The 57,671-nt window shown below is 50.3% G+C and carries 50 protein-coding genes, 1 rRNA gene and 1 riboswitch (1 of these 52 running past the window's edge); of the genes, 34 read left to right on the forward strand and 17 right to left on the reverse strand.

The window, feature by feature from the left end; genetic code table 11:
* A 5S ribosomal RNA gene (gene rrf, locus EXY25_RS19005) occupies positions 1-72 on the forward strand; the annotation flags it as partial.
* 344 nt (positions 73-416) lie between these two features.
* Here rrf and EXY25_RS10385 read toward each other — a convergent pair.
* Positions 417-2,333, reverse strand: a complete 1,917-nt coding sequence (locus tag EXY25_RS10385) for a tetratricopeptide repeat protein (protein WP_165419326.1) — start codon at positions 2,331-2,333, stop codon at positions 417-419.
* Between the two features lie 89 nt (positions 2,334-2,422).
* Positions 2,423-3,394 (reverse strand): PEP-CTERM sorting domain-containing protein, encoded by a 972-nt coding sequence (locus EXY25_RS10390; RefSeq protein ID WP_165419327.1) that lies wholly within the window; start codon positions 3,392-3,394, stop codon positions 2,423-2,425.
* A gap of 301 nt (positions 3,395-3,695) precedes the next feature.
* Between EXY25_RS10390 and nhaD the strand changes: the two genes are divergently transcribed.
* Complete coding sequence (gene nhaD, locus EXY25_RS10395) at positions 3,696-5,072, forward strand: sodium:proton antiporter NhaD (protein WP_130566717.1); 1,377 nt, start codon at positions 3,696-3,698, stop codon at positions 5,070-5,072.
* Positions 5,073-5,742: 670 nt separating this feature from the next.
* On the forward strand, positions 5,743-6,324 hold the full coding sequence (gene tpx / locus EXY25_RS10400; protein ID WP_130566718.1) for a thiol peroxidase: 582 nt from the start codon (positions 5,743-5,745) through the stop codon (positions 6,322-6,324).
* 71 nt (positions 6,325-6,395) lie between these two features.
* Here the strand turns inward: tpx and EXY25_RS10405 are convergent, their stop codons facing one another.
* Complete coding sequence (locus EXY25_RS10405) at positions 6,396-6,965, reverse strand: NapC/NirT family cytochrome c (RefSeq protein ID WP_130566719.1); 570 nt, start codon at positions 6,963-6,965, stop codon at positions 6,396-6,398.
* A gap of 70 nt (positions 6,966-7,035) precedes the next feature.
* Complete coding sequence (locus tag EXY25_RS10410) at positions 7,036-8,499, reverse strand: multiheme c-type cytochrome (RefSeq protein ID WP_130566720.1); 1,464 nt, start codon at positions 8,497-8,499, stop codon at positions 7,036-7,038.
* 257 nt (positions 8,500-8,756) lie between these two features.
* On the opposite strand from EXY25_RS10410, the gene imuA reads away from it, so the two are divergent.
* From imuA to EXY25_RS10460, 11 genes are all read left to right on the forward strand, one after another.
* Positions 8,757-9,461 carry a translesion DNA synthesis-associated protein ImuA gene (gene imuA, locus EXY25_RS10415; protein WP_114337403.1) on the forward strand — a complete coding sequence of 235 codons (705 nt, stop codon included), beginning with the start codon at positions 8,757-8,759 and terminating at the stop codon, positions 9,459-9,461.
* A 2-nt stretch (positions 9,462-9,463) separates the two neighbouring features.
* The gene (locus tag EXY25_RS10420) at positions 9,464-10,912 is read left to right on the forward strand and encodes a Y-family DNA polymerase (protein ID WP_130566721.1); all 1,449 of its coding nucleotides are present in this window, start codon (positions 9,464-9,466) and stop codon (positions 10,910-10,912) included.
* A gap of 18 nt (positions 10,913-10,930) precedes the next feature.
* Positions 10,931-14,038 carry an error-prone DNA polymerase gene (locus EXY25_RS10425; protein WP_130566722.1) on the forward strand — a complete coding sequence of 1,036 codons (3,108 nt, stop codon included), beginning with the start codon at positions 10,931-10,933 and terminating at the stop codon, positions 14,036-14,038.
* Between the two features lie 52 nt (positions 14,039-14,090).
* The gene (locus tag EXY25_RS10430; RefSeq protein ID WP_130566723.1) at positions 14,091-14,678 is read left to right on the forward strand and encodes a DUF4202 domain-containing protein; all 588 of its coding nucleotides are present in this window, start codon (positions 14,091-14,093) and stop codon (positions 14,676-14,678) included.
* A gap of 408 nt (positions 14,679-15,086) precedes the next feature.
* On the forward strand, positions 15,087-15,248 hold the full coding sequence (locus EXY25_RS18765; RefSeq protein WP_158537974.1) for a hypothetical protein: 162 nt from the start codon (positions 15,087-15,089) through the stop codon (positions 15,246-15,248).
* An 81-nt stretch (positions 15,249-15,329) separates the two neighbouring features.
* Positions 15,330-15,445: riboswitch (TPP riboswitch) on the forward strand.
* Between the two features lie 119 nt (positions 15,446-15,564).
* A complete protein-coding gene (gene thiC / locus EXY25_RS10435; protein WP_130566724.1) occupies positions 15,565-17,562 on the forward strand; it encodes a phosphomethylpyrimidine synthase ThiC in 1,998 nt (665 codons plus the stop codon).
* A complete protein-coding gene (gene thiE, locus EXY25_RS10440; RefSeq protein ID WP_130566725.1) occupies positions 17,559-19,169 on the forward strand; it encodes a thiamine phosphate synthase in 1,611 nt (536 codons plus the stop codon). Before thiC ends, thiE begins: the two co-directional genes overlap by 4 nt.
* The gene (gene thiS / locus EXY25_RS10445) at positions 19,166-19,369 is read left to right on the forward strand and encodes a sulfur carrier protein ThiS (protein ID WP_130566726.1); all 204 of its coding nucleotides are present in this window, start codon (positions 19,166-19,168) and stop codon (positions 19,367-19,369) included. Before thiE ends, thiS begins: the two co-directional genes overlap by 4 nt.
* 21 nt (positions 19,370-19,390) lie before the next feature.
* Positions 19,391-20,170: a thiazole synthase gene (locus EXY25_RS10450; protein WP_130566727.1), complete on the forward strand. Its 780-nt coding sequence runs from the start codon at positions 19,391-19,393 to the stop codon at positions 20,168-20,170.
* Positions 20,167-21,279, forward strand: coding sequence for a 2-iminoacetate synthase ThiH (gene thiH, locus EXY25_RS10455; RefSeq protein WP_130566728.1), 1,113 nt, complete (start codon positions 20,167-20,169; stop codon positions 21,277-21,279). Before EXY25_RS10450 ends, thiH begins: the two co-directional genes overlap by 4 nt.
* A 91-nt stretch (positions 21,280-21,370) precedes the next feature.
* Positions 21,371-21,811: an Rrf2 family transcriptional regulator gene (locus EXY25_RS10460; RefSeq protein WP_114337412.1), complete on the forward strand. Its 441-nt coding sequence runs from the start codon at positions 21,371-21,373 to the stop codon at positions 21,809-21,811.
* Between the two features lie 16 nt (positions 21,812-21,827).
* Here the strand turns inward: EXY25_RS10460 and EXY25_RS10465 are convergent, their stop codons facing one another.
* Positions 21,828-22,436 (reverse strand): HAD-IA family hydrolase, encoded by a 609-nt coding sequence (locus EXY25_RS10465; RefSeq protein ID WP_130566729.1) that lies wholly within the window; start codon positions 22,434-22,436, stop codon positions 21,828-21,830.
* A 260-nt stretch (positions 22,437-22,696) separates the two neighbouring features.
* Between EXY25_RS10465 and EXY25_RS10470 the strand changes: the two genes are divergently transcribed.
* The 3 genes from EXY25_RS10470 (at position 22,697) to EXY25_RS10480 (ending at position 24,951) form a co-directional block, all read left to right on the forward strand.
* A complete protein-coding gene (locus EXY25_RS10470) occupies positions 22,697-23,596 on the forward strand; it encodes a diacylglycerol/lipid kinase family protein (RefSeq protein WP_130566730.1) in 900 nt (299 codons plus the stop codon).
* Between the two features lie 61 nt (positions 23,597-23,657).
* A complete protein-coding gene (locus tag EXY25_RS10475; protein ID WP_130566731.1) occupies positions 23,658-24,407 on the forward strand; it encodes a HesA/MoeB/ThiF family protein in 750 nt (249 codons plus the stop codon).
* Between the two features lie 58 nt (positions 24,408-24,465).
* Positions 24,466-24,951, forward strand: a complete 486-nt coding sequence (locus EXY25_RS10480) for a glutathione peroxidase (protein ID WP_130566732.1) — start codon at positions 24,466-24,468, stop codon at positions 24,949-24,951.
* Positions 24,952-24,975: 24 nt separating this feature from the next.
* Here EXY25_RS10480 and EXY25_RS10485 read toward each other — a convergent pair whose 3' ends face one another.
* The 4 genes from EXY25_RS10485 to EXY25_RS10500 form a co-directional block, all read right to left on the reverse strand.
* Positions 24,976-25,692: a flagellar brake domain-containing protein gene (locus tag EXY25_RS10485; protein ID WP_165419328.1), complete on the reverse strand. Its 717-nt coding sequence runs from the start codon at positions 25,690-25,692 to the stop codon at positions 24,976-24,978.
* Positions 25,693-25,776: 84 nt separating this feature from the next.
* The gene (locus EXY25_RS10490) at positions 25,777-26,634 is read right to left on the reverse strand and encodes a mechanosensitive ion channel family protein (protein WP_130566734.1); all 858 of its coding nucleotides are present in this window, start codon (positions 26,632-26,634) and stop codon (positions 25,777-25,779) included.
* Between the two features lie 24 nt (positions 26,635-26,658).
* Positions 26,659-28,086 (reverse strand): glycoside hydrolase family 1 protein, encoded by a 1,428-nt coding sequence (locus EXY25_RS10495; protein ID WP_165419329.1) that lies wholly within the window; start codon positions 28,084-28,086, stop codon positions 26,659-26,661.
* 250 nt (positions 28,087-28,336) lie between these two features.
* The gene (locus tag EXY25_RS10500; protein WP_246019541.1) at positions 28,337-29,230 is read right to left on the reverse strand and encodes a DMT family transporter; all 894 of its coding nucleotides are present in this window, start codon (positions 29,228-29,230) and stop codon (positions 28,337-28,339) included.
* 238 nt (positions 29,231-29,468) lie between these two features.
* On the opposite strand from EXY25_RS10500, the gene EXY25_RS10505 reads away from it, so the two are divergent.
* A complete protein-coding gene (locus tag EXY25_RS10505; RefSeq protein ID WP_407642913.1) occupies positions 29,469-29,651 on the forward strand; it encodes a helix-turn-helix domain-containing protein in 183 nt (60 codons plus the stop codon).
* A gap of 63 nt (positions 29,652-29,714) precedes the next feature.
* Here EXY25_RS10505 and EXY25_RS10510 read toward each other — a convergent pair whose 3' ends face one another.
* The gene (locus tag EXY25_RS10510) at positions 29,715-30,293 is read right to left on the reverse strand and encodes a YtfJ family protein (RefSeq protein WP_130566736.1); all 579 of its coding nucleotides are present in this window, start codon (positions 30,291-30,293) and stop codon (positions 29,715-29,717) included.
* Between the two features lie 324 nt (positions 30,294-30,617).
* Here EXY25_RS10510 and EXY25_RS10515 point away from each other — a divergent pair, with 324 nt between their 5' ends.
* The 4 genes from EXY25_RS10515 to EXY25_RS10530 all read left to right on the forward strand — a co-directional run bounded on the left by EXY25_RS10515 (position 30,618) and on the right by EXY25_RS10530 (position 34,663).
* Entirely contained in the window at positions 30,618-31,724 is a 1,107-nt protein-coding gene (locus EXY25_RS10515; protein ID WP_130566737.1) for a YjgN family protein, read from the forward strand.
* A 2-nt stretch (positions 31,725-31,726) separates the two neighbouring features.
* A complete protein-coding gene (locus EXY25_RS10520; protein WP_114337422.1) occupies positions 31,727-32,794 on the forward strand; it encodes a M48 family metallopeptidase in 1,068 nt (355 codons plus the stop codon).
* Positions 32,795-32,931: 137 nt separating this feature from the next.
* Positions 32,932-33,972, forward strand: coding sequence for an oxidoreductase (locus tag EXY25_RS10525; RefSeq protein WP_207232149.1), 1,041 nt, complete (start codon positions 32,932-32,934; stop codon positions 33,970-33,972).
* A 76-nt stretch (positions 33,973-34,048) separates the two neighbouring features.
* Positions 34,049-34,663, forward strand: coding sequence for a hypothetical protein (locus tag EXY25_RS10530; protein WP_114337424.1), 615 nt, complete (start codon positions 34,049-34,051; stop codon positions 34,661-34,663).
* 32 nt (positions 34,664-34,695) lie between these two features.
* Here the strand turns inward: EXY25_RS10530 and EXY25_RS10535 are convergent, their stop codons facing one another.
* Positions 34,696-35,391, reverse strand: coding sequence for an esterase/lipase family protein (locus EXY25_RS10535; RefSeq protein ID WP_130566740.1), 696 nt, complete (start codon positions 35,389-35,391; stop codon positions 34,696-34,698).
* 204 nt (positions 35,392-35,595) lie between these two features.
* On the opposite strand from EXY25_RS10535, the gene EXY25_RS10540 reads away from it, so the two are divergent.
* Positions 35,596-36,000: a hypothetical protein gene (locus EXY25_RS10540; RefSeq protein WP_114337426.1), complete on the forward strand. Its 405-nt coding sequence runs from the start codon at positions 35,596-35,598 to the stop codon at positions 35,998-36,000.
* Positions 36,001-36,067: 67 nt separating this feature from the next.
* Here the strand turns inward: EXY25_RS10540 and gorA are convergent, their stop codons facing one another.
* Positions 36,068-37,435 carry a glutathione-disulfide reductase gene (gene gorA, locus EXY25_RS10545; RefSeq protein WP_130566741.1) on the reverse strand — a complete coding sequence of 456 codons (1,368 nt, stop codon included), beginning with the start codon at positions 37,433-37,435 and terminating at the stop codon, positions 36,068-36,070.
* A gap of 320 nt (positions 37,436-37,755) precedes the next feature.
* Between gorA and prlC the strand changes: the two genes are divergently transcribed.
* From prlC to EXY25_RS10575, 6 genes are all read left to right on the forward strand, one after another.
* Positions 37,756-39,801 (forward strand): oligopeptidase A, encoded by a 2,046-nt coding sequence (gene prlC / locus EXY25_RS10550; RefSeq protein WP_130566742.1) that lies wholly within the window; start codon positions 37,756-37,758, stop codon positions 39,799-39,801.
* Positions 39,802-39,897: 96 nt separating this feature from the next.
* Positions 39,898-40,422: a phosphatase domain-containing protein gene (locus EXY25_RS10555; protein WP_165419330.1), complete on the forward strand. Its 525-nt coding sequence runs from the start codon at positions 39,898-39,900 to the stop codon at positions 40,420-40,422.
* A 43-nt stretch (positions 40,423-40,465) separates the two neighbouring features.
* Entirely contained in the window at positions 40,466-41,026 is a 561-nt protein-coding gene (locus EXY25_RS10560; RefSeq protein ID WP_130566744.1) for a riboflavin biosynthesis intermediates N-glycosidase, read from the forward strand.
* A 38-nt stretch (positions 41,027-41,064) separates the two neighbouring features.
* The gene (locus EXY25_RS10565; protein WP_130566745.1) at positions 41,065-41,349 is read left to right on the forward strand and encodes a hypothetical protein; all 285 of its coding nucleotides are present in this window, start codon (positions 41,065-41,067) and stop codon (positions 41,347-41,349) included.
* A gap of 155 nt (positions 41,350-41,504) precedes the next feature.
* Positions 41,505-42,152, forward strand: coding sequence for a hypothetical protein (locus tag EXY25_RS10570; RefSeq protein WP_114337432.1), 648 nt, complete (start codon positions 41,505-41,507; stop codon positions 42,150-42,152).
* Between the two features lie 321 nt (positions 42,153-42,473).
* The gene (locus tag EXY25_RS10575) at positions 42,474-43,073 is read left to right on the forward strand and encodes a hypothetical protein (RefSeq protein WP_114337433.1); all 600 of its coding nucleotides are present in this window, start codon (positions 42,474-42,476) and stop codon (positions 43,071-43,073) included.
* A 489-nt stretch (positions 43,074-43,562) separates the two neighbouring features.
* Here the strand turns inward: EXY25_RS10575 and EXY25_RS10580 are convergent, their stop codons facing one another.
* Positions 43,563-46,187, reverse strand: coding sequence for a TonB-dependent receptor plug domain-containing protein (locus tag EXY25_RS10580; RefSeq protein WP_130566746.1), 2,625 nt, complete (start codon positions 46,185-46,187; stop codon positions 43,563-43,565).
* Positions 46,188-46,688: 501 nt separating this feature from the next.
* Here EXY25_RS10580 and EXY25_RS10585 point away from each other — a divergent pair.
* The 4 genes from EXY25_RS10585 to EXY25_RS10600 all read left to right on the forward strand — a co-directional run bounded on the left by EXY25_RS10585 (position 46,689) and on the right by EXY25_RS10600 (position 50,456).
* Positions 46,689-47,393 (forward strand): spondin domain-containing protein, encoded by a 705-nt coding sequence (locus EXY25_RS10585; protein WP_207232150.1) that lies wholly within the window; start codon positions 46,689-46,691, stop codon positions 47,391-47,393.
* Positions 47,394-47,406: 13 nt separating this feature from the next.
* Complete coding sequence (locus tag EXY25_RS10590; protein ID WP_130566747.1) at positions 47,407-48,111, forward strand: spondin domain-containing protein; 705 nt, start codon at positions 47,407-47,409, stop codon at positions 48,109-48,111.
* A gap of 177 nt (positions 48,112-48,288) precedes the next feature.
* A complete protein-coding gene (locus EXY25_RS10595) occupies positions 48,289-48,996 on the forward strand; it encodes a response regulator transcription factor (protein WP_130566748.1) in 708 nt (235 codons plus the stop codon).
* Complete coding sequence (locus tag EXY25_RS10600) at positions 48,990-50,456, forward strand: sensor histidine kinase (protein ID WP_165419331.1); 1,467 nt, start codon at positions 48,990-48,992, stop codon at positions 50,454-50,456. The genes EXY25_RS10595 and EXY25_RS10600 overlap by 7 nt, the downstream gene beginning before the upstream one ends.
* On the opposite strand, the gene EXY25_RS10605 is transcribed toward EXY25_RS10600, so the two are convergent.
* Both EXY25_RS10605 and EXY25_RS10610 read right to left on the reverse strand, forming a co-directional pair.
* Positions 50,453-51,373, reverse strand: coding sequence for a CHAD domain-containing protein (locus EXY25_RS10605; protein ID WP_165419332.1), 921 nt, complete (start codon positions 51,371-51,373; stop codon positions 50,453-50,455). The genes EXY25_RS10600 and EXY25_RS10605 overlap by 4 nt on opposite strands.
* Before the next feature lie 137 nt (positions 51,374-51,510).
* Entirely contained in the window at positions 51,511-51,975 is a 465-nt protein-coding gene (locus tag EXY25_RS10610; RefSeq protein ID WP_114337439.1) for an OsmC family protein, read from the reverse strand.
* Positions 51,976-52,531: 556 nt separating this feature from the next.
* Between EXY25_RS10610 and EXY25_RS10615 the strand changes: the two genes are divergently transcribed.
* The gene (locus EXY25_RS10615; protein ID WP_130566751.1) at positions 52,532-53,179 is read left to right on the forward strand and encodes a PEP-CTERM sorting domain-containing protein; all 648 of its coding nucleotides are present in this window, start codon (positions 52,532-52,534) and stop codon (positions 53,177-53,179) included.
* Positions 53,180-53,346: 167 nt separating this feature from the next.
* Here the strand turns inward: EXY25_RS10615 and EXY25_RS10620 are convergent, their stop codons facing one another.
* Together EXY25_RS10620 and EXY25_RS10625 are read right to left on the reverse strand one after the other, a co-directional pair.
* The gene (locus EXY25_RS10620) at positions 53,347-56,499 is read right to left on the reverse strand and encodes an efflux RND transporter permease subunit (RefSeq protein WP_130566752.1); all 3,153 of its coding nucleotides are present in this window, start codon (positions 56,497-56,499) and stop codon (positions 53,347-53,349) included.
* Position 56,500: 1 nt separating this feature from the next.
* Positions 56,501-57,671, reverse strand: the 3' portion of a protein-coding gene (locus EXY25_RS10625) for an efflux RND transporter periplasmic adaptor subunit (protein WP_130566753.1). The gene runs 101 nt beyond the window's last position; only the last 1,171 of its 1,272 coding nucleotides appear in the window; its start codon lies off the right edge, out of view; it ends in the stop codon at positions 56,501-56,503.

A 57,671-nucleotide genomic window follows, 5' to 3' on the forward strand; every position in this document is an offset into this window, starting at 1 on the left:
CTCAGCAGTGAAACGCAATTGCGCCGATGGTAGTGTGGGGCTTCCCCATGTGAGAGTAGGTCACCGCCAGACACCTAATACAGTGAAGAGGCTACCCGATAGGGTAGCCTTTTTGCGTTTAAGACCGTTGAAAACAGTAAAGCCCTTCGCCCAAGCGAGGGGCTTTTTTGTTTTCAGTGCGTTTAGCGACGGCCCTTTAGTGTTGTCATCAAGCTGAAAGAGTCGTCAATCAGGGCTAGATACAGACCAACGCACAAACATTCTTGGTAGAGATTAGATCCATTCACCTAGCGGTCAGACGATAAAAAAAGCCCGCATCAACAAATGCGAGCTTTCTATATTTTTACTGCAGTAATTAACTTCTAACTGTTGGATTTCAGTTCTTGGCGAGTAAAATTAACTAAGGGGAATTTGCGCTATGCACCATTGAGAACCTTGAGCCTTTGTTTGACTTCATTTGCCTGTTGAAAATCGACACCGAGATTTAGTGTGCGCTCAAGAAAACGTATCTCTTGCTTCTTGTTGCCGCTTTTTTCAAAGCTCTTCGCGAGATTGAGCAGATCTGTTAACTCCAGTTGCACGCCCTGTTTTAGCGCCTCGAGGTAGTTAAGCTGTGCCTTATCCCAGTTCCTTAAGCTATAAAACGATTGTGCTAAGACCTTGGTTATTTCAGGGTGTTGTGGCAGCAATGTATGGGCTTTCTGGGCATTTACTAGTGCCTCGTTGTTACGCTTTAATGCGAGTTCCGTCATGGCTATCTGGGCAAGGAAGACGCCATTTTTGGGATACTGACTACTGAGTGTTTGGTAGTAACTTAGCGCGTCTTCAAATTTTCCGCTGGTAAACAGTAGATTCGCTAACCTCACAGTTAACTCTGGCCAATCTTGGCGTTTTAAATGGGCTTGACGATAGCCGCTTAGTGCCGCATCTGCGCCATTGAGAAAATATTGAATATCCGCGACTTCGAGTAGTGGAATAACCCATTTAGGGTTGGCATCTTGAAATGCGCGATAGGCGCGCTGTGCGCTATCGCTATCACCGCTCTTCCAATGGCCTCTCGCCAGGTTGATTTGGTATAGCGGATTTTGGTTGTTAGTTTTGTCCGCGAGGAGCATGGCAAAATAGCCTTGGCGGTACAGGTAGTAACTATAGGCGACACTTGACCAGCTAGCGTTAGTGGCTGTGGCAACTTGTTGGCGGATCGACTTATCTTTCAAATCGATATAAAGATTCGATAGTGGTAACAGATCTGTTTCTGAGACCGTCGCCTGCACCGCAATCCGTAACAGTTGGTGCATTGGGTCGTTTGGATCTATTTCGATAAGCTTTGCTACTGTTGATGCTAACTTTTTCTTATCACTCTCGTTATCAGAATTAAGTAACATCAGGCTAGCGAGCTGTAACGGTTCACGACTATCTACAGCCTTCAGCTTTTCTAGCTGTGAATTAGCTGTCTTTAGATCGCCTTCACGCCAAGCTATCAATGCTAAGTCGAGCATTGCGACATAGTTTTCGGGGTGGCGAGTGAGGGTCTCTGTAATGGCTTTCTTGGCGGTACTGGGTTGGTTATCTATCATCGCAACCGCGCTGAGTACCATAGATGGTCCAACATCTTCGGGGGCAAGCTTCTGCCAAATTTGAGCATACCGCTTGGCGTCATGCAGTTGACTGGTGGCTAAGCTTAACTTGGTGACCAACACCGTTGCGCCCAAGTTATCGGGTTTGGTGGTCAATGCGATCTTTAATGCTTTCGTCGCCTCATCGACTCGACCTTGTTGGAATAAGATTTGGCCTTTTAAGGTTTGTGCTGAACTGCCAGTTAGTGGAGAGTTAAGGAGCTCCAGAGCTTGATAAAACTGCCGTTTCTTTGCGTAGCCTGTCGCTGCCAAGAATGCGGTAGTGTCATGTAAGTTTGGTGCGAGTTTCTTTAGCTCGATCAGGTGAGCACTTAGGGCTTGGTCTTTACCTTGCCCGAGTAGAGCTAAGATAAATAACTGGTGTCCGGTCAGATCCGCTGGGCGCTCGGCAATCCACTTGCGAGCAGCTGTTTCTGCATCCAGATAATCTTGGTTGGATATTAGTGTCAGTATCTGGTTTCTAGAGGTTTGAGAGTAAAGCCCTTCAGCGACAACTTGATTTAGCCAGCTAAGATCGTTGACGCCTTTGCCTGTTCCTAAATCAACCATCCCCATTTCATTGGCGCCGGTAAAAGCCTGCTCCAAATATTGCTGAGATTTAGTTTCTGTCAGATTGATAGGGGCTGCAATAACAAGACTGCACAGGCCTACACTGAGCACTGTTACACGTGCCATCGTTAGTAGTAAACGGCTCATCTGTAATTCCTTTACGCTTAACCGAACTAACATTCTAGAATAAAAAACGGCGGGAAAGATCCCCGCCGCTCTCAGTTTTAGCGCAGCAATTACTTACGGCGACTACGTGCAAATAAACCACACAGTGATAACCCCAATAGCGCTAATGGTGCTGGCGCAGGTACATCTTGGGTAAATGTTGCTTCACCTTTTACGTGGAATAAGGCAACAAAGATGTTGTCATCATTGGATGGATTATCTGTATCGACGGTAATATTGGAATCACCATCGTTAATGAACGGTACTAAGTTATAGCGTTCGTCATCTTCACCATAATCATTAGGGTTAAGCAGATCGTCATCATAACCACCCATGGTGATTAATGAGCCGTTATCTTGTACTTCACCATCATCCCAGTTACCTGCGTTGTTGGTTAATAGTTGACCATTAACATCGACATTAGACTTCTGGTTACAACAGCTAAAGCTGATGCCGAGCCGCATTTCAGCAAAGAATGCGGGATCTGTGGTATCTACCGGATCAGAGAAATTCACCTGAGTAGTATCTCCGTCTAGTGCTGCGCCACCATCCAAGATCGCAACTGTTGATAGCTCTAGTCCCGCCATCTCATAAACAACGATCAATGCTTCACCGTCTGTTCTGCTATCGGATTCCTGAAGGCTAAAGTCATAAACGCCGCCTGGGCCACCATCGATTGTCGGTTTAACCAGTGCCGTCACATCTTTGCGACCGGTACGGAAATAATTAGGCAGTGATGGTGGAATGGGATTAACGTACTCTTGATCCCAGTTGTTGATGGTTGTGTCACCAAATTTGACATCCGCCATTGCAGTGGGGGAGCTATACATTGCTGAATAGAGATATGCGGCAACTACTGTAGCGCCTGCAGGGACAGAGGCTGAAATAGTGCCGGATTGGCTCGTACCGCCCCAACCATCGGACGATACGCCATAATTACCAGTAAATGTTTGAAAGGTCGTAAGTGAAGCTGATGCCATCCCTGATACAGCTAAAGAAGCAACAACAGCACTCACTTTTAGGAGTTGCTTTGCGGTTTTCATCGTGTGATTCCTTAATAATATTGCAAATTTCCATATACAGCTTGGTGTTTTAGCGACGGCATAACACGGCATATGCATCGCTGTCATTGATAGCAAAGCAATATGTTTGCCAGATAGATTTTTGCTTAAAAATCACCCTGGTGGGTTACAACAAAAACTTATATATATATGTCCTGTAAAATAATTAGACACCGATCGCTTTGTAACTCTTGGGTATAGCTTTAATAGGTCCTACAGGAATAGTAAGTACTTAGCTTTATGAGGCAGTAACCTAAAGATTTAACACTGTTTGGAGCCCGACATGTTTCGTTATTGGCGCTGGTTAGGTGCGGTGATGGTTTTGCTTGCTGGTGTTGTTCTTGCCAGTGATTTTTCTGCGTTTGTTGGTGCGGACAGCATGATGTCCGGCCCTTTGGCCTTACTGATGTTGTTGATCTTTTTCACTGCCTATCTATTGGTGTTCTTTGAACAGCAAACTGGCATCAGTAAAAGCAAGCCGATGATCTTCAGTGCGGGATTGTTGTGGATGTTAGCTGCCGTGATCGCATATCAGCATGATGTTCCCCATGCAGAGATCCGTTTGGCGGTAACGAATAACCTTGATGAATTTGCCGAACTCTTTCTATTTCTTATGGTGGCGCTAATCTATATCAAGCAGATTGAAGGGCGTGGACTGTTCGAACTACTGAAAAGTGGGTTAGTGAGTCGAGGTTATGGCTATAAAGGTCTATTTTGGCTAACCGGTAGTATTGCGTTCTTTATGTCGGCACTGGCCGATAATTTAACGACGGCCTTGGTGATCGGCTCCGTGGTGATAGCGGTGGGAAAAGATTCACCTAAGTTTACCTCTTTGGGCTGCATTAATACTGTTGTTGCCTGCAATGCGGGCGGCGCATTTTCTCCGTTTGGAGATATCACCACCTTAATGGTTTGGCAGGCTGGCAAGATTGAGTTTGTTGGTTTTTTGCAGATCTTTTTGCCCTCACTGGTGAGCTTCCTGTTGCCAGCGGTGATTTTGACGCTGTTTTTGCCTTGCGGCGCCCCCGCCATCAGCAGAGAGAAGGTGGTGTTGAAACGCCATGGCAGGATGTATTGTGGTTTGTTCCTTGTCACCATCGTACTGGCTGTGGTTTTTGAACAGCTGTTGGGGCTACCGCCCTATCTAGGAATGATGACCGGGTTGTCAATTTTGATGCTGGCCATATTTCTACGTAGTCGCCGCCTGCCACTATCAGACCCCGATCGTGAGCATAACCTGTTCTCAGAGTTACCTGAGGCGGAATGGGACACTTTAATGTTCTTTTTTGGGGTGATGTATTGTTTGGGGGCACTTAGCTTCATCGGTTATCTGGCTTGGGTTTCTGACGCACTTTATCTCGGCTATGGCGCTGGCACAGCCAATGTTGTTGCTGGCCTGATCTCTGCTGTGATTGACAATATTCCTGTGATGTTTGCGATCCTGCAGATGAACCCTGAAATGAATGATTTCCAATGGCTACTGATCACCCTGTGCGCGGGGATCGGTGGTAGTGTGATGTCGATAGGCTCTGCTGCTGGTGTAGCGTTAATGGGCATTGGGAAAGGCCATTATAGTTTCTTAGGGCATCTGCGTTGGTCATGGGCAATCTTACTTGGCTATGCAGCCGCGGTGGCTACCCACTATCTGGTTAATGGTTGAGTGCGGTGTAGCAGGAACTTAATAGCTGGTGAGGGCTCTAAAAATTTAGTGGTTATGCCGTGATCCGCTTCGCGGCACTGAACGTTAAAAGCTTGTTAATATAAAATTCTGATCGGCAAGCGCCGTTATGTTCAGAACGGTAAGGACAGGCCGATCTATTTCATTGCATGGATGCCTCTTGTGGTTTGACGTAAGAGGTGATGTATGACTTTTTTCCATTTGACCCCTGAAGAAAAGCGCTACCCGTTGGCTAATATTGCCGCTGTTATTTGCGGTGTTGTTGCCTTGATGTTAGTGATTATTTGTTAAATCTAAATAGATTAAACCGATAAAAAAGAGTAAGGCCGCTAGCGGCTTTGCTCTGAGCTTGTGCTGCAAATCTATCTTCACCAATGGCTTAGTTGCTTCATTCAAGCGCTTGGTGTATTCCTCAAAGTTATCTGGGGGCAGGGCAAGCCTGCGACCAATTCCGCTGCAAGTTTACCTCCTCTAGGCACCAGTACTTTGTGTGATAAGCGGCGATCGTTTTGTTACGTAACCCTCTCCTAATAGCTGTCGCAACAACTTGCCACTCAGCTGTTTAGCGGATTTAGTTATGCTTGCCATTGATCTGTTTACTTATGCTAGCGTATGCAGACAAGCCAAGAATTAACTAACTGAGAGAGAAACAATGCTTCGACTTCCCTTTATGATACTGACGGTCTGTTTATCTTTTTCTGCCTGGGCAGAGCTGACTGAGCGTGAGGGCTTGGTCACCGCAGGTGGCCAGCCATTGGTGCTGTTAGGCTCCGGTGTGGAAGTTGGGCAGCCTGCACCAGAATTTAAAGTCGTAGATAGCAAGTTTGCACCGATCTTGCTGAGTGACTACCAGGGCAAAACTGTGCTGTTATCTGTGGTGCCGAGCATTGATACCGGTGTTTGTTCTTTGCAAACCAAACGTTTTAACAGTGAGGTGGCGAAGCTGCCGGCAGATGTGATTTTAATCACTCTGTCTACGGACCTGCCATTCGCTCAGAAGCGTTTTTGTGAAGTGGAAAATGTCGACAAAATGCCTGTGCTGTCCGATGCGGTATGGCGCAACTTTGGTGAGCAGTACGGTTTGTTGATCAAGGATAGGGGTTTGCTGGCGCGTGCTATCTTAATTATTGATAAGGATGGCAAGCTACAGTATCAGGAGCTGGTCAAAGAGGTGAGTGAACACCCTGACTATGATGCCGCTCTGGTGATGGTTAAGAAGCTTCATCAGGACTAGCTTTGCAAAAATCAAAAGGGGTCGTTATCGACCCCTTTTGTTGCGCTATGGTGTATCAGCTGCGCTGATTTCTACTCAATTACCGGCCGTTTATGAGCCACTCCTTGATGGCAATCGATACAATTCATATTTTGGCTAAGCATCTTTTGGTGATTGGTTCTGACGCGGATCGGTTGGGCCTCGCTATCCCATCTTTCAGGTGTATGACAACTGCGGCATTCACGGCTGTTGCTGGCCGTCATATCTCGCCAAACGTGCTCGGCTAAGCGTAATCGCTCCTGTTCAAAATTCTCTAGGGTGACAGTTTCCATCAACTGATAGTAGATATCAGCGGTGGCTTTGACTTTGACAATCATTTTGTCGACAAAGGGTTTTGGCACATGGCAATCGGCGCATGTGGCAATGACACCTGAGCGATTGTTGAAATGTACCGAGGCCTGATACTCCTCGACAATGGTATCCCGGCCAATATGGCAGCCATAACAGAACTCATTCGTGTTGGTGAAGTCCATCACACCGTGAAAGGTCACCACGCCCAAAGCACCTAACACCAACGCGATGAAACCACCGATAGGGATCCCTAATAGCCAACGGCTGCGGGTTTGCTTCCATAATCGGCTGGGCTTTCTATGCTGGTTCATAAAAATCCTTGCTGATAGGTAAAAAGCGGATCAGCTTTCATTCAAGCTGATCCGCAATGCTAGGTGCTACTTATTTGCTCTCGCTTTGGTAGCGCTGTTTAAAAGCCTTCTGTGCTTCTTGGCGCTTTTGTTTGATATCTGCAGGCTCTTTACCCGAGAACCAAGCGTGTTCAGGTCTGGATAAGATCTCGTCGAGCAGTTTTCGCGCTTCTGCTGCTTGTTCTTTCTTGCCTGCATGCTCTGCTTTCTCTACCACTTCCAGGTATTGAGGTACCATCTCAACGTAGAAGCGTTCAGCCACTTCAAACATGCCGTGCCACTGCACGTAATCAGGTGCCATCATTGCTGCACCATGGCGAGCGCGGCGACCTTCATGGTGCCAGAGGTAGAACCAGGTCCACTCAATCTCTTCATCGAATTGGACTTCGGTTAACATCTCATTCTTCGTCAGCAGATCCATCATAGATTTACCCGGACGGGCGAACTTCTCGTTATACAGCACCACTAAATTATCGAACTGAGTATAGAAGTTCTCGATCCAGCCACTGGTGTGGCAGGCACTACACACGTTCTTCATATCAGCACGGCGCTCTTCCCAAGGCTTCACTTGCTTGCCTTGAGCAATCGCTTTCGCGTCGACTTTTTCCGAAATTGCAGGACGTAATGTCCAACTAATACGAGCGCCGACGTCATGAGTTAAAGGTAGCTCGCGAGTGGCTGACATATGGCAAGTGGCACATGTGGGGGCTGCATCATAATCTTCGCCAACTATCCATTTCGCTGAACCCAGATTCATATGCTCAACGTTGGCAAAGAAATTAATACCGTGCTTGGATTCTTCGTAGATCTCTTTTTGCGGATGGTCTGGCCCTAGGTGACACTTTCCGCAGGCTTCAGGGCGACGGGCCTGAACCATGGAGAACTCGTGACGCTGGTGGCAGGCGCTACAAGCACCAACTGAGCCATCAGGATTGAGTCTGCCAATACCTGTGTTGGGCCAGGTGGTTGGATCAAGGTCGCCGTTAGCTAATACTTTGACTTCGGCACCGTGACATTGCCAACAACCGCTGACTGCTGCGGGGGATTGGCCGTTAAAGCTCAACTGTCCCTCCACCGCCTCGGCGAGAAAGTTATCCAGTGAGCCAATGATCTGTCCCGCTTTGGCATGATGACTGGCGGCAAACTCTTCGACTTCCTTGTTGTGGCACTGCCCGCAATCTTTTGGCGATACAATCACTGCAATATCAAACCCTTCATGCTTGATGGCGTCAGCATCATTGGGATCGGCTTGGTGACACTCAAAACATCCAATATTGGCACCATAATGCTTAGATCGCCCCCATTGCTGGTACAGGGCGGGGTTTTGCTCTTTATGGCAGGCAGCACACTGCTTGCTTTCGTCACTGAGCGACGCAAAAGGTTTCAGCATCTGTGCTTTGGGGGCGGCGTAAGCCAGGCTAAAGAGGGCGCTGCAGGTAAGCAATATCAGCGTGGCAAAGAAGGTGGTCTGTAGTGCTATTCGTCCGTTTTTCATGATCTGCTGTCCGTCTCGGCATCCGTGATGGTTGGGCAACAACATCTGTATCCGACAGATATGTAAGTGAACAAATAGTAGACAATAAATCCATATATTAAATATGGATTTTGGATAAATGTTAATCAGCTCACTTTGTATGGGTTTAAATGATGAGTGCAGTTGTAATAGATCAATTTTCCTCCGCCAGCAGCTATTTGCCGAATCAATCACCTTAAAATATACTGTATGCATATACAGTATATTTTAAGGTGATTATGCCATTATTGGATCCACTTTTTGACTCTGGCTTGCTATGGCAGGGCGCCGCGCCACGTGTTTCGTCTTGTGAATCACTCGCCACTGGTTATGCGGTCTTAGACAAGGCGCTCGATGGTGGGTGGCGACGTCAGGAAGTAACGGAGCTGCTGTTGCCGCGACTCGGCATCGGCGAAGTACAGTTGCTGCTGCCGGCAATGGCAGCGCTGGCATCCGTGGACAAATTCCAGTTGTGGATCGCTCCGCCTATGGTGCCTTATGCGCCAGGGTTGCTGCAGGCTTGCTTGCCTGTGGAGCAGCAACTGGTGATTGCTGGGGTTGAAGATATGTCGGCGCAGCTCTGGAGCGCAGAGCAAGCGTTGAGCTCCGGGGCATGTAGTGTGGTGCTGCTCTGGTTACTCGATCCTGCTCAACAGCCCCAAACGTCCCAGTTGCGCCGTTTACAGTTGGCGGCGGAGCGTGGGCAAACCCCGTTGTTTCTTTTTCGTCCCCAATGGATCAGGCAGCAAGCGGTCAGAGATCTCAGCTCGCCAGCGCCTACCCGTCTATGGTTAGAAAGTCATAGTAATAGCCAGTTGCTAGTAGAGCTGTTTAAACGTCGTGGTGGGTGGCCGTTATCGCCTTTTCCACTTTCGCTGGCTGACAAGTTCAGTTTACCGGCAGCAGAGACTGACAGTGTCATTGTCGGCCCTTGGCGGGCGTAAGCATGCTCTGGTTAGCGTTAGATTTTCCCCGCTTAGCGCTTGATTGGTGCTGTCGTAGTCATGAGACGTCTGGTGTTGTGGTCTTGTTGGATCGGCAGCAACGGGTACTGCAGAGCAATCAGCAAGCTGTGGTGTTGGGGGTACGGCCAGGTATGTCTCTGGCGACCTTGTTGGCATTGACCGATGACATCACTTTATTAGCTGAAGATCAGCTGGTTGAGGGCGATGTTGCACAATTGTCAGCCACAGCATTGCATGCCATGGCGCTATGGGCGGGGGATTTTGCTTCCCGCATTCTGTTATTTCCGCCCCACAGCTTACTGCTGGAAGTGGGCAGTATGTTGCGTCTGTTTGGCGGCGTAGAGGGTTATCTTGGTCAGTTAAAGCGTAGCTTATTAACCCAAGATCTTAGTTGGCAGTACGCTATCGCTAAGACACCGCGGGCAGCGATCACCTTGGCGCAGGCAGGCGCTAACTGGTCATCACTTGATGCTAAAAAAACAGCTAAACGTCTCGGTGATCTTGCCGTCGAGAGCTTGCCTTTTACCCCTTTGCAGCAGCAAGGATTATCGGGCTTAGGACTGCAAACATTATCACAACTGCTAGCGCTGCCAGTGGCGGAGATCCGACGTCGCTTGGGCGCGCCTTTGCTCTGTTGGATCCTTGAACTGCAGGGCCGTTTAATGCCCTCGTTTAAGGTGTTTTCAGCACCGCCACGATTTGAGTTATCGCAACCGCTGGTCGCTGAAATTTACCACCTTCACGGTTTACTTTTCCCCCTGCGCCGTTTGTTGCAGGGGTTAACGGATTACCTTCGTCAGCGGCAACTGGCAACCACAGAATGCCAGCTCACTCTTAGCCATCGAGATATTGCTGCAACCTCTATCGTATTGCGATCTTCCTCGCCAGAGACGGGATTTAGGCAGTGGTGGCAGCTGGCGCAACTGCAGTTAGAAAAGCAGCATCTACCCGCGCCAGTGTTGGGGTTATCACTTTGTTGTGAGCAGCTGGTTGCAATCACATCAGCGACAACTGATCTACTACAGCAGCGGCAGGGGGAAGGGTTAACTCAAGGCCAGCTGCTGGGGCGTTTGCAGAGTAAGTTAGGGGAAGGTGCTGTTTATGGCATGACGGTGACCGGTGATCATCGCCCAGAACGAAGCTGGAAGTCTGTGCCGCCCGGCACCTCGGCAGATCCTGTGATGTCAGCTTCACCGGTGGCGAGTTCATCGCGTCGACCGAGTTGGTTGCTGCCTGTCCCATGTCGATTAAGTAAACCTGATATCACTATTCTGGATGGCCCGGAACGGATCTGTTCCGGCTGGTGGCAGAGTGCCTGCGGTGATGAGGTGATACGGGACTACTATTTGGCGCGGGATCAGCAGGGCGCACTGTGTTGGATCTTTAAAGATGCCAGTGGTGAGTGGTTTCTTCACGGGTGGTTTGGCTGATGCTGAAGGTGGATCTGCATGATTGAATATGCTGAGTTGCATTGCCTTAGTCACTACAGTTTTTTACGTGGCGCTTCCTATCCCGAAGAGTTGGTGGCACAAGCGGCAGCCTTGGGCTATCAAGCATTAGCATTAACTGACGAGTGTTCGATGGCGGGGGTGGTCAAAGCTCATGTGGCAGCGAAACAGCATGGTATCAAGCTGTTGCTGGGCAGTGAGTTTCGGCTGGAGTGTGGTGAGCAGTGCGTGGTGCTGGCACCTAGCCGACAGGGGTATGGCGAGCTATGTGGTTTGATTACACTGGCTCGACGGCGCTGCAGCAAAGGTAGCTATCGTGTGTCCGTCGAGGATCTGTTGAACTCACTTGGCCACTGCCTACTGTTGTGGTGGCCGCAAGATGCTGAGCGTTTTCAGGCCATCGCCGCTATGTTAGGCGAACAGTTTCAGCAGCGTTTATGGTTGTTGCATCATCGCTTACTGCAACATGATGATAAGCAGCAACGTCAGCAGCTGATGCGCTGGAGCAGGGATTATCAACTACCTGTCGTGGCTGCTGGCTGTGTCTATATGCATTGCCGTGAACGGCAACCGATACAAGATCTATTGACCGCCATTCGTTATCGCCAACCGCTGACTCAGGTAGCGGCGGCGTTACGGCAAAATGCTGAACATGTATTGCGTCCGCTGCCGGTGCTAGAAAAGCTATTCTCCGCAGATATGTTGCGAAATAGCGTCAAGATCGCCGATCTTTGTCAGTTTTCCCTTGATGAATTGCGCTATGAATACCCCGCGGAGCTTGTGCCTGAAGGGCTGACTGCGAGTCGCTATTTGGCGCAGTTAGTGGCTAAGGGAGAACAATGGCGCTTTCCCCAAGGTACCCCTGTCAAAGTGAAAGTCTTGCTGGACAAAGAGTTAGGGCTGATCGCCGAGCTGAATTACGAATACTTTTTCCTGACCATTTACGACATCGTGCGTTTTGCCAAGTCCCGGCAGATCCTACATCAGGGTAGGGGCTCTGCGGCAAACTCTGCGGTGTGTTACTGCTTGGGGATCACTGAAGTTGATCCCACCAAGGTGGAGCTATTGTTTGAGCGCTTTATTTCGAAAGAGCGCAATGAGCCGCCGGATATTGATGTTGATTTTGAGCATGAACGCCGTGAAGAGGTGATCCAATACATCTATCAAAAATATGGGCGAGATCGAGCGGCCTTGGCAGCGACGGTGATCTGTTATCGTTTCAAGAGTGCGCTGCGGGATGTCGGTAAAGCACTGGGGATTGAACAGAGCCTGCTGGAATACTGGCTACACCAAGTGGATCGCCGTGACCGTGAGCAGAGCTGGCAGCAACAACTGGTGGCGCTGGGGGTGGCGGATCTGCCGATGGGTCAGTTGTTGATCCAGTGGGTTAACGAGTTGATCGGCTTTCCCCGTCATCTATCACAGCATGTCGGTGGCTTTATTATCTCCGCTGGTCCGCTACATCAACTGGTACCGATCGAAAATGCCGCGATGGCAGAGCGTACCGTGATCCAGTGGGACAAAGATGATTTGGAAGATCTTGGTTTGCTGAAAGTGGATGTGCTGGCATTGGGCATGCTAACCGCCATTCGTAAATGCTTTGCATTGATCCAGCAACAGAGCGGACAACCGATGGGGATGGCGCAGGTGGTGTGGGAGCAGCCTGAGGTGTATGAGATGCTGTGCCGCGCCGATACTGTCGGCGTGTTTCAGATCGAATCCCGTGCTCAGTCGAATATGCTGCCTAGATTAAAACCTCGCTGCTACTACGATCTGGTAGTACAGATCGCCATCGTCCGACCTGGGCCGATCCAAGGGGACATGGTGCATCCTTATTTACGTCGGCGGCAGGGTTTGGAACCGGTGGCATATCCAAATGCAGCGCTAGAGGCGGTGCTGTCTCGTACCCTTGGCGTTCCCCTGTTTCAGGAACAGGTGATCAAATTGGCGATGGTGGCAGCGGGCTTTAGTGCTGGCGAAGCGGATCAGTTACGGCGGGCGATGGCGAGTTGGAAGAAGAGCGGCCAACTGGATCTGTTTGAAAAAAAATTTTTGCGGGGCATGGCTGACAATGGTTATGACGAAGCGTTTGCAGTGCAGGTATTTCGTCAGATCCGTGGCTTTGGTGAGTATGGATTCCCTGAGTCCCATTCAGCGAGTTTTGCGCTGCTGGCTTATGTGTCGGCTTGGCTTAAATGCCACTATCCGGCCGCTTTTTGTTGTGCGCTGCTAAATAGCCAGCCGATGGGATTTTATAGCCCTGACCAGTTGGTACAGGATCTGAAACGCCACGGCATCGGCGTATTGCCTGTGGATATCTGTTATAGCGATTGGGATCATAAGCTGCAGAACGAACAGCGGAAAGAGGGGGCTGCAGAGACCTCCCAGCCAAGTCCGAGGTTGCGTTTGGGGTTACGCCTAGTGAAAGGTTTGTCTTACGCCACGGCTGCGCTATTGGTTGCCCAGCGCCCAGCGCAGGGATTCGCTGATATGGCTGACTTTCAGCAGCGAATTGCAAGCAAACGCAGCATAGCTAAAGACCAAATGGAAGCGCTGGCGGCGGCCGGTGCTTTTCGCTCTTTAGGCGGGCACCGCTATCAAACGCGCTGGCTGCTGTCCGGTGCCGAGCAGGCAACACCGCTACTTGCGGCGAGGATCGATGATGGTGGTATTGAGTTGGCGGCGCCGACAGAGTCGGCAGCACTCTTCGCCGATTACGCTGCAATGGGCTTGTCGCTGGAGCGCCATCCTTTGGCCATGTTACGGCAACAAGGGGCTCTGTATCGTTGTCAGACGGCCGCAGAGCTCAGCACCATGCGCCATGGCGCGTTAGTTACCGTGGTGGGACTGGTGACGGGACGACAGCGCCCTGGTACCGCCTCGGGAGTGACCTTTATTACTCTGGAAGATGAAACCGGGAATGCCAATGTGGTGGTGTGGCAGGCAACGGCGCGGGCACAAAAACAGCCCTATTTGACTGCCCGATTGTTGGAAGTCAGGGGCGTGTTAGATCAGCAAGGGGAGGTAGTGCACCTGATTGCTGGTAAACTGACGGATCGGAGCGATGAGTTACACGCGCTGCGATTAAAGTCGCGGGATTTCTGCTAACTCTCTAATTCTGCTAATTTAAACCTGAGACAAAGATAACGAAGGATGACCCATGGACAATGATTCGGCTTTAGATCTGACTTTAGAGGCTATCGATCAGGTGAATAGCCAAGACCCCAATATGGAATTTTGTCATGAGGTCGAAGTGCCAAAAGAGCTGTTATATGGGCAACGGATGAGTGAGCGGTTGGCACAGTTTGCGCCGGGTGCCAGTGAGCATCTGCAGATCGCGGCTCGTGCGCAGCATATTAAGCGGTGGGCGATCCCACGCAGCGATTATCCGATGGATCGTCAGGGTTATCATCAGTGGCGTACCGATTTGGGCAAAATGCACGCAGACTTGGCTGCGGAATTAATGCGTGAGCAAGGCTACAGCGAAGACGATGCGGTACGTACCCAACAACTGCTGCGCAAAGAGAAAATTAAGCGTGATGCTGAATGCCAGACCTTAGAAGATGTTATCTGTCTGGTTTTTCTGGAGTATTACTTCGCTGACTTTGCAGCCAAGCATACGGAAGAGAAGATGTTAGGCATTATTCGTAAGACTTGGGCAAAGATGTCTGAGGCGGGTCATGCCGCAGCGTTGCAACTTGATTTACCTGAAGCCATGTTGGCACTGGTTAAGCGCGCGTTGAGCTAAATATGTAAATGAAATTGTTAACATTTCGTGTGATTTCAAAGTAAGAGAGCAAATTGTTGCTCTCTTTTTTTGAGTAAATTTCCAACGGTTTGGACTATTGCCATTTTGTAGGTGTGATCTGGGTCGCAAATTATCCCGTATTTGAGCGTACTGGCTTCGCTTTGTTGTCATAAAACTATTTTCAGTGCAGAAAAATCTTTGTAAAACCGAGTGTTATAAAAAAGTTACTTTTTTTCGCTAAAAAATTTAACAAAACGTAAACAATTGACTAAAATTGCATCATTAAATGACGAATAAATAGCTAATTGAGAATTTGTTGCGCTAGATCAGACCGTATTTTTTAGTGATTACTACTCTTAGCGCAGACCAATTTATAACCAATTTTAAATAACCCAGTTGGAGATTGTAATGGATAAAGCCATGACCGCAGCAGAAGTGGAAGCGCTGCGAAAACAACTGGCGACGGATCGCACTGTGATGGTGGATATTTTTGATCACCTAAAGCAACTCGTTCTGATCGCTGACGAAAGCAGCCCTCAGGCCACAAATGAAGAGAGTTACGCTGCCTGAAGTTCAGGGCTTTATCTCTTGCACTAGTTTTTAAAGGGTCGCACTTGTGCGGCCCTTTCTATTTCCCCTATACTCGTTGCCAATATCTTGTCGGAGTGCCGAGCTACCTTTGGGTAGATAGGCTGAGATCGCGAAAGCGGGATCCGTTGAACCTGATCAGGTTAATGCCTGCGAAGGGAAACAAGAGGGCGTGTCCCTGTTGTCTATCGCAAACAGCTGCGATACCTAGCAGAAGCCATAGCCCTTAATCCTACTGAACCACTCATCTATCGGTGCGCCGGCGTTAACTGTTACTACGGATTAACGTGAGGCCACAATGACACAAACCACGACTGTTTCAGAAAGCAATCCACGGCGCGACGCCCGTGCCGCCGCGCAAGCATTTTTTGCCAATTTGGCAGATCTCTCTTTTCCTAATTCGCATAAAGTTTTTGTGCAGGGTGAATTACCTGGCGTGAAAGTGGGGATGCGTGAAATTTCGTTGTCGCCAACCTTAGTTGGTGGCACAAAAGCGCAGCCTGAATTTGAAGATAACGCGCCGATCCGCGTTTATGATACCTCAGGCTACTACACAGAAGCTGATGCCAGCATCGACCTGCAACGCGGTTTACCGCGCTTGCGTCAACAATGGATTGAAGCGCGCAATGACACTGAAGCGCTCGCTGGTGCCAGCTCACTGTTTGCCCAGCAGCGTCTTGCCGACGAAGGCTTAGACCATATCCGTTTTGAGCATCTGCCTAAGCCGAAAAGAGCTTTGGCGGGACGTTGCGTCACCCAAATGCATTACGCCCGCGCAGGCGTGATCACCCCAGAGATGGAATACATTGCGTTGCGTGAAAATATGGGCCGGGCTGAAGTGGCTGCGGAGCTGGCTGTGCAACATCCGGGCGAGGCATTCGGTGCGAATTTACCAAAGCAGATAACAGCGGAATTTGTTCGTAACGAAGTGGCTGAAGGGCGGGCGATTATTCCAGCCAATATCAATCACCCAGAGTCGGAGCCGATGATTATTGGCCGTAATTTTTTGGTCAAAGTGAATGCCAATATCGGTAACTCGGCGGTGACCTCTTCGATTGAGGAAGAGGTAGAAAAGCTGGTGTGGTCAACCCGCTGGGGCGCCGACACTGTGATGGACCTGTCAACGGGTCGCTATATTCACGAAACCCGTGAGTGGATCATTCGTAATAGCCCGGTGCCGATTGGCACCGTACCTATCTATCAGGCGCTGGAAAAAGTGAAAGGGGTGGCGGAAGATCTCACTTGGGATGTATTCCGTGACACCTTGATTGAGCAGTGTGAACAGGGCGTTGATTACTTCACCATTCATGCCGGCGTGTTGCTGGCCTATGTGCCGATGACGGCGAAGCGGATGACAGGTATCGTTTCCCGTGGTGGTTCAATCATGGCGAAATGGTGCTTGTCTCACCATCAGGAAAACTTCCTCTATAGCCACTTCCGCGATATTTGCGAAATCTGTGCTGCCTATGACGTTTCCCTCAGCCTGGGTGATGGCTTGCGTCCAGGCTCGGTCGCGGATGCTAACGATCAGGCACAATTCAGTGAACTATATACCTTGGGTGAGCTGACCAAAATCGCTTGGGAATATGATGTGCAGGTGATGATCGAAGGTCCTGGTCATGTGCCGATGCAGTTGATCAAGGAGAACATGGATAAGCAGCTCTCCGCCTGCCATGAAGCGCCTTTCTATACGTTGGGGCCGCTGACCACAGATATTGCGCCCGGTTATGATCACATCACATCAGGTATTGGTGCCGCGCAGATCGGTTGGTACGGCTGCGCTATGTTGTGTTACGTAACGCCAAAAGAGCACCTTGGCTTGCCAAATAAAGCCGACGTGAAAGAGGGGTTGATCACTTACAAGATCGCTGCCCATGCGGCCGATTTAGCCAAAGGCCATCCCGGTGCTCAAGTACGGGACAACGCGCTCTCCAAAGCACGTTTTGAGTTCCGCTGGGAAGATCAATTTAATCTCTCCCTTGACCCCGATACCGCCCGTGCTTATCACGATGAAACAATCCCCCAGCAGTCGGGCAAGCTGGCGCACTTCTGTTCCATGTGTGGGCCGAAATTCTGCTCGATGAAGATCTCTCAAGAGGTGCGTGAATTTGCCGCCAAGCAGGAGCAGATCAGCATTAAGCTGCTGGATGAAACTATTACGGTGGCAGTGGACAGTGTCGAAGGAGCCGAGCAAGGGATGGCGAAGATGTCTGAAACCTTCCGCCAGCAAGGCAGCGAACTCTACAAAGCGCCGACCGACGTTGCCGCTGCAGAAGGGGAGAAAGTCAGCGAATGATCACCCCTTATACCTGTGGTGGTGAGCTGGTTGCCGGTGGTGGAGAAGGCCAAGCCTCTGCCATCGTTTGGGCTATTGGTGGTTCGGATTGTAGTGCGGGAGCCGGTATTCAAGCGGATCTGCAGGCGATTAATGGCTTAGGTGCCCATGGTTGTACTGTGGTCACCGCTGTGACGGCGCAGAACTCGGTGGCTGTTTCTCAGGTTAATCCAGTGTCTGATCTGGTACTGCAATCTCAGCTGGATGTGTTGCTTGCGGATCTGCCACCGCGGATCATCAAGATCGGCTTGTTGGCCACGGTGTCACAAGTGGTCATGGTCAGCCAATGGCTGCAGCAGTTAAAACAAACATCGGAGCAAACAGGGCATCGCGTACCGCTGGTGATCTATGATCCCGTTGCGGTGGCGAGTAGCGGAGACAACTTAGTTGCTGAGTCCACCTTGGCTGCGGTTACTAAACACTTGCTACCTTGGATCGATCTACTCACGCCGAACGCCATGGAGGCCGCACAGTTAGCGGGTATGGCATTGCAAGATGATTTGCTACCTGAACCCGTGATCAAGCAACTACTGGCGCTGGGCGTCGGGTCGGTCTTGCTCAAAGGTGGGCATTATCAACTGCTGGCTGATCACTGTTTGGATTATTGGAGCAATGGAGACAGTCAGCGCTATCTTTCAGCGCCACGTTTGGACACCGCCCATGGCCATGGTACGGGGTGTAGTTTGGCTAGCGCCATCGCGGCGATCTGGGCGCAAGGGTATGCATTAGAAGATGCCCTGGTGTTTGCCCGTGGTTATCTGCAGCAGGGCTTAGCTGCGGCAGTGTCAGTGGGTGCTGGCGCCGGCCCTGTAAAGCATTTGGGATGGCCAACGGATAGCGTTATGTTGCCGCGAGTTGGTGCATCGCTGGCTGAGTTAACAGCGTCGGATGAGCTGGTTTCGCCAGTACCTTTTGCACCTTGCCCGCAACGTTTGGGTTTATATCCGGTGGTCGATTCTGTTGCTTGGCTTGCGCGTTTGCTCGCGGCGGGCGTTAAGACATTGCAGCTGCGGATTAAGGATCCTCAGTCGCCAGATCTGCGCCAGCAGATAGCGGCAGCGGTGGCTCTTGGGCATCAATATCAAGCGCGTCTGTTTATTAATGATCACTGGCAGTTGGCTATCGAGTTGGGTGCCTATGGTGTTCATCTGGGACAGGAAGATCTACAAACCGCCGATCTGGCAGCCATTAAGCGCGCTGGATTGCGTTTGGGCATCAGTACCCATGGTATCTATGAGCTGCTACGTGCTGCCCAGTTGCGACCTAGCTACTTGGCGCTTGGCCATATCTTTGCCACCCAAACCAAGCAGATGCCTTCTCAGCCTCAGGGGCTATTTCGCCTGGCGCAGCAGGTGCAACTGCTACCCAATACGCCGCTGGTGGCCATTGGCGGCATTGATGCCGAACGCGCCAGCGCAGTGATGAACACTGGGGTGGGGAGCTTCGCGGTAGTCAGTGCGATCACTAAAGCCACTGCGGCGGAATCGATGATTGCGAAATTACAGCATATTGCCGGTGATCCTGTGGCTGTTGCTGAGACAAATAGAGTGGCAGGAGCCTGCTTATGATCACTGTAAAAGTAAACGGTGAGGCGGTGGACTGCCCTGTCAGCTCGACCGTCGCCGATCTGCTGCGGTTAACTGAAGTCGACACCCTTGGGGTGGCGATTGCAGTCAATCAACAGGTATTACCAAGGGCGCAGTGGCATCTGCATGAGTTGGTTGGCGATGAAGAGTTGCAGCTATTTAAGGCGATCGCCGGTGGCTAAATTGAACAGTGAGATTACACCATGTTAAGCATAGCGAAGAAGCAATTCAGCAGTCGGTTATTCTCCGGCACCGGTAAGTTTGCCAGTCGTCAATGGATGACCGACGCATTGCTGGCCAGTGGCAGTGAGTTGGTCACCATGGCGATGAAACGGGTGGACTTTAACGCCAGTGATGACGATATCTTGCAGCCTCTGATCGATGCGGGTGTGTCACTACTGCCCAATACCTCTGGTGCTAAAAGCGCCGAAGAAGCGGTGTTTGCAGCCAATTTGGCGCGCGAGGCGTTAGGTACCGAATGGGTTAAGCTGGAGATCCATCCGGATCCCAAATACCTACTGCCAGATCCTATTGAAACCCTATCAGCAGCAGAAACGTTGGTGAAACAGGGCTTTGTGGTGATGCCTTATGTTCATGCCGATCCTGTGCTGTGTAAACGGCTAGAGGAGGTGGGTTGTGCGGCAGTCATGCCATTGGGATCTCCCATCGGTTCGAACCAAGGGCTGCGTACCCGAGAGTTCTTAGAGATTATTATTGAGCAGGCTCACGTGCCTGTGGTGGTTGATGCTGGCATCGGTGCGCCATCTGATGCCGCCCTGGCGATGGAGCTCGGCGCTGATGCGGTGCTGGTGAATACCGCCATTGCCGTTGCCGCGGATCCGGTGGCTATGGCTCGGGCATTTAAACTGGCGGTAGAGGCCGGACGGATGGCCTATGAAGCGGGTTTGGCCGGGCGTCAATCTGCGGCAGTGGCTAGCAGCCCATTGACTGCCTTTCTGGATCAACCGCTGGAGGCGCTGTGAGTTTTGCCGAGCTGATCGCCGATTGGGATTGGGATGATTTGTCTCTCACTATCAATGGCAAAACCGCCGCTGACGTGCGGCGTGCGTTAGCTAAACCTAAGCGTGATCTGAATGATTTTCAGGCACTGATTTCCCCTGCTGCTGAGCCGTTTCTGGAACAGATGGCACAGCAAGCCGCTCAGTTAACTCGGCAGCGATTTGGTAATACCATTCAGCTCTATATTCCACTGTACCTGTCAAACATGTGCAGCAATATTTGCACCTACTGTGGTTTTTCGATGCACAACCCGATACGCCGGAAAACCCTTGATATGGTGGAGCTGCGTCGTGAAGCGGAAGCGATTAAACAGATGGGTTTTGACCACCTGTTGTTAGTCACTGGCGAGTCGGAACGTAAGGTGGGGATGGCGTATTTCGCCCAGGCGCTACCGCTGTTGCGAGAGTATTTCTCCCATATCTCCATGGAAGTGCAGCCGCTGGCGCAAGATGAGTATGAACAGCTGATCAGTCTGGGGCTTGATACCGTGTTGGTGTATCAGGAGACCTATCATCGTCGTACTTATGCTGAGCACCATACCAAAGGGAAAAAGCGGGATTTTGATTGGCGTCTTGCAACTGCTGAACGCTTGGGGCGTGCCGGTATCAACAAAATTGGTTTAGGTGCGCTGATTGGCTTGGATGACTGGCGGGTGGATAGCTTTCATGTTGCTGCGCACCTGCACTATCTGGAACAACAGTTCTGGAAAACACGTTATAGCTTGTCATTTCCGCGTTTGCGCCCTTGCACCGGAGGGCTGCAACCAAAATCGATCATGAACGACCGTCAGTTGGTGCAGTTGATCTGTGCTTATCGTTTGCTTAATTCGCAAGTGGAGATATCGCTGTCGACGAGAGAATCGGCGACGTTCCGTGATCAAGTCTTGCCGCTGGGGATCACCACCATGAGCGCTTTTTCGCAAACCCAACCGGGCGGCTACGCCGATGGGGTTAAACCACAACTAGAACAGTTCGAGATCTCTGACGAACGCCGCCCAGAACAGGTGGCGGCCAGTATTAGTCGCTTGGGCTTTCAGCCGGTGTGGAAGGATTGGGATCGGGCGTTGACTTGATTGGAATCAGGTGGCGTCGGTTAAGTGGATGTCATCGAGTATTGAGCTGGTATAATGGCACTCCACTTATTTCATTGTGTGACGACCGGTTATGCGATTGACCACCTACACCGACTTTGGTTTGCGAACACTTATCTATCTGGCGTTATTGCCGGCTGATAAGCAGACCAGCATTGCCAAGGTCTCGGCGCACTATCAGGTCTCCCGTAATCATATGGTGAAAGTGATACATAAGCTGGCCACGCTCGGCTATGTGTCATCAACCCGGGGCAAGGGCGGTGGTATAAAGCTGGGGTTGGCCGCTGAAGAGGTCTGTATCGGTGATGTGGTTAGAGCGTTGGAGAGCGCACTGGATGGTATTGATTGCCAGTCTCCTGCGTGCTGCTTAACGCCCGCCTGCCGTCTCAAATTTGCCTTAACGCGCGCTGTTGATGCGTTTCTTGAAGTGCTGGATCAGTACACACTGGCAGACTTGGTTGAGAACAAAGATGACCTAATCCCGCTGCTATGGCAGGACGGACTCCCGGAGTAACATTTTCCCCGTTACTTTATTCAAAGTAGCCGGGTTTTGGCTGCCAAAAGGCTCGAATATCAACAGCATCCATTCCCGCTGCTCGTGCGGCGTCAATGCCAGCATCGCCATCTTCAAACACCACGCAACGTTTCGGATCTACGGCTAACTCTTGTGCCGCCAATAAAAAAGTATCTGGATCGGGTTTGTGTCTGGAGACCCGATCCGCACCTATCACCACAGAAAACAGCTCGGCGATCCCGGCGATTTTCAATAAGCTGTGGGCTTCTTCTGTACCTGAGCCAGTACCGACCGCTTGTGGTTTTTTGCCTAAGTAATAGTGGGCAATATCGACGATCGGCGTGGTGGCGACGCCTTGCAGCATGAGCGCATCCACCCGTTGTTGCTTAAAGCCGACGCCCGGCGTGAAATCACGCGCTGCGATACCGGCGGTCTCAGCGATGATCTCCATGGTGCGCAGGGTCGGCAACCCGACCAATGAGCGCATTAGTTCTGGCAGTACTGGCAGATCGATAAAGGTTAAGGTGTCGCGCCAGGCTTGTTCATGCAACGCCATGGTGTCGAGCAGCGTGCCGTCCATATCGAAAATCAGAGCGTCGTAGTGGGAATAGTCGGAAAAATTCATAGATCACTGGCCAAGTAAGCGCATCAAGACGGTCATTATACCTGTCGGCTGTAGGCCTCGTCTTGTTACATCTTGTTTCCGCCACTTTCTTGATCTGAAAGAAAATAACGTCAGCAAATGAACTTATTTTAAAACCATGTTAATAAAATGTGATCAGCGCCTCTAAGTGGTGAAAAAAACGGCATATAATCTGAAACCCTAAAAAAAGAACTATCAATTCCTTTCAGTTTTAGGGACTTAAGCTACGTCGAAAAGGAGGTTTGACGTTAGTTAACTGGGGCAAATCGATGTATGCGGTGATTGTTAATCCACTCAGTGGCAGTGGTCAGGCGCTCAGCCTGGCAAAGCGAGTAATGCAACGAATCGAACAATCGGGTCATAAAGGCCGCTTGTTGCACTGCTATGCTTTGGAGAATCTCGCAACCCAGTTAAAACATGCTGCTGACGCCGGAGTCACTAACTTGGTGATCGTTGGTGGTGATGGTACCGCCCATCAAATTATCAATCGTTTACCCCATCTGGATTTCAATATTGGCTTTGTTTCTGCGGGTAGCGGTAATGACCTGGTGCGTTCGCTTGAGCTGGGTACCTGCGAGACTGAGCAGATAGATATTGCCCTGTTTACCCCGACTCAGGATATGCCGCTGGGACGCTGCAATGGCAGCTACTTTCTCACTTCGGTCGGATTAGGATTTGAAGGCTTTGTCGCCCATCGAGTGGCAGGGCGTCGCGGCGGCCGCCGCGCTGCTTACCACAGTGCTATTTTAGGTAGCTTATTTGGCTATCACCCGCACCGCGCTAAGTTTGTAAATTGTAAGTGGAAGAGTGACGAACAGTTTCTCATGTGTTCGGTGGCTAACAGCGCATTCAGTGGCGGTGGTTACAAGGTGGCGCCGAATGCCAGTCTGCAGAACAATGAACTGTCTTTAATACGTTTGGCGCCTATGGGTAGCTGGTCACGCCTGCCGATGATGTTCAAAGTCGCTAAAGGGGCGCATGTCTCTGCTCCTGAGGTGCAACAAGTCAACTTGGACACTCTAGAGATCCGCTCAGAAACGCGGATCCCGGCGCATATTGATGGCGAACCGTTTTTCGCTAATCGTTTTCGCTTTTCCAGTGCCAATGAAACCATCCGGGTGCGTTGCCTCGGACTCCGCTAGCCAGCCTGAGCTTGATTGGTTATCTTGATCCCCCCAATTACAGCGATACAGCTTAGTCATTATGCTCACCAACCAAGAACAGCTTCGCTATAGCCGCCACCTCCTGCTCGATGATATTGGCGAGGCGGGTCAGTTAAAATTGAAAGCCGCCAGTGTGCTCATCGTCGGTATGGGTGGGTTAGGCTGTCCGGTGGCGCAATACTTGGTAGCCGCGGGAGTTGGCAGATTATTGTTAGCCGATGGTGACCAGCTTGATCTCAGTAACTTGCAGCGGCAGATCCTTTATCGCAGCGATGATATCGGCGAAGACAAGGTTGACTTAGCACAGCAGACACTGCAGCAATTGAATGACGAGATCATGCTGGAGGCGATCCCCGAACATCTCGATGAAGGGATGCTGAATGAGTATATTCCCGAGGTCGATCTGGTGTTGGATTGCAGCGATAATTTCGCTACTCGTCACGCGGTTAATCGTGTGTGTCGCCAGCATGGTGTGCTCCTGATTACGGCGGCGGCGATCCGGTTTGAGGGTCAACTGAGTGCGTTTGACCATACTGACTGCGATGCGCCTTGCTATCACTGCTTGTACCCTGAAACGACCGATGCACCGCGGCTCAATTGCAGTAACAGTGGTGTGGTGGGGCCTTTGCTGGGTGTGATGGGTAGCTTGCAGGCGTTAGAAGCCGTTAAGGCGCTGCTGGGGCAGCCGTTAACTAGCTTACATCAGCTCCGTTTATTTGATGGTAAAACCCTGCAGTGGCATAACTTCAGCATCAATAAAGATCCACAGTGTCCCGTTTGCGCAAAGTGATCCGACCTGTTAGCTTGGCTGTATCCACTGTTTTCATTTATTGATGAGGCACAGCTAAATGAGTGATCTTTACGGCTTCGAAGCCACCAATAATCGTGGTGAGACTGTCTCACTGGCTGACTATCAGGGCAAAGTGCTGTTGATTGTTAATACCGCCAGCGCGTGCGGCTTTACGCCGCAATATGAGGGCTTGGAAAATCTATATAAAACGTACGCTGCACAAGGGTTTGAGGTGTTGGCGTTTCCCTGTAACCAGTTCGGTAGCCAAGAGCAAGGCAGTGATGCCGAGATCGCTCAGTTTTGCGATCTCAATTTCCACATCAGCTTTCCACTGTTTAGCAAAATTGAAGTGAACGGAGACAATACTGCACCGCTGTTTGCTTATCTTAAAAAGAATGCCAAAGGGCTGCTGGGTAGCGAACGGATTAAATGGAACTTCACTAAATTCTTGGTCAACCGGCAGGGCAAGGTGATTAAACGTTTTGCTACGGCGACTAAGCCAGAGCAGATGACCTCTGCCATTGAAGCTGCGTTGGCGGAGTAACTTGAGCCACGAGGAGAGGGATGTTTAGCTGATATCATTCTCCTCTATGCCTAACTGATTAAACAGCTCGATCAACTCCTGGATCTCACCAAATTTTATCCCTAGGGTAATATGCTTACCGTCGTGGCGGTTTTGGCTCTTCACTTCCCCTTCAATCAATAACGGCTCATCGGGGCGTGATGGAAAGAGGATCTTTACCAGCACCTCTTGCGCTGATAGGCGGCCTTGACCAAGATGCCAAGGCAGTTTAAGTCGGCAACCGCCAACGGATAGGTCAATAATGGTACCGTGAAACGCCTCGGTAGATTCATCTTTACCCGCTGCGTCAGTGGTGGTGTATATCAAGGTGGCTGGTACGTGGGTAGTAATACGTATTTGATTACGCAGGCTGAACATCTGCACTTGTTTTGGATAGTCGACGAACAGCAATGCTTGTGGGTGATTGATGACGCCGTTTATGGTGGATCTGAACGCGATGCATTGACCGGCATCCCCTTCGATAATTGCCCGAACGATACAGCCATTACCAAGAGTTAGCTGATCTTTGTAACTGACCCTGGCTAACTCCGGGATCGCGACAACGATATACTTGGTCTCTTCGTAGCCAATCAGTTTGCATTTGAGCCTGGGTTTGCTGCCAATGCCGAATTGAAAGTCCAATAGATCGGCAGGGCGCAGTCGATTCAGCGTATCAATCACCAGCTGACGGTCGGTAACGGTATCTTTGGTTTGTTCGCTCACGTTAGCCTCCACTGGTTACGCTTTTTTGGTAAAAATAGTGCGACCACTTTCTCCCGTTGGCGAGAGAAAGTGGTATTTCTGCTATTAGCTATTCACCTGATGCAGATGTACATCTCGTTGTGGGAACGGAATGGTGACATTCTCTTTATCAAACGCCAGTTTCACCTGCTCAATTAAACCGAAGTGCACAGCCCAATAGTCATCGGATTTAACCCAGACGCGTAACAGCAGGTTGACCGAACTGTCGGCGTGGGCGCTGACATAAACTTCATGGCCCGGATCCGTGAGTACGCGCTCATCCTCTATCGCCAGTGCATCCAAAATACCCTTTGCCTGAGCGATGTCATCTTGATAGCTGATGCCAAAGGTGAGATCGACACGGCGGGTCGATTCGCTAAACAGGTTCTTTACGCAGCCGTTCGATAACATGCCATTAGGGATCACGACCTTTTGATTATCCATGGTGAGCATGATGGTGTTGAAGATCTGGATCTCTTTTACGCGTCCAACAAAACCCTGAGCGTCGATCACATCTCCCGCTTTGAAAGGTTTGAACAGCAGGATCAATACGCCGCCGGCAAAGTTCGCCAGGCTCCCCTGTAAGGCTAAACCGATGGCTAGACCTGCAGCACCCAGCATCGCGATAAGAGATGCCGTTTCAACACCAATCATTGAAGCGAAGATGATGATCAGTATGGTTTTCAGGATCACCGACGTGATGCTGTGTAGAAAGCTTGCTAGCGTTGGTTCTACTTTGGCGCGGCCAATGGCGGCGTCCATCACCTTTAGTATCCCCTTGATCACCGACAGGCCGACAAACAGTACCACTATGGCCAGCAGTAGCTTCGGGCCATAAAGTACAGCAACTTCTATCGCTTTCTCGGTCAGGGTGGTCAGCAGGGTGACCCCTTGATCCATGCTTTGTTCTAACTGTTCTTCCATTGTTCAACTCCTTTGTGTTGCAAACTAAAAGCCATTGTTTTCTATCACATCTTGGTACCAATATGAGGATTTTTTGCGATAACGTTGCAGGTTGTTGTCGCGGTCGATGTAGAGAAAGCCGTAACGTTTTTTGTAACCGTTGATCCAGCTGAAATTATCCATCAATGACCACATATAGTAGCCCTTCACATTGACACCTTCTGCCAGCGCTTGGTGGATCACCTTCAGATGCTCGGCAACGAAATCAATACGCTCCTGATCATCTACATGTTGCTGTACTGGCAGCGAAGGAGACAAATCCAACTGATCTTGTAAGCCGATACCATTCTCGGTGACATAGACGGGGATCCCCGGACGGTAGCTTTCGGCCCGCTGCAGAAGCTGGAGCAGTCCTTCCGGGTAGATCTCCCAATCCCAATCGGTGTAACGCCCTTGCGGGTTTTTGACAAACTTGAAGGCACCCTTGATGGAAAAGACACAATCTTGCTGTGGATCATTTTCACCTGTGGTATTGAGATGAAACTGAGTGGTTGTGGCATCACCGCTGGCATAGTGCGGGTAATAATAATTAACGCCGATAAAATCGATGCTGTCTTCGGTAAACCAGCCTAACTCTTCACCGGAATGCTCGGGTAACAGATCCCAGTCGGCATAGTATTGCCAAATATCTTCGGGGTAACGACCCAACAGCACAGGGTCGATAAACCAGCGGTTGAGCGCACCATCAGCCAATTGTGCGGCGGCTCGATCCTGACTTGATTGCGTTGCGGGGTAGATGGTCGACATATTGAGCACTATGCCTATCTGTCCGTTGTGATCGCCTTGGTGATACTTTTGTATCGTGAGGGCATGGGCACAGATCATGTGATGGGCTGCTTGAATCGCTTGTTTATAGCTGTGTACGCAGGGCGGGTGCAGTGCTGTTACGTAACCGTTGAGTATGCTCCAAGCAGGTTCGTTAATCGTCGCCCAATGGGGCACCCTATCGCCATATAAGCGGAAACAGTGCTCGGCGTAGGCCACAAAGTGATCAACCGTTTGGCGATTTCCCCAGCCGCCTTGCTGAGCTAGCGCAAGCGGCAGATCCCAGTGATAGAGGGTGACGTTAGGTGCAATACCGGCGGCTAAGAGCCGATCAATTAATCTATCGTAAAATGCCACCCCTTTGCTATTGAGTGCCCCCGTGCCTTGGGGTAATAAACGTGGCCAAGAGAGTGAGAAACGGTAACCGTTATGAGCCATTTGCTGTATTAGCGCCACATCTTCAGGCATGCGATGGTAGTGGTCACAAGCAATGGCGGGGTTGGCTTGTTGAAAGATCCGTTCGGGGTGTTGTTGGCAGTAATCGTCCCACATCGATGGTCCTTTGCCTGCTTCGCTGGCGGCGCCTTCTATTTGAATGGCGGCTGTCGCACTGCCCCAGATAAAGTCCTTTGGAAATTGATAGTTCATAAAGTGATACGTTGGACCGGAATCTGTTAAGTGTAGTCGGATTAATAAAAAAAACGTCTGATAACAAGGCATAAGCTTGTTTTCAGACGTTCATCCAGCTGAGGATAGGGTAATGAGTTGTCCCCAAATGTTTGCTACGGCGACAGGGGGTGTTGGCAGCAAACAACCTTCCAGAGGTTCCAGGTGCGGTGATCATAGAGCGATTGTATGACGATATTGTGACACCGTTGGCTTCAACTTAAGCCTGAGATCAGTTTCGTCGCCATTGCTGGGCTAGCACACCACAGACGATAAACGCCAGTCCAATATAGGTGGCGGGATGGATCGCCTCCCCAAGTAAGCCGTAGATAAACAGCAGTGACAAAAATGGTGATAGAAAGATCAGATTACCAACGCGGGCGGCGCTGTCTGTGAGGCGCAGGGCGGTAAGCCAGAGGATAAAGGTTATCCCCATTTCAAACAGGCCAACATACGCAGCCCCTAGCCAACCACGCCAGTCGTCAGGCCATAGGGCGCCTTGATAGCCCGCTAATACTGCACACCAAGGCGTACCAATGATAAAACAGAGCAGCAAACTGACCACCGGATCTGCTTGATGGCGGGCGTTAAAGATCCAGTAGATGGACCAGAGCAGGGTACTGGTTAACGCCAATAGCACGCCGAGGGTGGAATCAAACTGCAATGCCAGCAGATCTCCTCGGGTAGCGATGATCACGGCACCGAAGTAACCGAGCGCCGCACCCAGCCATTGTGGTCTGGTGACGCGGTGTTTTAACAGAGGGACAGAGAGCAGGGTTAAGGTGATTGCCCAAGTGTAGTTCAGGGTTTGTGCCTGTTGTGCGGGAAGTCGGTCGTAGGCTTCAAACAACACCCAATAGTACAAACATGGGTTGATCGCACCGAGCAAAGCAAACTGCAAGGGACGTTGCAGGAAGGTGGAGAACAATAGATGCAGCTTCTTTTGCCAGCCAACGACTATGCCGAGAAACAGGGTGGAGAATAACGCAGCAAGAAACACCAGCTGTGCTGGTGACAGGGTTTGCAGTGACCACTTAAATGCGGTGGCCACTGTCGACCAGAGTAATACAGCTGTGAGCGCAAAAAGAACGGCGCGAGCTGGGTCTTTGGCGTTAATCGCTTGCAATAAGTAACCTCGGAGATTTTCACCTGTTGATATTATCAGCTCACTGATGCCTTGGACTACTCTTGCTGGATCACATAACGCACTCAATCTACTTGAGATTTTTGCTATGCCCAGCGCATAGTTGAGCCCACTAAGTGAGGTAGCTCCAATAGATGACTGCCTGCTATTCGCAAACTTCGGCAGTTCGAGCTTTAATTAGTACACCGAAGTTATTACTACGCTGCCTATGGAGTTACCTATGTCGCAGATGATGTCTGTGGCCGATGTCGCCGCATTCTTAAAAGTTTCCGAAGTTAGAGTTGAACGTCTTGCCCGTGAAAAACTGTTAGTGCCGAAAGAAGCTGACGGTGAAAATCCTCTGTTTGATGAAGAGGATGTTAAGCGTTACAAAATACTCGCAGATCGTTTGGGTGGTTTGTAACGCCGCGTTCGCTGTTGTAGCGCATCACGTAACTATTGGTCAGAGCGTTCCGGCACTAGCTATTTAGCTGGTGCTTGATGCTTTGGTCAATCGTGTTATCTCTGCGCGAATGATCTCCAGTATGCCTTCGATATCCAGTACATCCAGTTTGCCCTCTTTATGCCAAAGAAGTTGATTGTTCGCGTCAACGATCAATATGGCGGAATCTCCGGTTTGCAGACCCCATGCTTTCCTGACGCGGCCGCGGTTATCTAGTACAAAGCGCGCATCGGGCTCTTGTAAGGTACGCTCTTCCAACAACTTGCGGATAAATTTAGCTGTGCCCCAAACGGAATCGCTGCCATTAACTATGGTGGTGGTCTGAAAATAGTGTGGGTCTAGCTTGGCATCAGTAACGGCTTGCATCGCCTCGAGATTGATATCGTTGGCGCTCTTTTTTGAGGCGATATGTAGCACCAATCTGGCTTTGCCTGTGAGCATTGTGCTGCTCCAGTCTTGATACTTCACATCATTTTTTGCTGTGATGGTAAGTTGACCTTTATTGCTGACCTCTACTTTGGGGAGCGCTTGCTTGGCCAATAGCCCCCCTGCAGAGACGTTGAACAGCAGCACTGCACCGAGCAAAAGTAATATGAGCCGCATAGGCTACTCCTGACGTTTACTTGCTCAACCTCTTACCTGTTTTTGGCGAGCATCAATGAATGTGGCTGTTTGGCTTGAATCGCCTGTGGCCATGATCTGGCAGCAGTTTGGTCGATTGCTGCTCTCGCAAGCGGACAGACAAAGGTAACTTAGGCTTAAGGATAGGTGAGTTTTGCCCCGTTTTATTTGCTTAAATTCTCGATTTGATAATTTTCTAATCAACAGTGCCGCTTTGTTTCGGTAGCATAGGCGGGATATTTCCATTAGGAATGGATGAACTGAAGATCATCCATGAAAGATGTTTGTAAAAAGGAGCAGTAAGTGATGGAACAGTCCCCTAATACCCCTGAGGCCGATTTGACGGCAGCAACGTCAACGGTCAGTGCTACCCCTACCGAAGCCGCGATTGAGTTTGAGAGCCACCCCTTTACCTTCCATGGTCTTGGTGGTGAATTTTTCCGTATCTGGATAGTTAATATTGTTTTGACCATCTTGACCTTAGGTATTTATGCCGCTTGGGCCAAGGTACGTACACATCAGTATTTTTACGGCAACATGCAGGTGGCTGGTGGCAGTTTTCAGTATCTCGCCAACCCCGTGACGATCCTCAAAGGGCGTATCATCGCCGTAGTGCTTTTTGTCGCTTTTTTCTTTTTAAACCAGCAGTTTCCTGTGGAAACTATGGTGGTTTCCATCCCGTTGTTTCTATTCTTATCGCCTTGGATCATTAACCGCAGTTTGCGTTTTAATATGAGAAACACAGCGTTTAGGAATATCCGCTTCGATTTCACTGGCAGTTACGGCTCCGCATTTTGCAATTTTGTCTTGGGTTATCTGGCAGTGCTTTTTAGCTTCGGTATCGCCTTTCCATGGTGGATCCGTCAGTTGAATAAGTATTTGGTGAATAACACAAAATATGGCGACGCACCGTTTGAAGCCAAGTTAGATGTGGGTGAGTACTACATCACGTTTCTGATGGCGATGCTGATTGCCACCGTTCTCTATATCGGCTTGTTTGTGCTCGGCGGCTTGAGCTTTGCGGGTGCGGCCTTCGATGCACCTGCTGTGGCCACAATTGGTACAGGCATTACTGTCTTGGTGGGTATCATTGGCTTCACTTTCGTCAAAGCGTTTGTCAACGCTCGCTTGGGTAATTTGTTGTTCAACAATACCAAGTTAAAAGAGAACAAATTCAAGAGCCAGTTGGATGCCAAAGCGTTAACCAAACTCTATCTGCTTAATGCGCTCCTGATCATCGTCACTCTTGGTTTCGCTATCCCTTGGGTGATTTGTAATTTGGTGCGTTATCGGGCTGAAACCCTAGTGCTGGAAGGGAATGATTTGGACAGTTTTGTTGCTGCGCAGATTGATGCCGGCAATGCGATTGGTGAAGAGATCGGTGACGTTTTTGATATCGAGCTAGGTCTGTGAGCATGATTGCTGGCACCTACTATGATGGCGAGTCATCGGCACAGACGCTCGCCACCATGCGCACTGGCGCCGATGGTTCGCTGCAACTGCTAGCGGTTGATAGCCGTCATTTAGGTCAATGTAGTTTAGCTGAGGTGACGGTCTCTCCGCGTATTGGGAATACACCGCGCTATATCGATCTGCCGGACGGTGGCCGCTTTGAAACCACAGACAATGACGCCATTGATCAATGGTTGGCTGCGTTTGGTCGAGATAGTGGCAATCGTTTTCTCAACTTCCTTGAGAGTCATACCAAGTTTGTACTGGCAAGTGTCATCTTGGTGGCGCTGTTTTGTTGGTGGATGGTTAGTTATGGCATTCCCGGCGCATCCAAGGTGGTGGCATATCAACTTCCTGCCACTGTTTTAGATCACTCAAGTGAGACGACTTTAGCGCTACTGGATCGTAGTTTATTGAGTGAAAGTAAACTGTCAGATGTGCGGCAGCAGCAGTTGCACGATCTGTTTGCACCTTATCTGCCTAGCGATAGTGAATACACCTTTAGGGTGTTACTTCGCGATGGTGGAGAGATTGGCGCGAACGCGTTTGCCTTGCCTGATGGCACGCTGGTGTTTACCGATCAGATGGTTGAGCTGGTGGACAGTGACGAAGAACTCTTAGCTGTACTCGGTCATGAGATTGGCCATGTGGTTGAACGGCATAGTTTACGCCAGACCTTACAGGGTTCTACCGTTGCGGTGATTGCCGTGTTGGTGGTGGGGGATGCATCGGCATTTGGTGATCTGTTTGCGGCGTTGCCGACCTATATCATCAGCTCCGCTTACTCTCGGGATTTTGAGCGCGATGCTGATAGTTACGCATTTGAGTTTCTTAAAGCCAATGATCTGCCTCCGACGCTGTTTGCCGATGTGATGCGCAAGATGATGGCAAAACATCAGGCGTTATTATCAGAAGGTATAGAGGAGGACGAGCTGCCCTCTCAGGATCCCAATAGCGATAGCTGGTTAGATTATCTGTCCAGTCATCCGCCTAGCGAAGAACGTATTCGGCAGGCTGAGCAAGCGCAGTAATGCACCGCTGGCGTTTGCAAAAGCCCATGTCGTTCTGACATGGGCTTTTTTTATGCGGTGACGTTGGCCATATTGATACCCATGGTTTAGCGTTACACTGGAGCAACTTGGCAGATGGGTGAACAAGGTAGATTATCGTGAGTAACATTAGGGTCGGCATTGTTGGTTTTGGCTACGCGGCACAAACATTTCATGTGCCCTTTTTACGTTCGTTGGCAACGACGGAGGCGGTGGAGATCCGTGCCGTTAGTAGTTCTGATGCCGCTAAAGTGCATCAGTTGTTACCGGATGTTGAGGTGCTGTCAGATCATCATGCGCTTTGTGGCCATGAAGATCTTGATTTGGTGATCATCACCAGTCCGAACGATAGTCATGCCCCTTTGGCTAGCTGCGCGTTAGCGGCCGGTAAACATGTGTTGTTGGAAAAACCGCTGACGACTAATTATGTGGATGCTGTCGCGCTGCAGCAACTTGCGGCGGCGCAGGAGCGCCTATTAGTACCGTTTCAGAATCGTCGTTGGGATGGTGACTTCCTGACGGTGAAAAAACTAGTCGCCGATGGCAGCCTTGGCAAGGTGCACTATTTTGAAAGTCACTTCGACCGCTTTCGTCCACAGCCGCGGGATCGCTGGCGGGAAAATGGTGGTGAGGGCAGCGGTATCTTTTGGGATCTCGGCCCGCACCTGCTGGATCAAGCGTTACAGCTGTTTGGTCAACCAAGCCATTTAACCGCCACCCTCAGAGCATTGCGTCCAGCAGCGAAGGCTGTGGATTACTTTAAGCTGCAGTTGCATTACGCCGATAAAGAGGTGGTGTTGTGTGCTTCCCCTTATATGGCTGCGGCTAATCCTCGATTTACGTTACAAGGCGAATTGGCCACCTACCTGAAATCGGGATTAGATCCGCAAGAAGACGCGCTGAAAAGCGGTATGGATCCACAGGCATCTAGCTTTGGTATTGAAGCCGAAGCGTTATGGGGGCAGCTCTACTTTGCCACTGAACATCAGCCGGTCGCTACCTTGCATGGTGATTATCTTGGCTTTTATCAGCAGCTATTGGATGCGATACGCGGGCAGGCACCAGCGCCAGTGCCGATAACGGACGCGGTTGAAGTGATACGCTTGTTGGCGTTGAGTGAAGAGAGTGCCGCGTCTGGATGTCGAGTCTCTTGTGACTAACCGAATGAATCTATTGGTATAACGCAGCTGCGCGGGCTAAAGTGATGGCTACGCCATCCTTTAACTTAGGTGACCTGTGATCACTCTCTATCGCGCCATTGTTGTTACCTCGCTGTATTTGCTGCTGAGTGGATGTGCCGTTCAAAGTACTAAGCAGGTTGAGCAGTGGCAGGATCCCAACCCGCATAAACCATTTACCCATGTGCTGGTGGTTGGCGTGATCTATGATCCCGCTTATCAATACTTTCTCGAAAAAGGCTTGGCCGATTCGCTCGCCAGCGAAGGGGTAAAGACCTCATTGTCGTCTGAGCTCTATCCTCGTTTACATGAGATGGAGAGAGAGGAAGTGGTTAAGCGACTTGCCGAGGATGGGATTGATGGGGTATTGCTGGTGCGCCCTGTTGGCCAAGAAACCATAACCACCTATGTTCCCGCGCATCTTCGCGTGGTAGGCGTTGATACCTATCGCGGTTGGTATGGCTATTTCTATCAGAGCTACCGATATGCACGCATTCCGGCGACGAGTTATGAGACCTTTGTTATGCGCGCTGAATCGGCTTTGTTTGATGTGGCAACTGAAGAAGCGGTTTGGACACTGACAACCGATACTGAGATGGTGCTGGATAGCCCATCCGCTGCGGTGGATTCATTGGTGGCAAAGGTAGGCTCTGAACTACCCTCGTTAAATTGATCTGTTGCTCAAGGGGGCGTTCTTCGCTCTCCTCAATGATCACCTAACAGTCGGGCGATTTTTATAAACACCCAGGGTGATCCGACTAAACCGATATGGGTGGCTGTGACGGGGTAGTGTGTCGTTGTGGTGAGTTGGTCGAGACAAGCACGCCAATGGACAATGCCATCGTAGCGACTATATAGCGCGATCACGGGCATGCTGAATGCCTGTTGATTGCGCAGTGCGATGGTTTGCTCCAGCTCATCGAGACAGTAGCCCCAGCGGCGATAATGACGGGCAACTATGGTGTATTTAGGACCTCCGATAACGGGCGTCCCTAGCGTAACCACCTGCGATACATGTTGCGGTAGTGTTCTGGCTAGCTCTCTTGCGAGAAAACCGCCGAGACTCCAGCCCAGTAAGACTGGCGCTTCACCATCGCGATGACTGATCGCCAGTAAACGTTGTTCCAAAGCAGGTAATAGTTGCTCAACACGGCCATGATTACGGCCTTGTTGCCAGCCCTCCGCACGATAACCAAGCTGACGTAAGAACAATCTTAAGCACCAGGTTGTTTTGTCTGAGGCGGTGTAACCGGGGATCACCAAAATCGTCCGGCGCTTGTTGATCTTGGTATGGGCGCGCTTTAGCCACGGCCAAGAGATGAGCAGAGCCAAAAACTCGAACAGGCACAATCCCTCTCGTAGGGTTTCTAGCAGGCGAGGAGCGCGCAGTGGCGATGACATTCAGTTTCTCCAGATGAACGACACTATTGAGTATGGCATCTACCCGGTTTGTTGGAACTTTGCATAATGCGAAATGGTTCACGACATCAAGACCAGAGGCATAAATTAGTCGAATATCGCTTGAGAATGATCTAACGGCGTTCTAGAGTAGTAAATGAACAAGGTGTTCAAATAACGCACAGCGGCGTATTCAAGGAGTGAACCATGGCTGCCACCTTTCGTACCTCGGCCCATTGGCGTCAAACAATTCATCATCTGCTGCATGATGTTCGGCAACAACTGTTAAAAACACAAACCATCAGCCACTACTTGGCGCTGTGCTTTGGTGCGGCAGTATTGGGATCCCAGCTCATCGCGAGTCATGCCACCGGTTTTTTACTTGCCGCGGTGGTTATTTCGTTTACAGCATTGGCTTGGTCTGTGGTGATTAGCCTACTTAGTGAGATCAGTGTTTGTGGTAAGCGGCTAATTAAACTTTTGGCATGGAGTGAGGTGCTAATGTTTGCCAGTTGGATCCTGTTTGAACCCGCTCGTCCATGGTGGGCGCAGGCAGCGGTTGCGTTGCCATTAGTAGTGTTGTTTGGGCAAATATTTAAGCGCCAAAGCTGACCTGAGACTTGCTGTCGATGGGTTTAAAAAAGCCGCCAGTCTGGCGGCTTTTTCGATCGTATCGTGGTTAGCGATATACCTGTGGTGACAGCGTAACAAACTCTTCCGCACTGGTGGGATGGATCGGCACCGTGGCATCAAAGTCAGCTTTGGTTGCCCCCATCTTCATCGCCACGGCAAAGCCTTGCAGGATCTCATCCATACCAAAACCGATGCCATGAATACCAATCACTTTTTGCTCTTCGCCTAAGCAGATTAATTTCATTTTGGTCGGTTGACGGTGCTCTGTCAGTGCCGAATACATGGCGGTGAACTGCGAGTTATACACAGTGATATTCTCTTCACCATGGATCTCTATCGCCTCTGGCTCGGTTAATCCTAGGGTTCCTATCGGCGGGTGACTAAATACCACGGTGGGGATCTGCTCATAATCCAGATGTAAGCCTTCGCGACCATCGAACAGGCGTTCAGCCAAACGCCGTCCGGCGGCAACGGCGACAGGGGTGAGCTGCGCGCGGCCCGTATTGTCGCCGACTGCATAGATTCCGGCGATCTCAGTATTCTGAAATTTATCTGTTGGGATATAGCCACGGCTGTCGAGACTAATACCTGCGGCTTTTAGATTGATATTGTCTGTGGCTGGGTCTCGACCAATTGCCCAGATCAGACTGTCCACGGGGCCAATCATCTCGCCACTCTCGGTTTCCATGCTTAAGCTGCCGTCATCATGCTGATGGACAGCTTTGGGTGTGGCATCGGTATGCAGGTTCAAGCCGTCTTCTGCCATCACTTCTACCAGTGTATCAGCGAGCATCGGGTCGAAATTACGCAGTGGCTTATGTTTGCGCACGGCGAGATGGGTTTCACTGCCAAGGGCATTAAAGACCCCGGCAATCTCAACGGCAATGTAGCCTGCACCCACAACTAAAACCCGCTTTGGTTGCTCTGTTAGCGCAAAGAAGCCGTCAGAGTCGATACCTAATTCAGCACCCGGTACGTCAGGGATCTGGGGCCGACCGCCGGTGGCGATCAAGATATGATCAGCTGTATAGGTTTCGCCATCCACTTCAATGGTATGGGCGTCAACAAAACGGCCAAAACCATTAATTACCTCTACGCCGTTATTGCCAAGCACACGATCATAGGAACCATGAATACGCGAGATATAAGCTTCGCGGCTGGCCACTAACTTACCCCAGTCTAAACCCTTCACCGTGGCGTCAAAGCCATAGTCAGGGGCGTATTTGAATGCATCGGCGATCTGGCCTGCGAACCACATCGCTTTTTTGGGTACGCAACCGACATTGACACAGGTACCACCCAGAAATTTGGCTTCGACAATGGCGCATTTCATGCCACGCATCGAAGCACGGTTCGCCGTTGCTATGCCGCCACTGCCGCCGCCAATAGCAATAAAGTCGAAATGCTTGCTCATATGTTCTCCAACAAAGGGTTGCGTTTAACTATGGATACTAGCCCGACTGGCGCTGAATGAAAATCGACGCTGTGGATTAAATCGTTATGGCAGCAAAACCGTTGTGGTTAATTGTTCAGCTTGTTCATTGGTCCTCTTTTTTCAAATCCGTTTTTTGTATGCCGTTTTGGCTGGGTAAGTGAAGTATTCATCACCGCATTATTTGTCGTTAGCCACAGCTGTCACCAGTCGGTCATGACAAATGTCACGGCTTGACTTGAAAAGAGGTCTTTAAACCCCGATAACCCCCTTTAGACTCTTTATCAGATCAGGGATCATCCATGACCAACCCGTTGTTATCCTTTTCCGGCCTGCCACGTTTTAGCGAGATTAAGCCTGAGCATGTTAAGCCTGCCGTTGAGCAGTTGATCGCTGACTGTAAAGCAGTGGTGGAGCAGGTCGCCAGCAGCCAAGAGCAGAGCTGGGAAGCGGTGATCGCACCGTTGGATACAGTGAATGACAAACTCAGTCGTGCCTGGTCGCCGGTGGGACACCTCAATGGTGTGGCAAATACCCCCGAACTGCGTGACGCTTATGACTCCTGTTTACCGTTACTCAGCGAATATGGCAGTTGGGTTGGACAGCATCAGGGCTTGTTTGATGCCTATCAGCGTGTCGCTAACAGCGCGCAGTTCGCCAGCTTGAGCCAAGCGCAGCAAGAGGTGATCCGGCAGGCGTTACGTGACTTCGAGCTAGCGGGTGTTGCTCTGCCCGAGGATAAGAAGAAGCGCTTTACTGAGATCAGTACTCGACTCAGTGAGTTGGGCTCGCAGTTTTCCAATAATTTGCTTGATGCTACCCGTGGCTGGAGCAAGTTGATCACCGATGAATCTGAGCTGGCGGGCTTACCTCCCACGGCGTTAGCGGCTGCACAGCAGGCCGCTGCGGCAAAAGAACAAGAGGGTTACCTGCTGACCCTCGATTTCCCCTGTTATTTGCCCGTGATGAGCTACTGTGACAACCGGGAGCTACGTAAAGAGATCTACGTGGCCTTCGCTACGCGAGCTTCTGATCAAGGCCCCAACGCCGGTAAGTGGGACAACAGCGAGGTAATGGATGAGATTGTTGCCCTGCGCCACGAAAAAGCACGCCTGTTAGGTTTTGACAACTATGGCGAATACTCGCTGGCCACCAAAATGGCAGAGAAGAGTGGCCAGGTGCTGGGCTTTCTCAATGACCTGGCTGAGCGCTCTAAGCCGCAGGGGCAGAAAGAGCTGGATGAGCTTCGGGCATACGCCAAACAGCAACACGGTGTTGAAAACGCCGAGGCTTGGGATCTGACCTATTACTCGGAAAAACTGAAGCAACATACTTATGCCATTGATGCTGAAGCGGTACGCCCTTGGTTCCCGGAAAACCGCGTGGTCAGCGGCCTGTTTGAAGTCGCAAAACGCCTGTTTGCCGTGGATATCGTTGAGCGCCAAGGCGTCGATACCTGGCATAAAGATGTACGTTTCTTTGATATTTTCAATGCTGATGGCAGCTTGCAAGGTAGTTTCTACCTCGATCTGTTTGCTCGTGAAGGCAAGCGGGGTGGAGCCTGGATGGATGAATGTCAGGCGCGTTGGCGTACCGAAGCCAATGAACTGCAGATCCCTGTGGCCTATCTGACTTGCAACTTCAGTGGTCCAGTCGGTAGTCAGCCAGCGCTGTTTACCCATGATGAAGTGATCACTTTGTTCCATGAATTTGGCCACGGTTTACACCATATGCTCACTAAAGTGGAAACGGCCGGCGTCTCTGGTATTAATGGCGTACCTTGGGACGCTGTAGAGTTGCCCAGTCAGTTTTTGGAAAACTGGTGCTGGGAGCCGGAAGCATTGGCGTTTATCTCTGGCCATTTTGAAACCGGAGAGCCACTACCACAATCGATGCTGGACAAGATGATGGCAGCGAAGAATTTCCAAAGTGCTATGCAGATGCTGCGCCAGTTGGAATTTTCCCTGTTTGATTTCCACCTGCATCTGGATTTCGATCCCACATTGGGCGCGCAGGTGCAGCACACCTTGGATCAGATCCGCGATAAGGTCGCTGTGGTGCCGGTCAGTGAATTTAATCGCTTCCAACATAGCTTTGGTCATATCTTTGGTGGCGGCTATGCGGCAGGCTATTACAGCTATAAGTGGGCAGAAGTGCTGTCTGCTGATGCCTTTGGCCGATTTGAGGAAGAGGGTATCTTCAACAGCGAAACGGGGCAGAGCTTCCTCAATGAAATTTTGCGCAAAGGCGGTAGCGATTCACCGATGAATCTGTTTCGCGCATTCCGTGGTCGTGAACCCGAAGTGGATGCTTTGTTGCGGCATTCAGGAATCGGTGAAGCAGCGTAATCGCGGCTTTTCACCGGCAAGGCTCACTGGAGCTGTGACCACTTAATATCTATCCGGCGCCTAGGCGCCGGTATTTTTTCAAAGAGGAACATGACAATGCCAGGTAAACGTTTAGATAAGCTGCCCGTTTACGAACTAAACATCCCCGGTTGTGAGGGCAAAATTGGTTTGCATCCTTGCCCTGGCAAGCGAGAGGGGGATCAGGACTTTAGTGAAATGATGGAGCAGGATCTCAATGATCTGCTGTATTGGGGAGCGGAGTGTTGTGTGACGCTGATGGAGTCCGAAGAGCTGGTAAAACATAAGGTTGAAGATCTAGGCGATAAAGTTTCTCACTTCGATATGCAGTGGTTCCATATGCCGATCCCTGATGAAGATCTGCCCAATGCTGATTTTGAAGCGCGTTGGCCGCAGGTGAGTAAGCGGTTGAATAGCCTGCTTGATAGCGGGTGCAACGTCACCTTGCATTGTAAGGGTGGCACCGGACGTACGGGGTTTATTGCCGCACGCTTGTTGATTGAGCGTGGTATGGACAAAACTGAAGCAGAAAAATTGGTGAAATCTTTGCGCCCTGGGGCGCTGACGATGCCTTGTCGCCGTGAGTTTTTGGGATTGGATTAGTCGCTAGTATTTACGAGTCATAGCCCCTTTGATTGAGAGTTCGATGCCTGAGCTGCGGGATATACAACAGTTAGTTGATTACGTTAATTATGGAAATTGCGTAAAGTACGTTTTTTTCTGGGGCCATAAAAAGCCAGAGAAAGGCGTTTCAAAGAGTTGTTTTAGTCAGTGGTATGAAGCTCCTTTTATCGATGATGGGGTTAAATTTCTTACTGCTGAACACTACATGATGGCAGCGAAAGCTAAGCTCTTTGGCGACCAGTGTGCCTACGAAAGAATTATCACTGCTTCGAATCCGGGAGCAGCCAAAAAATTTGGTAGGGAAGTGCTTAACTTTGACGAACAAGTTTGGTGTCAGCATCGATTTGAAATTGTGGTGCAAGCAAACTTACTAAAATTCGATCAACATGCTGAGCTAAAAGCTTTTCTTCTGGGAACCGGAGAGCGGATCTTGGTTGAAGCTAGTCCCGTTGATAGAGTCTGGGGGATTGGTTTATCCGCAGATGATCCTCATGCTGAAAACCCCAATCAGTGGAAAGGCGTTAATTTGCTGGGTTTCGCATTGATGGAAGTTCGGCAACGTTTCACAGATCTTGTGGTCTGATAATCATCATCACTGGCTGTTTCAGATAAGCGAATTCAATGTTTAGAATTTACCGTTGTCCTGCCTGTAAAGAAACCATCGATACCACGCTATTGAACGCGAGCTTGCAGCGACATGGCGTGTTTAACTCATCATTTACCTGCCCAATGTGCAGTGTGCGCTTGCGACTGACTGCGCCGATTTATCTGCTCTTTCTACTGACGCTGGTGATCGGTGGGGTGCATCTGTTTACCAATATCGACGCGCTCATTTACAGCCTCGCACCGATGATCGTTATGATGGTTTTGTTCCGAATGGGGCAGGGGTTTAAGCAGATCGAATAATACCTTTGTCAGATGTCTAATATTTTTACGTTTTAGTGCGTGCTTATATTTGGCGGTTAACTTAATCCTTTTAATTCAATCTATTACTTGTTTGGCTTCTTTTTTGCTATGAAAAATTAAACTTAATTTGGTTAGCAGTAATAAAGGAAGTATCCATGATGTTTAAGTCTCTTTCAGGTTTGGCCGCCGCTGCGGTAATGATTGTCTCTCAGAGTGCTTCAGCCGCTCCCCTCTATGAAAATCCGTTTCTTGGCTCTGCTGCCGGAGGCTCTTGTACGCCATGTAGCAGTGAGTACCGTGCGGCAACCAGTTTTGATCTGGCTGCGGGCTCGACAGTAGAGCAGATCGCTGCGCAGTTACATGATGTGTCTGCCACCGCTGACCGTTATATGGATGAGCTAACTATTGAGATTTTTGATGCTGGTTTGACTACGTCACTGTTTGCGCAAACCTTGGATCGCAGTGATTACGTGCGTGATGACAGTTTGGGTGGCTCTGCTGGTAGCTCTTTTCCGGTAGTGACATTTGATGTGGATGACTTCTTCTTAGATGCCGGTCGCTACTTCGTGTCGATTTTCGGTATCAATGGCACCCGGTTAGGCTGGCCTAGCAGCCCTGCAGCTATCGCAGGTAGCCAGCGTATTCAAGTGAATGGTAGCAACTTGATCGGCGGTAACCCCATCAGTGGTGGCTACGGCGTTCGCATTGAAGGTTTTGAAGGTAAGGCTTCGGTTCCTGCGCCAGCGGCAATTTTGCTGATGGGCTTGATTGTGGTTGGATTAGGTGCCGTGCGTCGCAGCTAGGCTCTGATACGCCACCAGTAGATAAGGCCTCCAGTTGGAGGTCTTTTTTAAAGGTAAGGGTTTGGCTTATATTCTCTGCTAGCGCCCGCCTAACACTGTGTTATCTAATTTAACATTTGTTACTTTTACTAGCCATTCGCTCTGTTTTAGCTCTCATTTCCCCGTTTTTCGCCGCATACTTCAAACTATTGGATCTGTGTTGTTACGCCTTGGTCGAAATGTGAGCAGGTTATATCTTTGCGTTTAAATCAGATGCTTTAATTACTTCATTCTCCGTAATAGATCCCCTCATCAGGTCAGGGTTAGATGCAAGGAGCGCATATGAAGACTCTTATTCTCAAGGCCACCAGTTTTTGCCAGTTAGTGGCGGTCATCGCATTACTGCTCGGCGCATGGGATGCGGTGAACTATTGGCAGCGCAATGGTGAACAACCTGTGGTGGCACAAGCCAATGAGTTGTTCCCGCAGGCTCCCCAAAATCGCTATGTTGAATTAAATGGTGGTCTGCGAGAGATCACCAACACCTATGAAGTGCTCATGCCACCGGATGATAGTGCGCAACCGTTTCAAACCGACTATTACGTGCCTGTGGTGGTACATGCGGGTGATGAGCCGCAGCTAACCTATTTGATCAAGCAGCAGGATGAACCGGTATTAGCGGATCTGTTTCGGGAAACGCGAGTGAAGGGCTACCTGTCAACAATGCGGCTCCCCGCAGATCTCGAAGAAGCATTTCGTCATCACTATCACTTTACTGGCAATTTGCTGGTGTTAGATACCAGCTATTTACCTCTGCCGGTGACCGCTAAGTGGATGTTACTGATCCTGCCGATGACCCTACTGTTGCTGCTGATAGGACTTAAGCACTACCTTACTCGAGGATTTTCTGGTTGGTGGCAGCGTTGGGATGATGCTTACTAAGTTGCGTGATTCAGTACGCCGCTGTTCTTAAAGGTTTATCCGGTCGCAACAAAGCCCACCTTGCGCAGCATTACTCCTGTGCATTAGTACGCCCCACGAAGTGTATTGGGCTCCATGCACCTGCGACAAAGCTCACCCCGCGTAGCTTAGTGGGTGTACGATCGCCATGGATGGTGGGAATGTCGGAAGTGGATGGAGCATTTTTCGACCGTACATCCTGTACATCGTCGCTCCTGTGCATCCATGCACCCGCGACATACCGTACATCCTGTACATCGTCGCTCCTGTGCATCCATGCACCCGCGACATACCGTACATCCTGTACATCGTCGCTCCTGTGCATCCATGCACCCGCGACATACCGTACATCCTGTACATAAAAAAAAGCGCTTCTAACGAAGCGCTTTCGGGGGGTACGTTGCCCCATACAAGGGATTTTGGACAACGCTCTTTTGCTCAGACTCTGTACTGACAGAGTCGAGACATTCTTTACATGCGGTAGGTGAAACCTGCGTAGAAGTAACGGCCTAACACATCGTATGCTTCCGGTACCGTATTCATATCTGAATAGCTCGGTACGTAGGGTGGCTCTTTGTCGAATAGATTATCTATACCTACCTTCAGGCTCAAGCTGTCATTTACATAATATTGACCTGAAACATCGTGGTACGTCACAGAAGAGACTTCATAATCTTCATAAAGGTCATCCATACTGTGGATATAGCGCATTTTGTAATAAATATCCCAGTTATCCGCAGCGGCTTTCAGGCTGGCGTTGCTGCGCCAACGCGCATAGCCACCCGTCATACCACTGATGGTACCTGCATAGTCATTACCATCTTCTTCAAACTCGATCAGGTAAGTGCTGTCCAGATTAGCACTCCAATCTATACCAAACCCTTCGAAACCGTATTGAATATTGCTATCGATACCGGAGGTGTTTTGGTAGCCAACGTTAGTCAGTGGACGATCGACATTACTGATCTCGCCAGTGAGTGAATCGCGGCTGATATTCAGTGTGTCACACGCTTGAGCATTACCACCGTAGCACGCATCTAAATACTGCTGACTATCAATACGTACGATGGCATCGTCGATTTCGATCTTGTAGTAGTCGATAGTAAGTGACAGGTTGTCGATATAGTCAGGGCTATAAACTAAGCCAAAGGTCCAGGTATCAGCGGTTTCTGGTTGCAGATCATCATCACTTAACCAAGTGGATTCGATCTGAAAATCGTTGAACTGATAGTTGGTATCACCAATTTCGGAATGACACATTTGGTAAGTGCTGCTGCTTGGGTCAAGCGCACCATAGCCGGAACAGGGATCGGTGACATAGTCGAATGAACCGACATTGCCGCCATAAAGCTCATCCACGCTAGGAGCGCGGAAAGCGGTTGAGCGCACGCCACGTAGCATCCATTCATCATCCACTTTCCAGGTCAGACCCAGTTTCCAAGTGTTGTCACTGCCGAAGGTGCTGTAATCAAACCAGCGGACGGCAGCCTCCAGGCTAACGTCGTCAGCAAAACGCATATCAGAGAGCAGCGGAATGGCAAACTCAGCATAGGCTGAGGTGGTGTCATAACTGCCTGAGGTCGCGTCTTGCTGTGACTGTGAGCTTTCGCCTGCCACGGTCACAGAATCGGGCTGGTACCAGCCTTTCTCTTCCCGGTACTCTAATCCTGCAGCAAAACCGACAGTACCGGTAGGTAGCTCGAAAGCATCGCCAGAGAGGTTGAAGTTGACGACATTCATCTCGTTGCCACCGGTCGACTGATCGGTGTAGGTAACGTAATCGAGAGTTTCCTGGCTAATTTCGCCTTCTGGGGCAAACCAGTCCTGACATGGCACGCCGTTTTGACCACAGGTGTCGGCGTAGGCGGTTTCCATCATCTTTTTGTTGTTGATGAGGTTATGTACTTTGCTGGTAGCGTCGTTTCTGCCCCAGGTGTAGGAAAGATCCCAATCGTAACCGCTACCGAGATCAAGATATCCTTGTAGGCCTGTGACAATACGCGTGGTGTCAGTGATCTGTTCGAATTCACGGGCTCCCGCCTCAGTCATTCTTCGTTTATAGCTGACGGCGCTGTCGTATGGGTTACCCAGAGCATCCTCACTGAAGGTGACGCCGGTGACTGGTGAAGGTGCCATCTGCTGATCTGAGGTACGTTTGGTATAGAGGAATTCGGTGAACGCTGTTAGATCATCATTTAGTTCATAGCTGCCGTTACCAAATACACTGACACGCTCTTGAGGTGTGTAGAGGTAGCTGTAGGGGACGTAGTCAAAACTGTCTGTTTGAGCGACCCACTCACCGGTGTTTGGATCACGCTGTTTCCAGCCATCTCCTGGGTTAATTGCGCCGCCAGGGATAGTGGAGCTGCCAGGGATACAAGAGGGGGAGGTCGAGCCGTCCAATGCGCAATCAGACCAGCCCCGGTCACTTTGCCAAGCATCGCCACGATCTACATAGCTGGCACCAACCACAAAATTACCGCGATCGCTGCTACCGCCCATCAGCAGGCTGATATCACCGGTATTGGCATCGCCTTCGCTACTGCCACCATAAGTGCCACTTAGCTCCAGTCCTTCAAAATTCTTTTTGGTGATGATGTTAACTACACCAGCAATGGCGTCGGAGCCATACACGGCAGAGGCACCATCCTTAAGCACTTCGATACGTTCGATCATGGCGAGTGGGATAGTATTGAGATCCACTGCGGCATCCGCGCCCGTGCCCGAATTAACCATCCGGCGACCATTAACCAGCACCAAGGTGCGTTGTACGCCCATGCCGCGCATATCTACCCGCGCAGCACCCACCCCGCCGTTGTTGCTGGATGCGCCGGTTGCCATACCGGCAGAGGCTGTGGATTGCTGCAGCACCTGCTCTACTGAGGTGTAACTACCGGCTGCGATATCTTCGGCGGAGATAAGTTGTACCGGGCTTGCGCTCTCCATGTCTGCGCGTTTGATGCGAGAACCGGTAATTTCAATACGCTCGACATCTTCAGCTGTGCTGTCGTCGGCGAAGGCGGGCTGAGCGAGCAGAGGTACCCCTGCGAATAAAGCGATCGTTTTTACGACCGTGTTTTTTTGCAAAACAGGCATTGGAAAATACTCCTGGGTCGATGGACTGTGCTTATTTTTTTGTTACGGACTCTATTTTTTGTGGTCCGTTAGGAACAGGTTAAAAACCATTTGCTGAGCAGGGTCAAAAGTAATAACAGTCTGATTTTTTTAGATTAATGTTTTCTTTGTGTAGCAATTTTTCGTTGGCTTAGTGGGTTTTTGGTTGCGCTGTTGTTATCAATAAGATCGGGCTGATCAGTGTTTGATCAATTTGGCTGTTTAGTGCGCTTTCGTGATTGTGAAAATTGTTGCGAAATGCGCTGAAGTTGCGCCTGCAATAATGTGATCTTTGTCACCAAGTGGCGCTCTGTTGTTAGTGCCTTAGGCACGCTGTCTTAGTCGATGTGAAGAGTGTTTAAATTTGTCTATGGTCATGACTCGCTGCGACAGCTTGTGATGGTTTTGTGATGTTTTTGCAATCTGATACGGAGATCTGGTGGCGACACTTACCCTCGACATTAAACATGGAGAGCGTTACCGATGACTAAATTTCTTACCCGTTTGCCTTTGGCAGCCATGATCGCTGCAGGTTTTGCCGTACCCGCATCAGCGGCACAGTTAGAGATCAAAGTTGAGAACCTGACGCAAGGGGTCTATTTCACACCACTGATTATCGCAGCCCATCCTGGCGACGTTTATATGTACGAGACTGGAATGGCCGCATCGGCCGCACTGCAAGCCATTGCCGAGGGGGGCGATATCTCTGCGATGGCAACCGCGCTGGACGGTATGCCTGTCGTGAGTAATCCTGCTGGTGGCCTGTTGGCACCGGGCGCGAGCATTGAAGGTGTGATGCTGGACAGTGGTGATATGGCGTACCTTTCTTTGACTGCTATGTTGTTGCCGACCAACGACGGTTTTGTTGGGTTAGACCGTTGGATGATCCCATCTGAAGCGGGTACCTATACGGTGTATCTGAAAGGTTACGATGCCGGTACTGAAGCTAATGACGAATTGGTTGTTGATGGCAGTGATATGCCAGGTGTTCCCGGGATACCAGCTGCGCCAGGTGGTGATGCGGGCATGAACGGTAGTGGTGTCACTGCCACCCAGCCGAACAGCACGGTTCATATTCATCCCGGTGTGTTAGGTGATACAGACGCAGAGGGCGGTGTATCAGATCTAGATAGCCGTGTTCATCGCTGGTTGAATCCGGTGGCAAAACTGACCGTTACCGTACAGTAACCAGGGAGGCGATATGAATAAGCAAAGCTATTTTCGTCTTGGCACTGCGTTGCTCGCGGTTGCGGTAATAAGTGGCTGTAGTGACGACGATGATGATGAAATTGTCATTGTGGATCCACTGATGCGCAGCTATGAGGTTGAAGTGGTCAATCTGACTGCCAACCAACCATTATCACCAGTGGCAGCACTGGTTCACAATGAAACCATTCAGGCCTGGTCTCTCGGTGATGCCGCGTTGGTGCCGCTGGAGGTGATGGCTGAAAGCGGTGACAACAGTCAACTCCTCGCTATCGAAGGGCTTTGGGCTTCTGCCTCGGGTGCGGGCGTGATTATGCCGGGTGCCTCAGAGATGATGGTACTTAGCTTCGAAGAGGGTATCGACCTAAATCTGACACTGGCCACCATGCTAGTGAATACCAATGATGCTTTCACTGGTGTCAATGGCTGGGGTTTAGAGCAACTGGCGGTGGGTGACAGTTGGTCGACCACCACCATGGCTTATGATGCTGGTACCGAAGCCAATAGCGAAACGGCAGCGACTGTACCTGGACCTGCTGGCGGCGGCGAAGGTTATGCTGCCACCCGTGATGATATTGATCGCGTTTATGTGCATGCGGGCGTGGTGACAGCGGATGATGGCCTAACCAATTCAGCGTTGAACTTTAGTCATCGTTTTGACAATCCGGTGATGAAGGTAACCATTACTCGCACGGAGTGATTGTTCAGCACTGGAGTGAAGCTCCCGATGGCGGGGCTTCATTTTCAGTCTGCGAACACGCATTCAAAGATTGCAGGAAATTTAATCACAGCTTGACCGGTCTCTACCTCTAACGAACCAGATGCAACAACCAGGTGGCATGACAGCCATTAAACACTGGTGCCAGAGGGGCAGGCTATGAAAGCCAAGATTTTATTGGTGGAAGATCACGCAGATATCGCGAACCTTGTGGGTATTAACTTGGGCATGATGGATTACCAAGTGGATGCTTACCCGGATGGTAGACAGGCGTCGCGGCAGTTGCATCAGGACTATGACATGGCGATTTTCGACATTATGTTACCCGGTGGTATTGATGGTTTGAGTTTGTGTCGACAACTCAGACGGATCAATGAAGATATTCCCATTTTGATGCTCACTGCCAAGTCCGGTGAACAAGACCTGGTGATGGGGCTGGAGAGTGGTGCTGACGATTACTTGTCAAAGCCGTTCAGTGTGTTGGAGCTACAGGCGCGAGTGAAAGCGCTGTTGCGTCGTTACCATCGCCACCATCAACAGCAAGAAACGGGTCCTGCACCTATTCTGGTTGACGAGCTGGCAATTGACCCCACTACCCGCTTAGTCCATGTTGCCGAACAGTTGGTGAACTTGACGGCGACCGAGTTTGAGTTGTTATGGCATATGGCAAGCCAACCTGGGCGCGTGTTTAGCCGCGATCAATTGTTGAATCAAGTGTGGGGACATCGGCATGACGGCTATGCCCATACCGTTAATTCCACTGTCAATCGACTGCGTAGCAAGCTGGAATTAGATCCGGCGCAACCCAAATGGATCCATACCGTGTGGGGCGTGGGATACAAATTTGCAGGCGAACATTCATGTTGAAATCCCTTTCTGGACAGTTCGCGTTATATGCCGCTGGGTTGTTTTTGCTGGTGGGTATTGGTGTCGGGAGCTGGACATTGGCCAGTTACCAAACCTATGGCGAAGAGGTGGAACAGCGCCTGCACCGCGGCCTTGCTGCACACATGGTGTATGACAACAAACAGCTAAAACAGGGCACCATTGACGCCAGTATCTTGAAAGATGCTTTTCACACCATGATGTTGCTCGGGCCTGATTGGGAGATCTATGCACTGGATACGACTGGGCGACTCTTGGCCTATTCAGCACCGCCAGGCAAGGTGTTGCGCCAACGTATCAGCCTGCAGCCGATCCATTCGTTTTTTGCCGGTGCTGACTTCCCTCTGTATGGCGATGACCCTCGTTCGGCAACGAGCCAACGTATCTTCTCTGCAGCACCAATTGAAAATGCTGAGGGTGAGCTGACGGGCTATCTGTACGTGATAATTGGTGGTGAGCAGTGGCAGACTTTAGCTGACATGTTAGCCACCAGTCGCGTGTTACAAGACAGTTGGCGCTTGATGGGCGCAGCGCTGCTGTTCGGTTTAGTGTTGCTGGTATTGCTGTTTGTCTTACTGACGCGGCCGTTAACCAAGCTGGTGCGTCGATTTGAGCACTTCACCCAACATGACTTTTCTCGTCGCAATGAACCTGAGGTACGGCATCATCGTTGGACTCCAGCAGAGGTGGTGTCGCTGAATCAGGGCTTTGATGTGATGGCCGGGCATATCGAGCATCAGCTGGAACAGATTAAAACCACTGAGCAATTAAGGCGCGAACTGATCTCCCATGTCTCCCACGATTTCCGAACCCCGTTGGCATCCCTTCAGGGTTATCTGGAAACCTGGTTACTGCAAAGTGCTGAGCAGCGTCAGCCGCAATTAATTGAGGTCGCGTTGAAAAACGCGCGTCAGTTGAATTTGCTGGTCGAGCAACTATTTGAGTTAGTGCGTCTGGAAGGCGGCGACATCCGTTTTAATCCCGAACCTGTGGTGGTGGCAGAGCTGGCCTATGATGTCGTGCAGCGTTTGCAGTTAATGGCTGAGGCGCGAGGTGTACGCTTGCGTGTCGAAACCGATATCCACCAGCAGCAGGCGCTGGCTGATATTGGCAAGCTGGAGCGGATTCTGGTGAACCTGATTGACAATGCATTGCGCCATACGCCAGCGGGAGGCGAGGTGATCATAAAAATAGCTGCCGCCAATGATGCTATCTATGTGGCGGTTGCAGATAATGGCTGTGGCATTAACGAAGCTGAAGTGCCGTTGATCTTTGACCCGCACTATCGCGCCAGTAATAGCGTTAACGGTGAGGGGGCAAATACCGGTTTAGGCTTGGCGATTGTGCAACAGCTAGTGGCATTGCACGGCAGTGAAATCGCCGTGCAGAGTAGCCAACAGCAGGGCTCTACGTTTGGCTTTAGCTTGCCGCTGGCCAGTTAGGCATGAATAGATGGTGGCAAGTGCTGAAGCGCTGCCAATAGCTTTAGCGCCGCCGCTTTCTCTGTTCGGGCTTGTTGTTTTATCTGTTTCTTTACTTCCAGTAAGGCATTTAAGGTTGCGGCCTGGTGGGGATATTGCTGTTGCATCAGCCTGGCTTGTTTTCGCCTGATCCCCTGCAGTTGTACTGCACAGTCATTGACATTCCCCAAGTGGGATTGCAGTTTTTTCAGTGGCTTGTGTAGTAATTCCCAATCTGTTTTTTCGCTAGCTTGAGGGAACAGTTCAACCAGGTAGCGTAGCTTCTTGCCCTGAATTCGCAGGGCGTGTAGTTGCTCATCTGCTACTGGCTCATGCAGTGCCTGCGCCGCTGCACGGATCACCTGATAACGTTTGTTCATCTGTTTTTGCAGCCAACTGATCAGAGACGGCGAAGGTGCAACTTCTGCTATCGCTTCTTGCTCCGCCAGGGCAAACCAGTGTTGGATTGATGCAAAAGTGCGTTGGTAATTTTTGCTACTAAGCCAAGCGATAACTCGGGCCCGCTCTCGCTGCTGGCGCTGCTTCTCCTTGAGTGTGAGTTTGGCCAATAACTGTCGCTGTTTCCTGCTTAGGTTTTTTTGGTAGTGCTGCCACTGCTGTTGATAGACATCCATGTCGCGGAGTGTATTGGTTTTGCGTGCCATCAAGCCCAATTGTTGATTGAGCCGTTGGGCGCAATCATCGGGGAACAGCTTTTTCATTTGGGTGACCAAACTGCGCAGTTTACGCAGTGCAACACGATAGTCGTGCAGACCCTCCACTCGGGTGGAACTGCGAAAAATATTGGCCTGCTGAGCCTGTGCTGTTGCCAGTAAAATCAGGCTCTGCTTTGCGAGTAAAGGTGGCAGTTGAACTGCTCTTTTTTGTTTGTTCTTCATCGTTTCACTTTGCCTCTTTATGCGTGGTAAACGGCTACCTGTCGTCACTGTTTCATGCATTGGCATAGGTAAGTATGGACCGAATATTTGTTTGGCATAGTGATGAAGCGATGTGTGTCAGCTGTTTTTGTAGCTGTTCAACGTGTTGCAGCGATGGTGATCTTCGTTTTAACCGAATTGGCAATAAAACAGAGTTCATGGGCTTGGTGGTGCAAAGCCTCCAACTGCTCGGCTGGTGGCTGCTTGTCTGCAAAGCGCACAGCTGGCTGTAAGGTGACCTCGGTCATCGCAATTTTGCCGTCACTGTTTGTAGCCATGACACCAATGGCGTGATCAATATAGCTGGTGACCAGCCAACGCTTTTTTGCTGCCAACGAGAGAAAAAACAGCATATGGCAGCTCGATAGTGCGGCAATGAAAGCTTCTTCTGGATCGACATTGGCTTCCACCGAATAGGGGAGAGGCACGACATGGGGAGAAGATGAGGCGGGTACAGTCACCCCGCCGTCAAACTGCCATTCATGGGCACGACTATAGCGATTGTCGATAAAGGTTTCTTCTGGCCGCTTTTGCCAGCTTATTGTTGCGGAGTATTCAGACATAGGGCTATTCGAGATTGGCAAGATGAGGTTGATTGTGGCGTATTTGGAATATCAGCTCAAATCTAACTCTAACTCTCTATTGATTAATCTCTATTTCGATACGGACCTTAGCTCAATTACCCATCATCTAATTTCTTCTTGGAGTTAGCTCTCTCTAAAGTATCACCACCTAATTAAATGAAGATTAAGGATGTGAGTTAAAAATACTCAATCAGGCTAATAATTTATTGTTTGTTATAAATAAACCCTTATTTCGAACAAAAAAATATAAGTAAAAACGGTACGTTAAATTAGTAGGTGTTTTTATTTTCTTTTCTTAAACAATCTAATAAAAACATAATTGATTCAATTGGTATCGGTAACGCTCACTTATTATTGAATGGTAAGACGTTTTGTTTGAAGTTTTGCTCAGTTAGTGTGCGATTGGTGCATTTTTGTGCATTTTAGCTGCACGATATATGTCAAAACTCTTTACGTACGTGAGATTTCTATTTTTGGTATATCTACACGGCAATCTGATTTGCACATTTATTTATTGCTAAAGGAGAAGGCAATCATGAAAATTTATTTAGCTTTCGCTGCCTTGTTGTTTTCTGGAGTAGCAACAGCAGCGCCAATGATCCCTGCAGAGTTAAACGGTATTGAGGAGAGTGGTGATAGTTTATTCACGCTGACTGATTTCGATGCCACACTTGATGACAGCGGTTTCGAAATGACCTTTTTAGCTGGTCAGAATAATACGTTTGATCATGCATTTGGTTTATACCACTACGATACTGTGAATCATGTCGTTGCCTCGAAGCTACAGATATTTGATTCCACCGCAGAAGTGGGTGATGAGTCGAATGTTGTTTGGGATATCGCGGGTGAACAAGCGCTGTCAACTTTTGGTGCTATTGATCTGAGCCTGGCAGAAGGCTATGCCTTTGGTCTCTGGTTCCAGTCCGATGCTGAGGTCTACTATAGCCAGAAAATGTTTAATGACGGCGAGGTAGATCACTTTGGTTTTTATTGGGAAACCAACCCTTTTATTGATGCCAACTTGTATGTTTTTGCCGCAGACGACGGTGTGCAAAACAATCTTGACCAGATCCAGATGGCCATTAATGACGTGACTCCTCACCTGGCTGTACCTGAGCCTATGACCGTGGGTCTGTTGGGGTTAGGTTTGTTGGGGATGAGTCGCGTTCGTCGTCGCGGATAAACGCTCTAACTTTCAGACGAAAATAGTAACCGGCCTATCTGGCCGGTTTTTTATTGTTGGAACATGGCTCAACGTGGAGCAGTGGTGAAGGAATTAGAAAATGAGGCACCCGCACCGAGATTAGGAGGGTTCGGTGGTGTGGTCGAGTGCCTCAAAACTTGGGTTCTCTATCTCTCAGTTTTTGCTGCTGATGGCGGCTGACTACGCCGACGTAGCAGATAGTAGAAAACAGGTGTCAGTACTAAGCCAAATACGGTGACCCCTATCATGCCGGAGAACACGGCAACACCCATGGCTTTGCGCATCTCTGCACCTGCACCAGTTGAAAACACCATAGGTACCACACCCATGATGAAGGCGAACGATGTCATCAGGATCGGGCGTAAACGTAATCGTCCCGCTTCCTTAATCGCTTCGATAACCCCCATGCCACGCTCTTCCAACTCTTTGGCAAACTCGACAATCAGAATCGCGTTCTTGGTGGCTAACCCCACCAGCACAATGAAGCCGATCTGGGTGAAAATGTTGTTATCGCCACCGGTCAGGATCACGCCGGTCATTGCCGATAGCAGTGTCATTGGCACAATAAGAATGATCGCCATGGGGAGGCTCAGACTCTCATAGGTGGCAGCTAATACCAGAAACACCAACAGCACCACTAAGGGGAACACATACATGGCGGCGTTACCGGCGAGGATCTGCTGGTAGGTGAGATCTGTCCATTCGTAGGTCATCCCAATAGGCAGGGTCTCATCTAAGATCTTTTCTATCGCCGCTTGCGCTTGGCCTGAGCTATAGCCCGGCGCTGGCGCGCCATTGACTTCAGCAGTGGTAAAGCCGTTGTAATGCATCACCCGATCGGGTCCGGCACTGTGTTCTACTGTGACAAAGGAGCCTAAGGGGATCATCTCGCCCTGTTGGTTACGCACTTTGAGCTGGCTGATCTGGTCTGGCTCCTGACGGAATGACTGGTCTGCTTGCACATTGACCTGATAGGTGCGGCCAAACTGGTTGTAATCGTTGACGTAGAGAGAACCTAAATAGGCCTGCATGGTGATAAAAACATCATCAATGCGTACGCCCTGACTCTTTGCCTTGGCGCGATCCAGATCGACGTCCAGTTGCGGTACATTGACCTGAAAACTGCTGAAGTTTCCTGTCAGTTCCGGCGCAGCCCAGGCTTTGCCGATGACTTCCTGCGTCACTTGATAGAGGGTTTCATAGCCGAGGTTGGCGCGATCTTCTATCTGCAAACGGAAGCCGCCAATGGTACCTAAGCCCTGCACCGGCGGCGGTGGGAAAATGGCAATAAACGCATCCTGAATGGCACCAAATTGTTGGTTAAGTTGGCCGGCAATGGCATTGGCGGATAACTCGGGCGAGGTGCGCTGAGCAAATGGTTTCAGGGCAACGAAAACGATACCGCTACTAGAGCTGTTGGTGAAGCCATTGATGTTGAGGCCGGGAAAAGCGACCGCATTTTCTACGCCCGGATGTTGTAAGGCGATGGCGGACATATCGCGGATCACCTGTTCTGTGCGATCTAGCGAAGCGGCATCGGGAAGTTGAGCAAATGACACCAGATACATTTTGTCCTGCCCCGGTACATAGCCGGTTGGGGTGGTGTTGAACTGGTGATAGGTCAATGCCATCAATCCAGCATAGAGGATCACGACAACGCCGCTTAAGCGGATGAGTTTGCCGATCCCTGCCGTATAGCCGCGGGCGCTTTTATCAAATAGACGATTGAATGGCGCAAATAACCAACGGCCGAACAGAAAATCTATCAGTTTGGTGAGCTTGTCTTTTGGCGCGTCTTCTGCACGGAGCAGCAATGCGGACAGTGCTGGACTCAGGGTCAGCGAGTTGATCGCCGAGATCACCGTAGAGATAGTGATGGTCAGTGCAAACTGTTTATAGAACTGGCCGGTAAGACCTGACATAAAGGCGGTGGGAATAAAAACTGCCGCCAGCACCAGTGTGGTGGCAATAATTGGGCCGGTCACCTCTTGCATCGCCTGTTTGGTGGCGTCAACCGGACTTAACCCTTCGCGCAGATTTCGCTCGACATTCTCGACCACCACAATGGCATCATCGACCACAATACCGATGGCCAGCACTAAACCAAACAGCGACAGTGCGTTAAATGAAAAGCCCAGCAGGTGCATGATGGCAAAAGTACCGACCAGAGAAACCGGTACGGCAGCTAACGGGATCAAAGAGGCGCGCCAGGTCTGCAAAAACAGCACGACGACCAGTACCACCAGTAAAATCGCTTCAAATAATGTGCTTACCACAGCTTCAATTGAGCCGCGGACAAACACGGTGGGATCGTAAACGATGGCGTAATCCATGCCTGCCGGGAAAGAGTGTTTCAATTCTGCCATGGTGGCGCGGACATCATCAGAGATCTGAATCGCGTTGGAACCCGGTGCCTGAAAGATAGGCAGAGCCACCGCAGGTTTGTTGTCTAGCAAAGAACGGAGAGCGTAGAAGTCAGAACCTAGTTCAATACGAGCCACATCTTTTAGATAGGATATTTCTCCCTGTTCGCCGACTTTAATGATGATATCGCCGAACTCTGCTTCATCAGACAGGCGACCTTTTACATTGATTAACCATTGGAATTCACTGCCGCCGGTGGGTTGCGCGCCGAGCGAACCTGCCGCTGCCTGCTGGTTTTGTTCCCGGATCGCGGCCACGATATCACCGGGGTTTAACCCCAGTGCCGCGACCTTCTCCGGATCTAGCCAGACACGCATGCTGAACTCGCCTGCACCGAACAGTTCGACGTTTCCTACCCCCTGCACGCGTGCCAACTCATCTTTGACATTGAGATGGGCGTAGTTCGACAGATATAGCATGTCGTAGCTGTCATCCGGCGATGTCAGATGAACCACCATGGTGAGGTCGGGTGAGGACTTCTGGGTGACCACCCCTAAACGTTGTACCTCTTGTGGCAGCCGGGGCAGGGCACGGTCAACACGGTTTTGGACTAATACTTGGGCATCGTCGGGGTCGGTGCCGATGGCAAAGGTCAGGGTAAGCGTCATGCGGCCATCAGCTGTGGCCTGTGATGACATATACAGCATATCTTCGACGCCGTTGATCTCCTGCTCTAACGGCGAGGCGACGGTATCGGCAATCACTTTTGGATTGGCGCCGGGGTAGTTGGCAGTGACGACAACGGTGGGAGGCACCACTTCCGGGTATTCGGTGATCGGTAGTTGCCATACGGCAATGGCACCAGCAATGAATATCATCAGCGACAATACGCCAGCAAAGATCGGCCGATGAATAAAGAACTGTGACAATCTCATCTTAGCCTCCGGTCACTGCAGTGCTGGCATTCTGCGTACTAAGCCCTGCCGCAGCGAGGTGAACTCGGTTGGCTTGGCTGTCTAACTGCCGTTGTATGGCTTTGAGTTTGGCCAGTGTTTTGTTGTCGGTCATAGCGACTTGTTGTGGCGCAACGGGTGTACCTGGACGCACCCGTTGTAGACCATTGACGACGATGGTGTCACCCGCCTTGAGGCCTGACTGAATAATCCGCAGGCCTTGCAGTTTCTCGCCGAGTATTACGGGCCGATACTGCACGGTATTGGTTTCGTCCAAGATCAGCACAAACTTGTTATTCAGATCGGTACCTATCGCCTTGTCATCGATCAGAATGCCTTGGTAGCTGGCACTGCCGGTGAGCTTGATCCGAGCGAACAGACCAGGGGTGAACATCTGTTTGTCATTACTAAAGACGGCACGACCACGGATCGTACCTGTGCTCGGATTGACGCGATTATCAATGAAATCGATGATGCCCTCGTGGGGGTAATCGGTGTCATTAGCCAGCGCCATCATCACCGGATGCTGTACATCGCGATCGCTGGCGCGGGAGCCCTCTTGCGCCAACTTGACGTACTTGAGATAGGTCTGTTCGTCGGCATCAAAATAGGCATACACCTTGTCGGTAGAGACCAGAGAGGTGAGGATGGTGTCCCCTGCTGTAACGTAGTTACCTTTGGTGATGTTGGCTTTGGATACGCGACCACTGATCGGGGCAGTGACTTCGGTGTAGCTGAGGTTCAGTTGCGCCAGCTCAAGTGCGGCATTGACTGAAGCCACGTTGGCATACGCCTGGGTTAATGCGGCTTGGCGCTGGTCATAGATCTCTTCCGACATGGCATGGGTTGCTGTTAGCTTTTGTGCCCGGTTATAACTGAGGTCCGCGAGTTTTTGCTGGCTCTTTGCGACGTTAAGCTCGGCCTGCAAGCGTTTAACTTCTGCTTCAAATGGGCGGCTGTCGATATAAAAAAGCGGTTGTCCAGCCGTAACCAATGCACCTTCGGCAAATGCCACTCGCTCGATATAACCAGAGACGCGTGGGCGCAGTTGTACGCTTTCTGGTGCCTCAAGACGGCCAGTGAACTCGTCCCACTCAGTTAATCGTTGACTGATGACCGGCGCTACAGAGACCGATGGTGGCGTCATCAAAGGG

Origin of the sequence: Corallincola spongiicola (assembly GCF_004284785.1) — a bacterium.
Lineage (GTDB): Bacteria > Pseudomonadota > Gammaproteobacteria > Enterobacterales > Neiellaceae > Corallincola > Corallincola holothuriorum.

Bases quoted from the DNA above. Each gene is read 5' to 3' on its own strand.
- EXY25_RS10610 (WP_114337439.1), bottom strand. From the start codon at position 51,975: ATGTCTGAATACTCCGCAACAATAAGCTGGCAAAAGCGGCCAGAAGAA.
- EXY25_RS10555 (WP_165419330.1), top strand. From the start codon at position 39,898: ATGCCAGGTAAACGTTTAGATAAGCTGCCCGTTTACGAACTAAACATC.
- EXY25_RS10490 (WP_130566734.1), bottom strand. From the start codon at position 26,634: ATGGAAGAACAGTTAGAACAAAGCATGGATCAAGGGGTCACCCTGCTG.
- gorA (WP_130566741.1), bottom strand. From the start codon at position 37,435: ATGAGCAAGCATTTCGACTTTATTGCTATTGGCGGCGGCAGTGGCGGC.
- EXY25_RS10620 (WP_130566752.1), bottom strand. From the start codon at position 56,499: ATGAGATTGTCACAGTTCTTTATTCATCGGCCGATCTTTGCTGGCGTA.
- EXY25_RS10460 (WP_114337412.1), top strand. From the start codon at position 21,371: ATGCGATTGACCACCTACACCGACTTTGGTTTGCGAACACTTATCTAT.
- EXY25_RS10425 (WP_130566722.1), top strand. From the start codon at position 10,931: ATGATTGAATATGCTGAGTTGCATTGCCTTAGTCACTACAGTTTTTTA.
- EXY25_RS10570 (WP_114337432.1), top strand. From the start codon at position 41,505: ATGATGTTTAAGTCTCTTTCAGGTTTGGCCGCCGCTGCGGTAATGATT.
- EXY25_RS10615 (WP_130566751.1), top strand. From the start codon at position 52,532: ATGAAAATTTATTTAGCTTTCGCTGCCTTGTTGTTTTCTGGAGTAGCA.
- thiE (WP_130566725.1), top strand. From the start codon at position 17,559: ATGATCACCCCTTATACCTGTGGTGGTGAGCTGGTTGCCGGTGGTGGA.
- EXY25_RS10600 (WP_165419331.1), top strand. From the start codon at position 48,990: ATGTTGAAATCCCTTTCTGGACAGTTCGCGTTATATGCCGCTGGGTTG.
- EXY25_RS10535 (WP_130566740.1), bottom strand. From the start codon at position 35,391: ATGTCATCGCCACTGCGCGCTCCTCGCCTGCTAGAAACCCTACGAGAG.
- thiC (WP_130566724.1), top strand. From the start codon at position 15,565: ATGACACAAACCACGACTGTTTCAGAAAGCAATCCACGGCGCGACGCC.
- EXY25_RS10605 (WP_165419332.1), bottom strand. From the start codon at position 51,373: ATGAAGAACAAACAAAAAAGAGCAGTTCAACTGCCACCTTTACTCGCA.
- EXY25_RS10410 (WP_130566720.1), bottom strand. From the start codon at position 8,499: ATGAAAAACGGACGAATAGCACTACAGACCACCTTCTTTGCCACGCTG.
- nhaD (WP_130566717.1), top strand. From the start codon at position 3,696: ATGTTTCGTTATTGGCGCTGGTTAGGTGCGGTGATGGTTTTGCTTGCT.
- EXY25_RS10405 (WP_130566719.1), bottom strand. From the start codon at position 6,965: ATGAACCAGCATAGAAAGCCCAGCCGATTATGGAAGCAAACCCGCAGC.
- EXY25_RS10505 (WP_407642913.1), top strand. From the start codon at position 29,469: ATGTCGCAGATGATGTCTGTGGCCGATGTCGCCGCATTCTTAAAAGTT.
- EXY25_RS10595 (WP_130566748.1), top strand. From the start codon at position 48,289: ATGAAAGCCAAGATTTTATTGGTGGAAGATCACGCAGATATCGCGAAC.
- EXY25_RS10515 (WP_130566737.1), top strand. From the start codon at position 30,618: ATGGAACAGTCCCCTAATACCCCTGAGGCCGATTTGACGGCAGCAACG.
- EXY25_RS10385 (WP_165419326.1), bottom strand. From the start codon at position 2,333: ATGAGCCGTTTACTACTAACGATGGCACGTGTAACAGTGCTCAGTGTA.
- thiS (WP_130566726.1), top strand. From the start codon at position 19,166: ATGATCACTGTAAAAGTAAACGGTGAGGCGGTGGACTGCCCTGTCAGC.
- EXY25_RS10580 (WP_130566746.1), bottom strand. From the start codon at position 46,187: ATGCCTGTTTTGCAAAAAAACACGGTCGTAAAAACGATCGCTTTATTC.
- EXY25_RS10420 (WP_130566721.1), top strand. From the start codon at position 9,464: ATGCTCTGGTTAGCGTTAGATTTTCCCCGCTTAGCGCTTGATTGGTGC.
- EXY25_RS10540 (WP_114337426.1), top strand. From the start codon at position 35,596: ATGGCTGCCACCTTTCGTACCTCGGCCCATTGGCGTCAAACAATTCAT.
- EXY25_RS10495 (WP_165419329.1), bottom strand. From the start codon at position 28,086: ATGAACTATCAATTTCCAAAGGACTTTATCTGGGGCAGTGCGACAGCC.
- EXY25_RS10585 (WP_207232150.1), top strand. From the start codon at position 46,689: ATGACTAAATTTCTTACCCGTTTGCCTTTGGCAGCCATGATCGCTGCA.
- EXY25_RS10465 (WP_130566729.1), bottom strand. From the start codon at position 22,436: ATGAATTTTTCCGACTATTCCCACTACGACGCTCTGATTTTCGATATG.
- EXY25_RS10390 (WP_165419327.1), bottom strand. From the start codon at position 3,394: ATGAAAACCGCAAAGCAACTCCTAAAAGTGAGTGCTGTTGTTGCTTCT.
- EXY25_RS10480 (WP_130566732.1), top strand. From the start codon at position 24,466: ATGAGTGATCTTTACGGCTTCGAAGCCACCAATAATCGTGGTGAGACT.
- EXY25_RS10430 (WP_130566723.1), top strand. From the start codon at position 14,091: ATGGACAATGATTCGGCTTTAGATCTGACTTTAGAGGCTATCGATCAG.
- EXY25_RS10450 (WP_130566727.1), top strand. From the start codon at position 19,391: ATGTTAAGCATAGCGAAGAAGCAATTCAGCAGTCGGTTATTCTCCGGC.
- EXY25_RS10475 (WP_130566731.1), top strand. From the start codon at position 23,658: ATGCTCACCAACCAAGAACAGCTTCGCTATAGCCGCCACCTCCTGCTC.
- EXY25_RS10510 (WP_130566736.1), bottom strand. From the start codon at position 30,293: ATGCGGCTCATATTACTTTTGCTCGGTGCAGTGCTGCTGTTCAACGTC.
- EXY25_RS10560 (WP_130566744.1), top strand. From the start codon at position 40,466: ATGCCTGAGCTGCGGGATATACAACAGTTAGTTGATTACGTTAATTAT.
- EXY25_RS10590 (WP_130566747.1), top strand. From the start codon at position 47,407: ATGAATAAGCAAAGCTATTTTCGTCTTGGCACTGCGTTGCTCGCGGTT.
- EXY25_RS10565 (WP_130566745.1), top strand. From the start codon at position 41,065: ATGTTTAGAATTTACCGTTGTCCTGCCTGTAAAGAAACCATCGATACC.
- imuA (WP_114337403.1), top strand. From the start codon at position 8,757: ATGCCATTATTGGATCCACTTTTTGACTCTGGCTTGCTATGGCAGGGC.
- tpx (WP_130566718.1), top strand. From the start codon at position 5,743: ATGCTTCGACTTCCCTTTATGATACTGACGGTCTGTTTATCTTTTTCT.
- EXY25_RS10575 (WP_114337433.1), top strand. From the start codon at position 42,474: ATGAAGACTCTTATTCTCAAGGCCACCAGTTTTTGCCAGTTAGTGGCG.
- EXY25_RS18765 (WP_158537974.1), top strand. From the start codon at position 15,087: ATGGATAAAGCCATGACCGCAGCAGAAGTGGAAGCGCTGCGAAAACAA.
- EXY25_RS10520 (WP_114337422.1), top strand. From the start codon at position 31,727: ATGATTGCTGGCACCTACTATGATGGCGAGTCATCGGCACAGACGCTC.
- prlC (WP_130566742.1), top strand. From the start codon at position 37,756: ATGACCAACCCGTTGTTATCCTTTTCCGGCCTGCCACGTTTTAGCGAG.